Annotated in this window: 35 protein-coding genes and 1 tRNA gene; 25 read left to right on the top strand and 11 right to left on the bottom strand. The window is 66.5% G+C overall.

Features of this window, described 5'->3' with window-relative positions:
• Positions 1 to 444 (bottom strand): DUF3662 domain-containing protein (locus E1287_RS21225; protein WP_131966790.1); only part of this gene is annotated, 444 nt, incomplete at its 3' end.
• Between the two features lie 128 nt (positions 445 to 572).
• On the opposite strand from E1287_RS21225, the gene E1287_RS21220 reads away from it, so the two are divergent.
• Positions 573 to 655 (top strand) — tRNA-Leu (locus E1287_RS21220).
• 193 nt (positions 656 to 848) lie between these two features.
• On the opposite strand, the gene E1287_RS21215 is transcribed toward E1287_RS21220, so the two are convergent.
• Complete coding sequence (locus tag E1287_RS21215) at positions 849 to 2,690, bottom strand: hypothetical protein (protein ID WP_131966789.1); 1,842 nt, start codon at positions 2,688 to 2,690, stop codon at positions 849 to 851.
• Positions 2,687 to 3,697: a tyrosine-type recombinase/integrase gene (locus E1287_RS21210; RefSeq protein WP_165969120.1), complete on the bottom strand. Its 1,011-nt coding sequence runs from the start codon at positions 3,695 to 3,697 to the stop codon at positions 2,687 to 2,689. The genes E1287_RS21215 and E1287_RS21210 overlap by 4 nt, the downstream gene beginning before the upstream one ends.
• A 94-nt stretch (positions 3,698 to 3,791) precedes the next feature.
• Between E1287_RS21210 and E1287_RS21205 the strand changes: the two genes are divergently transcribed.
• Positions 3,792 to 4,130, top strand: a complete 339-nt coding sequence (locus E1287_RS21205; protein WP_207934354.1) for a helix-turn-helix transcriptional regulator — start codon at positions 3,792 to 3,794, stop codon at positions 4,128 to 4,130.
• A gap of 229 nt (positions 4,131 to 4,359) precedes the next feature.
• On the opposite strand, the gene E1287_RS21200 is transcribed toward E1287_RS21205, so the two are convergent.
• From E1287_RS21200 to E1287_RS44800, 3 genes are all read right to left on the bottom strand, one after another.
• A complete protein-coding gene (locus E1287_RS21200) occupies positions 4,360 to 4,938 on the bottom strand; it encodes a hypothetical protein (RefSeq protein WP_131966787.1) in 579 nt (192 codons plus the stop codon).
• Between the two features lie 338 nt (positions 4,939 to 5,276).
• Positions 5,277 to 5,912 (bottom strand): hypothetical protein, encoded by a 636-nt coding sequence (locus tag E1287_RS21195; protein ID WP_207934353.1) that lies wholly within the window; start codon positions 5,910 to 5,912, stop codon positions 5,277 to 5,279.
• Between the two features lie 78 nt (positions 5,913 to 5,990).
• A complete protein-coding gene (locus tag E1287_RS44800; RefSeq protein WP_207934352.1) occupies positions 5,991 to 6,224 on the bottom strand; it encodes a hypothetical protein in 234 nt (77 codons plus the stop codon).
• Positions 6,225 to 7,174: 950 nt separating this feature from the next.
• Between E1287_RS44800 and E1287_RS21190 the strand changes: the two genes are divergently transcribed.
• The 19 genes from E1287_RS21190 (at position 7,175) to E1287_RS21100 (ending at position 32,021) form a co-directional block, all read left to right on the top strand.
• Positions 7,175 to 8,455 carry an N-6 DNA methylase gene (locus E1287_RS21190; RefSeq protein WP_165969119.1) on the top strand — a complete coding sequence of 427 codons (1,281 nt, stop codon included), beginning with the start codon at positions 7,175 to 7,177 and terminating at the stop codon, positions 8,453 to 8,455.
• Entirely contained in the window at positions 8,446 to 9,795 is a 1,350-nt protein-coding gene (locus E1287_RS21185) for a hypothetical protein (protein WP_131966785.1), read from the top strand. The genes E1287_RS21190 and E1287_RS21185 overlap by 10 nt, the downstream gene beginning before the upstream one ends.
• Before the next feature lie 356 nt (positions 9,796 to 10,151).
• The gene (locus tag E1287_RS21180; RefSeq protein WP_131966784.1) at positions 10,152 to 10,346 is read left to right on the top strand and encodes a hypothetical protein; all 195 of its coding nucleotides are present in this window, start codon (positions 10,152 to 10,154) and stop codon (positions 10,344 to 10,346) included.
• The gene (locus E1287_RS21175; protein WP_131966783.1) at positions 10,343 to 10,720 is read left to right on the top strand and encodes a hypothetical protein; all 378 of its coding nucleotides are present in this window, start codon (positions 10,343 to 10,345) and stop codon (positions 10,718 to 10,720) included. Before E1287_RS21180 ends, E1287_RS21175 begins: the two co-directional genes overlap by 4 nt.
• A gap of 11 nt (positions 10,721 to 10,731) precedes the next feature.
• On the top strand, positions 10,732 to 12,729 hold the full coding sequence (locus E1287_RS21170; protein ID WP_131966782.1) for an N-6 DNA methylase: 1,998 nt from the start codon (positions 10,732 to 10,734) through the stop codon (positions 12,727 to 12,729).
• Positions 12,729 to 14,183, top strand: coding sequence for a restriction endonuclease subunit S (locus E1287_RS21165; protein ID WP_131966781.1), 1,455 nt, complete (start codon positions 12,729 to 12,731; stop codon positions 14,181 to 14,183). Before E1287_RS21170 ends, E1287_RS21165 begins: the two co-directional genes overlap by 1 nt.
• On the top strand, positions 14,180 to 14,638 hold the full coding sequence (locus E1287_RS21160; protein WP_131966780.1) for a hypothetical protein: 459 nt from the start codon (positions 14,180 to 14,182) through the stop codon (positions 14,636 to 14,638). Before E1287_RS21165 ends, E1287_RS21160 begins: the two co-directional genes overlap by 4 nt.
• Positions 14,635 to 15,771 (top strand): serine/threonine-protein kinase, encoded by a 1,137-nt coding sequence (locus tag E1287_RS21155; protein WP_131966779.1) that lies wholly within the window; start codon positions 14,635 to 14,637, stop codon positions 15,769 to 15,771. The genes E1287_RS21160 and E1287_RS21155 overlap by 4 nt, the downstream gene beginning before the upstream one ends.
• Complete coding sequence (locus E1287_RS21150) at positions 15,768 to 16,994, top strand: hypothetical protein (RefSeq protein WP_131966778.1); 1,227 nt, start codon at positions 15,768 to 15,770, stop codon at positions 16,992 to 16,994. The genes E1287_RS21155 and E1287_RS21150 overlap by 4 nt, the downstream gene beginning before the upstream one ends.
• A 198-nt stretch (positions 16,995 to 17,192) precedes the next feature.
• Positions 17,193 to 19,256 carry an EVE domain-containing protein gene (locus E1287_RS21145; protein WP_131966777.1) on the top strand — a complete coding sequence of 688 codons (2,064 nt, stop codon included), beginning with the start codon at positions 17,193 to 17,195 and terminating at the stop codon, positions 19,254 to 19,256.
• Entirely contained in the window at positions 19,253 to 20,428 is a 1,176-nt protein-coding gene (locus tag E1287_RS21140) for a hypothetical protein (protein ID WP_131966776.1), read from the top strand. The genes E1287_RS21145 and E1287_RS21140 overlap by 4 nt, the downstream gene beginning before the upstream one ends.
• Positions 20,425 to 24,504, top strand: coding sequence for a hypothetical protein (locus E1287_RS21135; protein WP_131966775.1), 4,080 nt, complete (start codon positions 20,425 to 20,427; stop codon positions 24,502 to 24,504). The genes E1287_RS21140 and E1287_RS21135 overlap by 4 nt, the downstream gene beginning before the upstream one ends.
• On the top strand, positions 24,501 to 25,409 hold the full coding sequence (locus tag E1287_RS21130) for a hypothetical protein (protein WP_131966774.1): 909 nt from the start codon (positions 24,501 to 24,503) through the stop codon (positions 25,407 to 25,409). Before E1287_RS21135 ends, E1287_RS21130 begins: the two co-directional genes overlap by 4 nt.
• Positions 25,406 to 26,545, top strand: coding sequence for a hypothetical protein (locus E1287_RS21125; protein WP_131966773.1), 1,140 nt, complete (start codon positions 25,406 to 25,408; stop codon positions 26,543 to 26,545). Before E1287_RS21130 ends, E1287_RS21125 begins: the two co-directional genes overlap by 4 nt.
• 2 nt (positions 26,546 to 26,547) lie before the next feature.
• Positions 26,548 to 28,242 carry an ATP-binding protein gene (locus E1287_RS21120; protein WP_131966772.1) on the top strand — a complete coding sequence of 565 codons (1,695 nt, stop codon included), beginning with the start codon at positions 26,548 to 26,550 and terminating at the stop codon, positions 28,240 to 28,242.
• Positions 28,239 to 28,850, top strand: a complete 612-nt coding sequence (locus E1287_RS21115) for a hypothetical protein (RefSeq protein ID WP_131966771.1) — start codon at positions 28,239 to 28,241, stop codon at positions 28,848 to 28,850. Before E1287_RS21120 ends, E1287_RS21115 begins: the two co-directional genes overlap by 4 nt.
• A 2-nt stretch (positions 28,851 to 28,852) precedes the next feature.
• Positions 28,853 to 30,433 (top strand): serine/threonine-protein kinase, encoded by a 1,581-nt coding sequence (locus tag E1287_RS21110; RefSeq protein ID WP_131966770.1) that lies wholly within the window; start codon positions 28,853 to 28,855, stop codon positions 30,431 to 30,433.
• Between the two features lie 669 nt (positions 30,434 to 31,102).
• A complete protein-coding gene (locus E1287_RS21105) occupies positions 31,103 to 31,390 on the top strand; it encodes a hypothetical protein (protein WP_131966769.1) in 288 nt (95 codons plus the stop codon).
• Positions 31,391 to 31,394: 4 nt separating this feature from the next.
• The gene (locus E1287_RS21100; protein WP_131966768.1) at positions 31,395 to 32,021 is read left to right on the top strand and encodes a hypothetical protein; all 627 of its coding nucleotides are present in this window, start codon (positions 31,395 to 31,397) and stop codon (positions 32,019 to 32,021) included.
• A gap of 2 nt (positions 32,022 to 32,023) precedes the next feature.
• On the opposite strand, the gene E1287_RS21095 is transcribed toward E1287_RS21100, so the two are convergent.
• The 3 genes from E1287_RS21095 to E1287_RS21085 all read right to left on the bottom strand — a co-directional run bounded on the left by E1287_RS21095 (position 32,024) and on the right by E1287_RS21085 (position 38,049).
• A complete protein-coding gene (locus E1287_RS21095; protein ID WP_131966767.1) occupies positions 32,024 to 33,214 on the bottom strand; it encodes a hypothetical protein in 1,191 nt (396 codons plus the stop codon).
• 16 nt (positions 33,215 to 33,230) lie between these two features.
• Positions 33,231 to 34,325 (bottom strand): XRE family transcriptional regulator, encoded by a 1,095-nt coding sequence (locus E1287_RS21090; RefSeq protein ID WP_131966766.1) that lies wholly within the window; start codon positions 34,323 to 34,325, stop codon positions 33,231 to 33,233.
• 724 nt (positions 34,326 to 35,049) lie between these two features.
• A complete protein-coding gene (locus E1287_RS21085; RefSeq protein ID WP_131966765.1) occupies positions 35,050 to 38,049 on the bottom strand; it encodes a hypothetical protein in 3,000 nt (999 codons plus the stop codon).
• Positions 38,050 to 38,232: 183 nt separating this feature from the next.
• On the opposite strand from E1287_RS21085, the gene E1287_RS43865 reads away from it, so the two are divergent.
• Positions 38,233 to 38,373 (top strand): hypothetical protein, encoded by a 141-nt coding sequence (locus tag E1287_RS43865; protein WP_165969117.1) that lies wholly within the window; start codon positions 38,233 to 38,235, stop codon positions 38,371 to 38,373.
• Positions 38,374 to 38,402: 29 nt separating this feature from the next.
• Here E1287_RS43865 and E1287_RS21075 read toward each other — a convergent pair whose 3' ends face one another.
• Positions 38,403 to 39,086 carry a hypothetical protein gene (locus E1287_RS21075; protein WP_131966763.1) on the bottom strand — a complete coding sequence of 228 codons (684 nt, stop codon included), beginning with the start codon at positions 39,084 to 39,086 and terminating at the stop codon, positions 38,403 to 38,405.
• 946 nt (positions 39,087 to 40,032) lie between these two features.
• Here E1287_RS21075 and E1287_RS21070 point away from each other — a divergent pair.
• The 3 genes from E1287_RS21070 to E1287_RS21060 all read left to right on the top strand — a co-directional run bounded on the left by E1287_RS21070 (position 40,033) and on the right by E1287_RS21060 (position 43,406).
• The gene (locus tag E1287_RS21070) at positions 40,033 to 41,316 is read left to right on the top strand and encodes a helix-turn-helix transcriptional regulator (protein ID WP_165969118.1); all 1,284 of its coding nucleotides are present in this window, start codon (positions 40,033 to 40,035) and stop codon (positions 41,314 to 41,316) included.
• Between the two features lie 537 nt (positions 41,317 to 41,853).
• A complete protein-coding gene (locus tag E1287_RS21065; protein ID WP_131966761.1) occupies positions 41,854 to 42,288 on the top strand; it encodes a hypothetical protein in 435 nt (144 codons plus the stop codon).
• Positions 42,288 to 43,406 carry a protein kinase gene (locus E1287_RS21060; RefSeq protein ID WP_131966760.1) on the top strand — a complete coding sequence of 373 codons (1,119 nt, stop codon included), beginning with the start codon at positions 42,288 to 42,290 and terminating at the stop codon, positions 43,404 to 43,406. The genes E1287_RS21065 and E1287_RS21060 overlap by 1 nt, the downstream gene beginning before the upstream one ends.
• Positions 43,407 to 44,428: 1,022 nt before the next feature.
• Here E1287_RS21060 and E1287_RS21055 read toward each other — a convergent pair.
• The gene (locus tag E1287_RS21055; protein WP_207934351.1) at positions 44,429 to 44,815 is read right to left on the bottom strand and encodes a hypothetical protein; all 387 of its coding nucleotides are present in this window, start codon (positions 44,813 to 44,815) and stop codon (positions 44,429 to 44,431) included.
• Between the last annotated feature and the right edge of the window lie 428 nt (positions 44,816 to 45,243).

Here is a 45,243-nt window from a genome sequence, read left to right as displayed (position 1 = left end):
GAACACCCCCCCGCGCGCCCCCTGCGGGACGTCGCTCACCGGCTGGCGGATCTCACCGCCCTCCACCGTCGACCCCCGGATCACCCCGGACCTGATGCGGAACATGCCCGTGGCGAGATCGCCCGCGTTCTCGAACCGCACGCGCACCGGCCCCACGAAGGAGTACCCCTGCTCCTTCGCGTACTCGCGCGCGAGGTTCGCCAGCTCCTGGCTCAGGCTGTCGGCGTACACCTGGAGCCGCTGCCCGTCCTGCTGAGAGATCTCGACGACGAAGTCGTTCGGAACGAGCGTGCGGCCCTGCGCCACGATCGCCGCCCGATCGTCCATCTCGCGCTGCACAGCACTGGCCACCTCGACCGGCTGCAGCTCAGACTTGAAGGCACGGGCGAAGGCCCCTTCGACCATGCCCTCGAGCCGTCGCTCGAAGCGCTGAATGACGCCCACGGGCACCTCCCTTCCCCACTGGTAGACGATCGTATCGGTGCGAAGGTTCGCCTGGCGTATCTGGATACCTAACCACTCCCGGCTGCGTGCTAGCCTTTTCAGGCACCCGGAACCGGGTGCGCACCCTAGGGCGGGTGGCGGAACGGCAGACGCGCACGGTTCAGGTCCGTGTGTCCGAAAGGATGTGAGGGTTCAAATCCCTCCTCGCCCACGAAGGGGTACAGACGAAAGTCGTTGCCCCACAGTGACGGAACAAACCCCGGAGCATCAAGCTCCGGGGTCTTCGTCGTTACGGAGGCCAGTCTCCTGTGACTGCAGCGACCGAAGGGGCGGGCGCGCAGGAGAGTTGCTCGGACCTTGGGTCCGGTTTGTGGTGGTGCGGCTGCGTTGTAACCGCTGCGGGCTCAGGCTGCAGGCGGATTGGTATGCCCCGTAGGTGTCCAGGTGCCGAGCGGTTTGGGTGTCTTGTATCGAGCTCGACGGTGGGGTCTGCCGTCGGGCCCGGGAAGCGCGGCGAGCCAGGCGTTGATCTTGCGCTCGTTGACGTGCGCCAGCTGAAAGGCCAGCAGGAGGGTTTGGGCAGCGATGCCACGGATGCGGCGGTTGCCACCGTGTTCGATGCCTTCATGGGCGTCGGCCTTGGCGTAGCCGTTCATGCCTTCGACGGTGTTGCGAAGCCGTCCGTAGACCTTTTGCCATTCCGGGCTGCCGTAGGCGCGCGGCTGCCAGTGCTTGGCACCATCGCCGATGGCGATGCTAATGCTGGTCTGCTCGCAGATCTTGGGCGGTCCCACTGGGCTGGGGATGGGGTCGACCAGGGGCAGGCGGGTGTCGGTGCCGAGGCTGGAGTCCTTGAGCGGGCATTGCACGCGGCCGGCTGTGGCAGGGCACATGTACCGCTGCCGGCCGTTGTCGTTGGGCTTGCCCTTGGGGGCCAAGGCGTATCGGGCTCGTGCCTCGATGCGGGTGCGCCAGGTCTCCTGGTCGATCGCTTTGGGATCGTCGAGGTTGCGGCGGAGGTCCATAGTGGCGTTGACGAGGTTGTCGGGCATCGACCCGCAGTACCAGGTTCCTTCGACCAGGTTGGCGCCGTGGATGCTGTCGATCTTTCCGAGCTGGTCGATGCGGTAGTCGTAGGTGGGCCGGTAGCCGAGCCTGCGCAGAGGGATCTGCCAGTCTTCGGCTACAGAGTTGTTGTAGGCGGCGTCGGCGGCGAGGTCTCCGGCGGGGTGGCCTCGGTGACGGATGTCGTTGAGTACAGCGATGCCATTGCCGTCAGGGCTGTGTCCGGGTTTGTCGAGGATAAAGCCCATGGTGAGGGCTGGAAGGGCTTCGGGGTCGCCGCATCCGCCCGGCATGGGCTGAGGATCGTGGTGGGGGTTGCGGGCGACGGCCAGGGTGGCGTCGTAACCCCACAGCAGTTTGTTCGTGGTCCTGCGGCGGCCGCGGGGGCGTGGCTTCGATGGCGTCAGGTCGGGATCGCGGTGGTCGCCTTCACGGACGTAGTAGGCGGCGTCCGGGTCGGTGGAGGTGAAGTCCTTCTTGGCCGATACGCCTCGAGCGAAGGTTTCGATAGGGGTCGCGTCGATGCCGACCGAGCCGTCCCAAAGGGTTGCCAGGTGCTGCTCCACGGCTGCGAGCGAGGCCTGCAGGATGCGGTTGCTGATGCGGGTGAGGGCATGGCGGTGCTCCTGCAGCAGGTGAGGGTCCGCGCCTGCGAAGTGTGCCTTGGCCTGGGTAACGGTCAGGCGCTTGTTCTTGGGCAAGGGAGAGGGATCCAGGCCCGCGACGATGGCGCGGAACAGGCGAAGGACAACCGCGTAGGCGGCCTCGAACCCGTCGAGGTTGTCGGGCCGCTCAAGCAGTTTGAATCGGCGTCGCCAGTCTTCGGGGATCGCCCAGTGCAGGATGTCGGCGACCTGATTGAAGAACACGGCCCCGTTGGCGTTCCGGCGCGAGCACAGGGTCATGCCGACCAGCAGGCCCTGGACGGTGCAGAGGCGGGGGCGCCCTGTCGTTTTGGCGATCATGGCTTGGAGCTCGTCGGCGATGCCGCTGGCGTCGACGAATTCGGCAGCGCGTCGGACTCTCAGGTCGCTGAACTCGACTCGGTCCTCCCGGATCCTGTTCCATCCGTGGTCCCTCGTGTGGAATGCGGCGTCGACAGGCTGCTGCTGGGGCCCGTTGCCAGTTGCGTCAGGTGCGGCGTCGGTCGCTGTGTCGGTCACCTTGTGGATCACCGTCACGGCTCCAAGCCCCGTAGTTGCCGCTCCGCTTCGGCTGCGTCGGTGCGGGCGATGAAGGGCATCAGCGGTGACAGCGCGTCGAGGGAGTCCAGGCCGGCGACGCTGGCGATGACATCGAGGGCGACGCGGCTGTCGATGAGGTCGGTAAGCCAGGTGGCGCGCAGCCGGGAAGCTCTGACCGGGGGTGCATCGGGGGCTTTGCGGGCACGGGACACAAGGTTGCTGACCAGGCTGGTGTTGCGGCGTTCCACGTTCGGCTGGAACAGCCAGGTTGCTTGTGCCGACAGATTGGCCACCAGTTCGGCCAAGTGTGGCTCCCATGCCCTGCGGCACTTCACGGCACGTTGGCGGGGCCCGCGTACGTGCACGACAACAGCGCCGGTGCCGACCACACGCACGTCGTGCACCCGCACCTGGGTGATTTCTGCCGACTCCAGGCCGCAGCCCAAGCCCAGGCACAGCAGGACTTTGCAGGCGGCCTCCCGGGGTCTGGTGGGCTGATTGTGCGCCCAGGACCACATCTCCTTCTGCTCAGCCCAGGAGTAGGGCCGGTGGACGGTGGTGTCGGACAGCTTGAGTCGCTTGCCGTCCTTGCCGCCGATGACGCTGGTGCGCAACCGCATCAGCCGCCGCCGGTAGGAGTCGCGTGTTCCGGTGGTTGCGCCGGGCAGGCCGTAGCGGATGAACCGGTCGATCGTGTCGATCGACAGCCACTCGGCCGGGTTGGGCTTACCGCGCTTGCTGGCCTGACCTGGTCGCGCGGCGTTGCTGAGCCTTGCGCCCTGCTTCGCTTCGTGGGCTTTGCGGGCCTGCTCTGCCTCCTCGGCTCGTCTGGTGTTCTCCGCCTCGACGAACAGCGCCAGTCGGGTCAGAGCGCTCATCAACTCGGAGATCTTCTGGCTGGTCTGTGGCTCGGAGGCCGCCACCGTGACGCGGACAGGGCTGGCCACTCGGGGCCACTCCGGATGGTTCCCCACCGGCTCGTAGGTATTGATCTTCTGCCGCATCAGCACCTCCCAGGAGTAGACCCCCGGAGGTGGCATCCCACCCTCATTCACCGGCGCACCCCGATGCGTTCAAGAAGCGGGAAGGAGTACGGGCGTGGTACGTGACGACTCGCGTGCTCGGCGTCCTCGCGACTTCGTCCAGATAGGCCAGTGGCCGCACGCCGTCCTGGTCGACCACCACGCGGCAGCGGTTGCGCAGTCGGTCGCGCGGCGGCTGGCTGAGGCCATGGCAGGTCGGCGGCTGAGCGCGAACCGCCTGGCGCGCGCGAGCGGCGTGAACCGGCAGACGATCGCCAATGTGTTGGCAGGGACGGTCTGGCCGGACCTGATGACCGTCGCCAACCTTGAGAAATATCTTGATCGGCGTCTGTGGCCCGAGCAGGGCGAACTGAAGCCAAGTACGGAAAGCCCATGTACGGAGGGCCAGAGCTAGCAAAGCGATGAGCATCGGCGCCTTTCCTGCCCCTGGGAGGAGCGGGCGTGCCAGGGCCGACGGCGAAGCGAAATGCGCGAAACCTACCGCCGCACCAAGGCGCGTGACGGTATGTTCAAAGCGTGACAGAGCCGCCGGCAAACGGGTGGGTCGAGTCACCGGCCGTCGCCGAGGTGCATCTCGGCGACGGCCATCTCTTGGGCGTCCTGGTTACAGGCCGCGCCGCGGTCTACATTGCTGCCCCCTGATTGGTAGTGCTGGGAGTCGCCGTCCTGGGCTCGGGAACCGACGAGCCGTCGTTGTACCGAAACCAGGCGTCGGATGTCTTGATCAGTTGGCCCTTCTGGGCGAGCTGACCGAGCAGGACCCGCAGGCTCTTCTGGTTGTCGATCTCCAAGGCCTCGGCGACATCCCGGACCTTCCACCACGAGGACGGGTCCTGGCCGAGCAGGCGAAGAACCTGGACGCGGCGAGGCGCAGGAGTGATGCCGACTACGTTCACCGACGGCACCTGGTCGCGGATGGTCTCTTCGCTCCCGCGGTCGTGGTCGCTCTCGGGCGCTTGGGAGCCATTGGTTCCCCGGGCAGTGCTGGGCGGCTGGGCCGTGTGCGGACGATCGTCGTCCGGGTCGGGGTCGCTGCCGAAGGTCTCCGCCCAGCCCCGCTGGGCGTCCAGGACGCGCTTGACGAGCTTGATCTGTTGGCGGATGTCGGCCAGCATCTGCGCCGTCTCGGTCTCTCTGGCCTGAAGCTCGTTCAGGGCCCGCTCTGGGTCGGCTGCCACTGTCCGAAATCGCAGCTGGCTCATGAGGCAGAAACCTACCGTTTCCGGCGATCTCTGGGTGCATTATTCGGCCGAGATGTTTCCTATCGAGACAGCCCCGGACAGTTTCCCAGCTCACGGCATGATCGGCATGTCTTATCTCACTGTCTGACTCGCCCGTCGCTGTCATCTGATACTGCTCTGAAATGGACAAATTACCCATAACTCCATCTGTGTCGCCGGAGCCATGTCTCTGCCGAGTTTGTCCTGTTCGCCCGATAGAAGTATGTGTCATCAAGGAAGTCCGGTAATGGGAACTGCATATGCATCCCATGAGTTGTGGGGACAGCCGTGCCCCATGTCGGGACCCGCGGGTGAGACTGTCAGGGGGTGTCTCGCAGCAACCGCGCCGCCTGCGAGGCCTCCACGCGGCCGATGTGCGGCATGAGGCGGGACAAACCATGCAGCGTCTCCAACCCCGCCGCGGACACGATGACCGTCAGCGGCAGTCCGGCTTCAATCAGTGCTGCCAGCCAGGTGGCACGTAGTCGGCTCGTCTTGAGCACGGGTGTTCGTGAGGTCGGATGGGCGCGAGACAGGAAGTTGGTGACCAGGTTGCCGCCGCGCCTGGTGGCCCCAGGCCGGAACAGGTAAGCGTCTCGAGCTTCCGTGCGGGCGGCCAGGTCGGCCAAGATCGACTCCCACGGGCGGCGGCACACCACCAATCGCGAGCGCCTGCCGCGCACCGCGACCACAGTCGGGTGATCATGCTCTTCAGAACCCCCGACGCTCACATCACCCGCTCGCAATGGAATGATCTCACTGGAGCCCAGACCACAGCCGAGCCCGAGGCTGATCAGGACCGCCAGGCCGTCGCGGAGCTCGTCCGTGGGCTGACCGGAGGCCCACGTCCATAGCGCCACCTGTTCCGCGCGGGTGTAAGGGCAAGAGGCCGGCGAACCGGATAGGCGAGCAGGCGTGCCGGTGGCGCAATCCCCGCCCAGTGCCGTCTCACGCAACCGCAGCAGCTTCGACCGGTAATTGGCCCGGGAAGACTCGCCTAGGTGCGCGCATCCCACCAAGATGAAGCGTTCGATCTACTCGCGGGTGAGCCACAGGTCGGCTCGTATCGGTTGTCCCTCAGCATCGGCGAAGAGCGCCAGTTGGGACAACACTCCCAACAACTCCCCCGCCGAATATCGAGTGAACGGCGACGCGGCGGCGATCACCATGCGCACTTCACCGGCTACCCGCCGCCAGCCTGGCGGGTTCTCGGCGGGAGTGTAGGAGGCGATTACGGCCTCCTGCCCGCTGACCTGCTCTGTCACCATCTACCCCTTGCTGTTGATACGCCATGGAGCGATGGTGATCAACGTTGCCTGACCCGCTGCCTGCTAATCCAATTGCAGAAGAGGTATTGCGGACTCTTTGCGGCTGCAGTCGCGGCGGTTTGTTTCTGACTTCCGATTTGCCGAGAGTGGTTGATTTCTGACGATCGTCGGCCATGATTGGAGGATGGCTTGCCCTTTTGTCCGCATAAAGCACGTTCAAGCCAGGTGGCCATGTCACCTTTTGTCTGTAGGTGTCTTTCGCGGTCATGGATTGGTGCGGCAGACCTGGCGCGCCCCATGGGATAGGGCATCCACTCATCCAGTTCTAGTGTGAACGCCTCGAAGTCGTCGATGGCAGTCATCGGGGGCCGTCCTCAAGGGCTTCGGATTCTGACGATCAGCGCTGGTCTGCAGAGTCTGCCTGGAACAAGCGGCACCTGCTTCACGCCTCCGCGACTTCGAGACCTTCTACAACGAGCATCGGCCTCATCAGGGCATCGCCAAACGCACGCCTGCTGAAGCCGCTGCCTGCACCGATCACTGAACCAGACCAGATCGCCCACCTGAACGTCCGAAGACGGCAACGTTTGGGCGGAATCCGCAACGAGTAGGAACGTGCCGCTTAGCCTGCACGGACGAACTTTTCGGCACAGACAGCCACGTACATGCTGATCACTGGGCCGGGGTCGGGTAAGCCGCTGGCGTACATCATCCCGATCGTTGACGCCCTCCTCACGTGAGCGCGCAGCGAACGCCGGTCGCCGACCCCGGTCGGTACCTGTCCCGGGACAGGAGCGGCCTGGGCGGCGGCTTGAAGTCCGAAGACGCCCAGACGCTATGGCGAGGCGAGTTATTGGGAACGTGAGCGCGTGATATATCTTGACGGCACTTCCTGTCCTGCTACTCTTCGAGTGTTAATGGGCGCGTGAGTGCGTGACAGAGAGATGGTCTTGGACGCGAACACCTATCTCAGCAGCCTCGGGATCGACGTCACCGACGCCGTGCAGCCAGTGATCGGACGACTGGCGCTCGCTGGGGAGTTCGTGCTCGGCGGCGAGCGTGGTGTGCTGCTTCGCCCCAAGCGCGGTGATGTGTCCAACCGCTACCTCGAGCTCCTCGCGGGCGAGGGCTACGCATTCGTAATTGTTGACGGCGGTAGCTATCCGTCGTTCTACGCTCGCGAGCAGGAGGGGCTTGTCCCCGTGCGGGCACTGCCCGTCGCCGACCGCAGCCATTTCCCGTCGCCAGGAGTCCTCGGCGCCTGGGGGCAGTTGATTCGCGCGGCCGCCCATCACCGTGATGTGGCGAAGCTGGGTGTCGCGCAGATGGTCGCTCGCCTGGATGGCGATGAGGTGTTCGGGCCGGACCTCGTCCGCCCCACGGGCAGCGTGCCCGTCTCGCGTCTCGGCGGTGACGAGTCGGTCGCCGTCGAACCGCTCCGTACCGCGGCTGCGCTCCTGGCCGGCTTTCGACTCCGCCCGAACGCACCCGATGAGTTGGTCTGTCTCGTCGTCGCGCTGTCCTCACTGCTTTCCGACAAGGGCCAGTTCACCGGGCTGACCGAGAGCGTGGCGCCCTTGGTGCGCGCACATCAGCTCGGCGCTCGTCGTCTCCTGGTCTCGGGCGGAGCGGGGGCGGAGATCGCCGCGCTCTTCGGCGCGGAGGGCACGATCTTTCTTCCGGCCGAGCTTCGCCTGCTCGAGCCGTTGCTGGAGCGCCTGCTTCCGAGCGTCGAGCGCGTGTTCGCTGATTTCCTGGAGTCGGACCTCAACGGGTCCTACGACGGCGTGATCGTCGTACCGCCGTTTGGCCTCCAGCTAAGCGGAGCCCAGCTGGGCCGATTCGAGCTGTCGAAGCGCGGAGGCAAGACACGCAGCCGCGTGCCTGCAGAGCTGGTGTTCATCGAGCACGTGCTTGCGGCGATGGCCGATGGCGCTCTCCTCGTCACCGTCTTGCCCGAAGGCCTGCTCTCGAGCGCCGGGCATGCGGACTTCCGCGAGTGGCTGCTCGAACACGCACGTCTGCTAGCGGTCGTCAGCCTGCCTGCCGGAACCTGCTTTCGCGGCACGGGGGTGAAGTGCTCCGTCGTGATGCTCCGTAAGCCAGCGCCCGCCGACGACTACCCGATCCTCATGGTCGACGTGGAGGCACACGATCTCAGCGGCGACATCGGCGCGGCGCGGTCGAAGCTCGACGACTTCCTCGAACGGGAGGTGGCCGCATGCGCGTAGCCACGCTCTCCCGCGCCGAGCTCGGCAAGCGGTACGTTCGCCTCGACCCGGCCTTCTACCTCGGGCGCGAGTTGGTGCGGTCGACGATGAGCTCGGAGGGCAGTCGACACGTTCGCCTCGAGGACATCGTCGAGTCCATCCACGACGGGGCTCGACTGCCTTCGGCTGCATCGGGGATGCGGATGCTCCGCTTGAACAACGTGCGGCCCTGCGAGCTGGACTTGAGCGGCATGACCCACGTCGACGGCACCGCCGCCAAGTGGATCAATGTCCAGGAGAACGACGTCCTGTTCACGCGTGCAGCCCAGCCGTTTCGCGCGGCCGCGGTCCAGTCGGGGATGCCCGCAGAGCTCGCCGTGTCGTCGGAGCTAACCATCATCCGGCCCCGGCCGGCGGTCTTGCCCGAGTACCTGGCCGCCGTGTTATGCACGCCCACGCTGAACCGGATCCTGCGTGACCTCGCGTACCGCGGTGACTCGTCGGCGCTGCCGCGCCTTCGCCTCGCGGACATCGCGCGCCTCCCGATCCCGCTGCCCCCGCGCAGCCTGCAGGAGTCGCTCGGACTGCAGTACCAGCAGGCCGTCGACCTGACCGCGAGCGCCCGCGCCGAGTTCAACGCGGTGGTGACGGCGATCCACACCGAGATCGACCACCGCGTCTGCAGGGTCAAGCCCCCCAGCAGCACCATCGAGGTTCTCCGATCGCAGCTGGCAGACCGGTGGGATGTCCCGTTCAACCGCGGGCGCGTGTTCCGCCATTCTTCGGCAGCAGCGTCGGCTTTGCGGTCGCTGCTCCAACTGGCGAAGCCCGCTAGCACCAGCCTTCGGGGTCTCGCCGATGACGAGGAGGTCCTCGCCGTTCAGGCCGACGACGTGAACGAGAGCACCTTCCTCATCGAGGGCGGTGAGGTTCGGCCCCTCTCCGACCTGTCCTCTCGCATGCGGCAGCGGCTCGAGGTGGGCGATGTCCTGATGTGCACGACGGGCTCGGGCGACCAGGTCGCTTACCTCGACGAGGAGCTCGGACGCGAGGAGCAGCCGCTCCTCGGGAGCGCCACCTTCACCGCCCTCCGCTTCCACGAGACCCCCCGCGTCTTCGCCGTCGCGCTCGCCCATCCCCTCATTCGCACGCAGCTCCGGCTGCTCTCGTCCGGGTCCGTGCAGCGCTTCGTCAACAAGCGCGACCTCGACGAGTTGCTCGTCCCAGTGCTGGGTCAAGTCTGGCGAGAGGACTTCGAGACCCGGCTCACCCGAGCGATGCAACGTCGCCGCGAGGCGTTGCTGGCGCGGGCCTCGCTCGTCGAAGCTGCCGACGACTATCTCCGGGAGGCGATGTCGTGAACGCGGTGGCGACCACCTTGAGCTCTCCCATGGGCTGGAGTCGCCTCGTGCGGGCGCGAGGTGCTCAGGCAGACACCCGGGTCGGCGCCGCGCTTTGTCGTCGCACCGGGAGGCAAGATTTCGTCACTCGGGGACGCACTGCATGCCACGCAACTGCCCCTGCTGAACCGCATGGTCGAGATGGTCTTGCTCGGCGAAGACAACCTACGTGGCTTCAGCGCAAGGTCGGATTCAAGAACCTTCGCGACGTCCACTGCTACCTCGAGGCCGCGCATTGGGCGCAGCTGTTTGAGGAGGGTGCGATCCGCCAGACCAGCCTCCGGCACCGCTATGTCAGCTCTCGCTTCGAGCCTCGGGTGATCCTCAAGGGGACCTGCGGACGCGCGCTGTTCGAGGAGGTCATGCGCGTGACTGGCGGCGACGTGCTGCCCTCGGACGTCGCCGCGAGCGTCCTGCGGCGTTGGAGCTTCCGCTACAGCCAGGGCACGGTCACTTCGCGGGACCAGGCGACCGACTCCCAACTGCGCCTTCCGCTCAAGGAGGAAGCATGACCGGCCCAATCACCTCGAAGATCCGCGACTTCCTGATCGACCGCGGTCCCGCGACGCCCGAGCGCGTTGCGGAGGCCTTCCCCGAGCTCACGGACGTGGGAGGCGCCGAGCGGGCCCTTTTGCTGATGAGACTCGACCCGACGATCGAGCGGACAGGTGACGAGATGTGGGCGGCGCGGGGAACGGCGATCACCGACGACAGCCGCGTACGAAAGGCCGTCGAGAAGTTCTTCGACGGCCGCCGCGGTGTTCCGCTGGCAAGCGCGGTGCGGGCGGTAGCGAACGAAACCGGCTTGCCAGAGCACAAGGTGCGCGAGCTCCTCACCGAGCAGTTCGTCGTGGCGGGCACCAACATTTTCAACCGGCGACGGTAGCGAGAGGACCCATGGCCAAGAGGAAGAACACCACAGACGCGCTCCGCGATGGCGCGCGAGAGAAGCTCTCGCAGCTCGGCTACCAGCAGATCAAGGACGACTTCGCGCTCTTCGATCCGCTCGGTGACGGAACCATGTCGGCGACTGCCGAGGTCGTCGCGCTCGACGAGGACGAGCCCGTCATCCTCTTCGCCAGCGGCGAGCCCGGCGATGCCTCGCGGCCTGCCGTGCAGGACGACGCGAAGTTCAAGGCCGGCCTCGGCGCCGTGGCCGGTAAGCCGTTTCGCTTCGTCTGGGTGTGGGACGGCGAGAACGACTTCATCTTCGATGTCGAGAAGGACGCGCAAGTCTCGGCGCTGCCGGCCCGGGACGAGTGGAAGGCCGTCGCCCGGCCGATCTCCGAGTCCCGCACCCGGCTCGTGCAGGAGCTCTCGGCCGAATACCACCGTGGCGACTTTCGGGCGATTCAGCGCAAGTTCGATCAGCTGCACGAGGCCATCTACTCGCGCGGCGGCGTCAAGCCCACCAATGCCGCCATCGACGAACTCGGCAAGTTGCTCTTCCTCAAGGTCCACCTCGAGCAGGCGCTCGGCTACGTGCTCACGAGCGGCGCCGCAAAGGGCAAACGGTTCGCTGACATCTTCTCGGCCGACCACGTGCGGGAGCACAAGAAGGACGCCGTCATCCAGCTCAAGGACGCCTTCCGCGAGGTCAACAACCTCCCGCAGTACAAGGCGACCGACATCACCGGCGAGGTGCACACGATCTTCTCGTACGACGAGCCGCTGCGTCTCGAGAACCCGGAGGTCCTCGCCCTCGCTATCGAGGCCCTCGAGCTTCGCGATCGTGAGGGCAAGCCCATCCGGCTCTCCGTGCCCGACCGTGAGCTCCTCGGCAACGGCGAGAAGGTCCGCGAGATGCGGGCGCACCTCATCCACGAAGACTTGCTGGGCTGGGCCTTCGACGTGTTCCTACGTGGCAAGTACGCGAGTGACGAAGGGCTCGCCACCTACCTGACGCCCAGCCAGGTCGTGGAGTGCATGGCCCGCATGGTCTTCCACGACATCCCCGACGAGGACCTCTGGGCACGTCGAGGCGACGACGGGCAACGCGAGCGCTGGGATCCCCAAACCGGCGAGGAAGCCGCGCTCCCCGCCTTCCTCGTCGGCGACATCTGTTGCGGTACCGGGCGCTTCCCCATCGGCGCGCTGCGCGAGGTGAAGCGGCGCGTGCTCGACGACCGGCACGTCGGTCATTCCGACGACGACAAGCTGCAGTGGCTCGGCCACATGAAGCGTCACAGCTTCTTCGGCGCCGACCAGTCCGGGGGTTCGATCCAGAAGGCTCGCATCAACATGCTGCTGTACGGCGAGGACCACAGCCAACTGCTGAAGGTCGACGACTCGCTGGTCGACCCGCATCTCGATCGGCTCATCGGCAAGTTCGACGTCATCCTGACTAATCCACCGTTCGGCTCCGGCAAGTACGACGATCCCCGCGGGCTGGCGCGCATGCGCGACGAGGAGCGTGGCCTCGAGCTCGGCTGGTCTTGGACCCACGGGAACCGGGCGAAGCGGAAGGAGCTAGCCAAGGCCGACCCGGCCTCGCTGTTCATCGACCGCAACCTCCAGCTGCTGAAGCCAGGGGGCCGACTGATCATCGTCGTTCCCGATGGGCTGCTCTCAAACTCCAGGGACGCGTACATCCGAGAGTACTTGATGGGCGCGAAGGACCCCGAGACGAACGAGTTCATCGGTGGTAAAGCAATCGTTCGTGCTGTCGTTGGTCTGCCCGAGCGTACGTTTTCCCTTGCAGGCACCGACGTCAAGACGAGCTTCCTCTACATTCAAAAGAAGCGTCACTCCGCCGAAAAGCAGGGACCGATCTTCTTTGCAGCTGCAGAGCACGTCGGGTACCTGCAGCGTGGACGGAGCGAACTGCCTGACCCGATGGGGAACCAACTCGTTGACATCGCAGCGCAGTATGCGCTCGGCCCGAGGGAGGGGTGATGGGGTCGCCGAATTCGCCGCAGTATGTTTGGGTACCACCCGACCAGGTTGATGAGCGACTCGACACTCGCCCATTCAAACCTTGGGTTATCGAGCGGGTACAGCGATGTCATTCTTTCAAAAGTGGCACTGTCAGGCTTGGCGATCCTGGGGTTTGTTCGCTGCTATCCCGTGGCGCTGGCGGCGGTCAGGAGTCTGAGAACAACGTTGCAGTTCTCAAGGCCAAAGAGATCACGGGATACGGCTTCGCAAAGCCTGAGCTGTTCCTGTCCGACTGTCCTGCCGCGAAGCTGCTTCGTCCGGACGATGTGGTGCTTACGTCGTCTGGGATCGGTACGATCGGACGCGCCGATCTAATTGATGACATTAGTCTGCCACCGGAGTCGCCACACACCGTCGACAATCATGTGACGATTATCCGACTGAAGCGCGGTCAGCTTCGCCCAGGGTACCTGGCAGCGTTCCTCAACAGCGCGTACGGGAAAGCATGGTCCGAATGGGGTACGACGGGAAGCACGCGTCTCCTCGAGCTTCCTCCGTCGATGGTTCGCGCTTTCGCGATTCCCCGCCCTGACATCAAAGTGCAGGAACACATCGCTGGCCAGCTTCGGTTGGCGGAGCGCTGTCGCGCTGCCGCCTCTCGAGAGCATGAGAAACTCGGCACGGAACTAGCAACCCTCTATGAGGGCTGTCCGTATGACGCGCTCTCGTCGCTCACTACGATCGTCGCGCCCGCGGAGATCGATGACTCGCGGCTGGATACTTGGTACCACCAGCGCCACTTCATCACGCTCACCGAATGGCTGCGCCGGAATCCTGCTTTCGTTGAACTCGGCAAGGTCGCGAGTCTCTCCTCGGACCGGTGGTCACCGGGAGCCCACGGCCAGAGCACGTTCCGCTACATCGAGATCTCCAACGTCGACTCCATGACGGGCCACGTGTCCCACTCCGAAGTACCGGTCGAGAACGCACCGAGCCGCGCGCGCAAGCTCCTTCGTGGCTTCGACGTGCTCGCCTCGACCGTCAGGCCGAACCGGGGTGCGGTAGGACTCGTACCGGACTCGCTCGATGGTGCGGTCGCTACGACCGGCTTCGCAGTTGTGCGGGCCGTCAGCAAGACGGACGCGTTCTTCCTGTTGGCGGTACTGCGCCACCCGGCTTCCACGGCTCAGCTGATGCGGTGCAACACGGGCTCGGCCTATCCGGCCATCGAGGAGTCTGTGTTGCCGCAGATCTGGATCCCTGGGGCGAAGCCGGGGACCCGCAAAAGCCTGGGAGCGCGGGAACTCAGGCGCACGACCTTGTTGCAGACCGCGGTCGACCTGGTCGACCAGGCCAAGGCCGACGTCGAAGCGCTGATCGAGGGCACCCTCGACGTGCAGGCGATCCTCGCCGGAACGCTCAAGCCACCTACCGCGGACGACATCCCGGAGCTGGCGGAGGACGACGCATGAGGGTCCTCGGCATCGCTCCCAGCTCAACCGACTTCAAGTGGGCGCTCCTGGATGGCACGCGGGCCCTACCCCGAATTCTGCCGCTTCTGTCTACGTCACAGAAGCTGCCCGCTGACGCATGCGAGGGGCACGCGCTGCTGAGCCTTCGTCGGCTGCTCTCGACCTTCCTGGCCGAGCAGGGAGTCGAGCGCATCTGCGTTCTGCAGGCTGGCTCCTCACAGTTCCGAGGGCCGTTGGCCTCGCGCGTCAAGGCGGAAGGGATCGTCCAGCTGGTGGGCGCTGAGCTCGAGTTGGCCGTCGACCTTGTCGCGCCGCAGTCTCTCCGCGCACAGGAGAAGCGACTCGCCTCCATCGCGTCTGCTTCGCCCGAGGCAGTGTTGAACGGCGGCGCGGACTTCAAGCCGAAGACCTGGCGAGACGCGGTGCTCGTCGCGTGGTGGGGGCTCGACGAATGAGCACTACTCTTCAGGACGTTCAGCAGCTCATCGCTGCGACCGGGAAGTACACGTTCGAGGCGGAGAACACCGAGGGCGCGAACGCGTACGCCTTCCGTGCGCGTCATGTACCCCTCGACCTGCCGGTGTTCCTGAAGGTCCTCTACCCCGATCCGAGCGGCGACCTCTTCGCGGAGCCGCGCCCGCTCGTGGAGGCGACCAGCTCAGAGGGTAACGGAAGCAACCTCGTGAGTGTCCACGACGCGCAGCGCCTCGGCAACGACTTCGTCCTCGTTGCCATGGAGTATGTCGACGGCGGCAGCATCCTCTCGCGGCTGAGCGGCGGGCCGCTCCCGCTGATGGAGGCCGTCTGCGCGGCGATCGGCATACTCCGCGGGCTCGCGCAGCTTCACCAGGCGCTCCTCGTTCATCGGGACATCAAGCCGGCGAACGTGCTGATCTCGCAGCGACACGGGCGCACCTGGCCGAAGATCACGGACTTCGGCTCGGTCGCCCGACTCGCTCATGCGAGTGCGAGCGTGAGCGCCTCGCGCCACAGCGCGCTCTACGTGCCGACCGAGGGGTGGGGGACGCCGAGTCGCTATGACGTGCGGTCGGACCTCTACCAGGTAGGCCTGGTGCTCTTCGAGATGGTGCATGGCGCCCTGCCGTACAACGACGACGCCTACGTGGACCGCGAGGCGAGGATGGAGCTTCGCGACCTGGCAATGGCGTCGGGCGGTGGCGTCGATGATTTCGACAGGCAGCAGGTGGTCGACCGTGCACTGGCTCGGGCCGCGTCCGGCCAGGGCGTGATCTCCTTCGGACGGATGCAGCCGTACGTGCCCAAGAGCCTGGCGCGCATCGTTAACAAGGCGGTGTCGCCTGACCGTGTCGCCCGCTACCAGACGCCGTCCGAGATGATCTGCGATCTTGAGGTGCTCCGGCTTTCCGACTGGCGACTGGCTCCCTGCGGTGAGCAGTACGCCGCTAACGGATGGTCGGGCTGGGACTGGAGCATCAGGAAGGATCCGAAGAAGGCGGAGCAGCGGGTCATCCTGCGCTCCCGTAAGGCGGCGACGAACTTCCGCCGCTGGGCTACGGCCGAGAGCGCGCGAGCGGCCTGTCAACTCGTCATGGAGGCTGCGGCATGAGTCTCCCCCCCGGCCCGAACGACGCGGTCGCGCTCTTCGAGCATCTTGCCCAGTGGGGCGAGCTGTCCGCCTACGAGGCCGAGGACCTCGGCGCTGGGCCGTGGGTCTCGGTGTTCGAAAACGCAGGCGCCCTCGAGGTGGTTCAGGACAAGCACGGTCGTCCGGTGGCCTGGCATCTGACGCCGCCCTTCGTGCATCTCGTCGAGTGCGACGCGCAGCAGGCCGGCCGCCGTCTGTGCTTCGCGGTTCCCGAGTACCGCGCCTACCTGCTCAGCATCCTCGTCGAAGGGCTGGTCGATGCCGGCCGCACGGGGATGACCGTGGAGCTAGAGGAGTGGACGAAAGACGAGCTCGCACCGCTACTGGCCGAGCTCAACGCCTTCCTTGGGCCTTTGGAGGGCGGCAAGCGTCTGGTCGATTTCGCGCCGGCGGAGTTCGAGGCTCGTATGGCCGACCTCCCCGAGCGCTCGCGGCCGTTCGCCGCCTGGGACAGCTACACACTCGGACACTCCGCGCGTCCGAAAGGACTCTTCGAGTTCGCGCTGCGGCGCTTCGGCCCCGCCTGTGTGGCGATGCCCGTCGCTGTCGGGACCGCTGCGGTGCTGCGTCCGCTGCCGCTCAATCGAGAGGACGGCTTCGGCCTTGGCAGCGCCTCTATGCCGCAGCCGTGGAACACGCAGCGCTTCGGCGTGCTGAGCGGCGCCCCGATCACCGATGCCCGTGGCCAGCGCATGTTCGATGAGGACGCGCCGCTCAACGAAGTGCTCCTCGAGCATCTCCGTGATGCCGTGGTGAAGCACCCGTTCTACGCCGCGGTGATCCACCTGGGCATCTGCGCCTGGCGCTCACCAGCGTCGACGATGCCCACCGTGGAACTCTACGTGCCCGCGTCTGGTGGCCTGCACGACGTCTCTGCGCTAGTGGGCTCCCGCGGGGTCGGCCGCATGGCCGAGCTGCTCGGCGACCTCGTTCGCGTGCAGGGCTACGTCCCCTTCGGCCTCGTCGACGGCCGAGTCTCCGACGATCTCGTGGGCAACCTGCTCCGGAACCTCCTCGAGCTTCGAATCCTGCGCCACCAGGACGAGCTCCTGGTGCTCGACGACGACTACCAGTCGTCACTGATGGCGGCACGCCTGCGCACCGTGTTCCGGCCCGGCAAGGAGCTGCAGAAGCGCATGGTCGAGGAGCTCGCGCTGCGGGCGTCGGAGGGAGGTGTCGCATGAGGCCTCGCAAGGTCGACCTGGCATTCGATTGGATGCGCAGCCAGCCGCGGCGAGCTTCCACTACCGGGACGAGGTGTGGGCGGCGCTGGCGGAGTTCCATTCGGACGAGTTCGCCGTGAGTGACGATCGCAAGACGCCGTGGTTTTCGCTGCATCGAAACATGACGCCGGACGCACGTTTCTTCGAGGTGACACGGAGATGTTCGAGCTCGTCGAAGGCGCCATCACTGAGGTCACCTCGGCCGAGGTCGCTGCCGTGCCCGACGTGAAGGAATCAAGGGTCTGGATCTTCCAGGCCAATCCCACGTTCTACCGGATCCTCGAGGCCCTCCAGCAACTTGACCGGATGCAGTTCCTGACCAACCGATACAAGGACCGCATCCACGTCGGCGACATCGTCCTGCTCTGGATGTCGGGCAAGCACGCGGGCATCTACGCCCAGGCTCGTGTCGTGGAGGGCGTCGCGGATCGGAAGTCCGATGGCGACGATGCAGGATTCTGGGCGGATCCGAGCAGCGGAGCCACGACCAAGCCCCGCGTCGTGCTCGCGATCGAGAAGCGGTTCCTCGGCAACCCGCTTCTCAAGACCACCATCGCGGCCAGGAAGGGGCTGGCCAACCTGATGATCCTCCGGCAGCCGAACGGCACCAACTTTCCCGTCCACGCTGACGCGTGGGAGCTGTTGCGACCGCTCCTGCCTACCGAGGAAACCCACGAGCCGGCGCGTGAGGTTCTCACGTGGGCGATGAAGCGGGCCAGGGCCGGCAAGATCTACGACGAGAGCTGCAACGAGCTGCTCGAGCGCTTCGTCGCCGAGACGTTCGCCGACGGCGAGGAGCACTCCCGGGACGAGATCACAAGCTGGTTCGCAGCGAACTATCCGCTCTTCAAACCGATCACCGTTCAGTGCCAAATCGAGAAGTACACGACTAACTTCCGCAGTCGCGTCCACTACAGCGCGACGCCAGAGCACGACCTCCTCTTCCGCGTCGACGACGACTGGGCGCGCCTTCGCCTCTACCGACCGGGCGACGATCCCCCGCCGGTTCACGACAAGCCTGACGCGCCGAAGGGCTCGAAGGCCAAGACATCGACGAAGGCGAAGCAGGTCTCACCCCTCGACCGCAATCGCCGACTGCTCGCGCATCTCGCCGCCCTCGGCGAGCTCACGCCGGGTGATCTGGAAGACCTCGGCCTGCATGAGGCGCACCTGAGCGACTGGCTCGACTCCCTGCTGGCGCGGCGCCCCGAGGCACACGTGGCCACCCCGCTCTTCCTTCACCTCATCGACGGAGAAGCGGACCCGTCCGCGTTCACCACCCGGCTCGCGGCCCGCTTCATGGGCGAGCACCTCCGGCGACACGCCCCGGAGCCGATTCCGGAGCTCGAGGAGTACGTCTGGGCACGGTTCGGACGTTGGCACCTGACGCAGCCCCACGGCGGTGATCAGAAGACGCACGCCTACCTGAGCGTGCCCTTCCGCGAACCGCGCGACGTGGCGGCCTCGGAGCGACTGGACCTGTTCGCTCAGCTTCCGCCGAAGGTGATCGGGGACCTGATTCGAGAGCCCGAGTTCCTCTCGGAGCAGCAGTCCTGGAGCGCCGACGCGGCGTCGAAGTCGTCGGAGGGGCCGCTCAGCACGCAGCTCCGTCGAAGCTGGAAGCGCCCGTTGCTCCTCAGCACCGTGGAGCTGCTCGTGGCCGACGACGGCCAGGTGCTGATCGGCGAAATGGAGCGCACCGACGTGATGGCCCGGAGCTACGTCGTCGCCGGCCTACCGCTCTGTCGCCACGGCGAGTGGGAGCCTGCCGCCACACTCGGTCGCGAGGCCGCCGCAGAGCGCCTCCTCCATCACCCCGTCGCGGCGGCGCTCCTTCAGTTCGAGGTTCACCGCCTGTTCGCCGGCCTGGCGGGCGATGTGGCGGCGCTGATCCACGTCGGTGGGGGTGTGGCGCATCTCGAGCTCGACGGCGCCGGGCGGGGCCCTCTGTGGCGCCACGTTCGCTCGATGCTCGAGCAGGTCGGCTACTGGCCGGTGGGGGCCAGCATCCAGGATTCACTCTGGGCGAGCGCCGTCCACGTGTTGCTGAAGAACCTCGAGCTGCTCGGGGTGTTCGAGCGCGACGGCGACGTGCTGCGTATGACCGACGACTACCAATCCAAGATCAAGGCTCATCCGGGACACCTGCAGAACCGGGGCGAAAAGCCCTACCGCGTTCGCCTGTCGCAGTTCCTGGCGGCTCTCCACGGAGGACAGGCATGAACACGCTGTTGGTGCGCATCGCGCTCCCCAAGCTGTTTCTATGGAGCGAGGCGGCTCGCTTCCAGGAGTACCCGGAGGCGGCGGCTCGTGCCGAGCCAGGCCACGTCTATTCACGGGCCGATCTCGAGCGCGTGGTCTTCGACATCGCTCCCACGATGGAGTTCAAGGGCGGGGCGCCGCGCGGCAAGGGGACCGACGGCGTCATCAACACGTATGGGATGGAGCGCAGCGGCGCCCGTTACCGCATCAACGGGATCAGCCTCTTCGAACGGGTCGACAAGGGCCTCCGGGCCACCGCGGAGGGCGTCGCGCTTGGGAAGGCGTATCGCGAGGCGGACACTGACGTCGACTGGGCTCGCGCCCTCGCGAAGCAGCTGCTTCGACGTGACCCTCGCACGCGCTTGGTGATCGGGCTTTGCCTTGCGGACTGGCAGCTGGGAGTCGAGGCACCAGGCGGTATCCCTACGGGCGCGTTGTCGCTCACGTCGCCCGAGGGCGATGTCCTTGAGATCGCACAGCGCAACTGCGACGGCTTCAACATGCTGCTGCGCGACAACGCCGAGCTGGCCCTCGGGCCGTGTTGGCGCGCTGACCTTTCGGTTCTGGGCGAAACCACGGCGGTCGTGTGGGAGGGCGTCCAGGGTGGAACACCCTCGACGAACGACCTCCCGACCGCGCTCAAGAAGGCCCTGGCCGTGTTCTTCCACATCCGAGCCTTCGATGGTGGTCCCTCGACCTGGAGACTGGGCGCCGGTGGACTCGCCGATGCGCTGGCGGTGGAGAACCTCGTCGAGCTCGGATTCGAGGGAGCCGTGCCTGTACGGCTCACCGATGACGAGGCGTTCGCGCGGGCGCTTCGCGATTGCTCGGACGCCGAGGGCTTTCTCATCGTGAGTCAGCTCGGCGAGCGCTTCGGCGAGCTCCTTCAGGTGCCGAACGAGGATCGAGCCGCCATCCTCGACAGCTACATCCGGACAGCGATGTACCACGACCAGCTGCGGGTGCTCGACCGCCACTCAGGACAGCCCCGCATGGGACGAGGGCTGTTCGGCGAGTCCGGTTCACGCCGCGTTCGGATCGAGTTCACGCCCATCCCCAAGACCACGAACGCCGTCGCCGAGGCGCAGACCCCCGCGGGTTCGTCCAGCGAGATGCAGGGAGCAGATCGATGACCATTACCAAGCCGTGGGCCGCCAAGGGGGTGGCGCTCTATCCGCCTTCTTTCTCCATGGTGGGCCAGAACCAGGTGTTCAACGCACTCCACCAGTTCCGCCGGTCCTTCTGGGACGGTGCCGCGAACGACATCGCCGGCTTCTTCATCGCTTTCGGCGACTGGGGTCTGGGCAAGACGCGGCTGGGCTACGAGCTCATCGCGGAAGCGACGGGCCGCGTCGACAGTTGGCTGCTCAACAAGAACGAGCACATCATCCTGCCCTTCCATCAGCCAGATCAGAAGCCGCGTGTGCTCGAGCCGGCGCTGCAGGATGGGATCCTGCCGCTCTACATCCGCTACAGCACCGTGTGCGACGACGCGCTCGACGCCGCGACGTGGGTGGCTCGTCTGGCGGTCGAAGCCCTGCGGCACACGTTGCGCGCCGACCCCGCGGCTGGCGGGCCGCGGGACCTCTACGAGGACCTCAAGGCGGCGATGCAGGCCAAGGGTGTGAACCTGAAGGCGCTCTCGCTCGTCGACGACGACATCCGAGCGTTCGAGGACCGGCTCCGCGATGCGAAGAAGGTCTTGCGTGATGCCGGCCTGAACCACCTCTGGATCATCGTCGACGAGGTCGAGACGCCCGGTGACCTGAAGCGGGGCCTGCGTGAGGACACGCAGACCAGGGTCGACGACGAGTACCTCCTGATGGTCTCGGAGGTCATCAAGCATGAGAACTGGCGAAACCAGCATCCGGACGTGAACTTCCTGCTGCTGTGCAGCGTGGGCATGCGCGACCAGATCCACATCGGTCCGAACCTGCGCCGAGCGAACTCGGTCACGATCGAGCCGAACCAACTGACCGACGTGCAGAGCTACGTCCACCACATCAAGGAAAACCAGGTCGCCCAGCACGTCGTCGAGTACCCGGTGGGTACGCTCGAGGGCGCGTTCCTTTCGGCCAACCGGAACTTCGGCTGGCTGAACGTGATCATGGCGTCCATTCACGAGACGCACGCCCGGCACATGGAGCGCGGCGACGGCTCGACGAGTGCGTGGGAGCTCCTGAAAGACTTCGCCAAGACCGATGCCCGGGCCAAGCACATATTCAACGACGACGCCGTTCTGCCCCTGCTCGGCAAAGTGAACGGGGTACCCAAGCAGGAGGTGGAGCGGCTCGTGTACGGCCAGCTGCCGGCTCCGGTGGGCGGAGCGGCCGAGGCGGCGTTGACCGAGGAGATGGCTGATGCGCTGCTCGCTCACGAGGTCGCCGGCCGGGGCCACGCCTTCGCGGAGCTCTTCCAGGTTCACATCGACGAGCGCGCGCTCGCGAACGAGCTGACCCGCCCCGAGTTCGGCTTCAAGGCGAAGGAAGGGAAGACAGACACGTACTTCACCCCGACCTGTGAGGTGTCCGTCGTCGGACTGCTCGAGGCCTTGCGTGCCTTCTCCGTTGCGGTCGGGCGAGCCCCGGGCGCGGCTGGTGACTTCGTCGTCTACACCGAGCTCGAGCAGTGGGGCGAGCAGCTCGCGGCGCTCTACCCGCGCGAGGGTATCGAGTTCGCGGCCGAGTCGCTCCACCGCATCTTTACGAAACCCGAGTACCGGGTCGACGGTACTCGGTTTGTTGGGATGTCATTCCGGTTGTGGCGCGAGTTCAACAAGCTCCTGGTTTCGGCGGCCGAAAGCGTTCGCTTCTTCAAGAACGGCAAGCACGAGGCTCCCCTCGACCAGTACGTCCGCGACGTCAGCCAGACGAAGGCTAAGCGCGGGACGGCGATCTGTCTCGGCCTCGCGAAGCTCCTCGACGACCATCTCAAGGACGACGAGACCAGACAGGTCTCGGGGCTCAAGGACGTCCCGCACAAGGCGTTCACCTCCGCGTTCGGCTCGCCGTCGCTCGATGGGCTTCGGGTCACGCCGGATGGTCGGTGCACGATCGTGTACTGCCTGGACGCGCAGGAGACCCTCGACAAGCTACGCGCCTACATCGGCATCGAGCGGGTCCACCCGATCCTCGTCCTGTTCCCGGCAAGCGCGGACGTGGCCTCGTTCGAGCAGCAGCTCGATGCGTCGCCGGCCCTTCGCCGCTGCGTCCTGACGCGGCGCCTCGTGTCGCAGGAGGAGGAGTTCCTGATCAAGTACTCGGGCCGGGGTTCCGCCTACAAGGCCCACGAGGCACGCCTGAGCAAAGTCGCGAAAGGGCTCGAGGGGTCCTACCGCGACGAGTGGCAAGCGAAGAGCCGGGAGTGGGCCAACGGCCTCCGCAAGACCGGCTACCTCCTCGCGCCCATCTGGAGCCGCAAGACCGGCAACACGGCCGATTTTGCGAAGGGCTACCGCTCCATGTTGGCGAAGGACTGCTCGCTCGATGCAGTCGTCGACACGGCTGGCGGACCCCTGAACAACGTGGAGTTCGAAAACTGCCGGCAGGCGGCGAAGAAGAACATCAATGCACCGGCCGCGTGGAAGTACGGCGACCTCCTCGGCGTGCTGACGACCGACGGCAGCCTGCTTCCTAAGGTGCCGCGGTGCTTCTTCGCGCTCCTCCAAGAGCTCAAGGCACAGTCGGCGGTGAGCAAGCTGGCCAACAGCTTCTTCTTCGCGGTGCCCGACAGTGAGATGAAGGCACCGCAGCAGCTCGAGCAGATCCTCGAGGTGCTCATCGGCATTGGGCTCGTCCGCAAGAAGAACGACCTCTACAAGGCCGTCGACCGGACGATGCTCGAGAGCCGCCGCCAGTCGGTGTCGACCTGGCTCGAGGGGGAGTGCAAGGACTCGATCAAGAAGCTCACCGACCTGTTCTCCACCCAGGCCGGCATTCTGCTGCACAACATCTACCCCACAGCCAAGCAGCAGCTGGTGACGGCGGAAGAAAGGATCCAGCAGGTGAGCTCGGATCACCTGACCGCCGACATCGACAGCCTGACCGAGGAATCGCTGAAGACGGTCGTCGCTCAGGTCCTCGACATCGAGGAGCGCATCCTCGGGGTGTGCCCGCTTGAGATCGGAGAGACGAGGCTCGACTTTGACTGCTCGCCGGCGCGAATCCTGTCGTACGAGACCCGCTATTCGACGCTCTCGCTGTGGGAGCGCGTCGCCTTCCTGGCGTGGCTGAAGAAGACGTTCCTGGAGACTCGGGACGAGATGATCGAGGAGATCGACGATCTGCTGGGCGAGGCGGCCACGCTCGATGAGGCCGAGGGTCACCCGTTCCCTGTCGCCCCGGTCACGCTGCCGCTCAAAGCCATCAAGTCCGAGCTCGAGAACGCGGTGAAAGGGCCCGCTGCGGCAGGCACGCGGACGCGGCTGGCGACGATCCCGGTCGCGTCGTACATGCTGATGATCGACCAGTACCTGGTCAACTCGCAGTACGAGCACGCGTGGAAGCGCATGGACGCGCTGAAGGACCTGATCAACAAGGAGCGGGCCGGTAGCTTCTTCGCACAGTTCAAGAAGCTTCATGAGCAGTGGGCGATGGCGGTCAGGGACTACAAGGCCGCCGCCTCCGCGTGGCAGTCGCTGGGCGGCTTCACGGCTGATGCTCCGCAGTCGGTGCAGGACTCGCTCAACCCGCTCAAGCTCGAGGTCCAGAAGTTCCGCGGCCTCGTGGAGGGGGGCCTGACGCAGCAGGTGCAATCGCTGATCGACCAAGTGGCGGTGACCGAGCTCCTGAAGAGCCTGGAGACCGAGGTGGTCGCGACCGCGCAAGCAGTCCAGGGGCTGCCGCAGCAGGTCACAGAGAAACTCGACGAGCTCAAGACGGGACTTCGGGAGGTGATCCGGCAGAGGGAACTGCGCGCGCTCAACCGGGTCCTGAAGTCGAACGGGAAGCCGGCCAAAGCGGAGCCGACGCCGGCTGCGACCTTCGGGGCCACGAAGGCGCGCTACGAGGCGTTCAACGGCGAGGTCTCCCAGGAGGGCGCGGGCTTCTTCGAGGGCGCTGGCAGGGAGGTCCACTTCGGTCTGTGGGTCGACATTTCCGGCGGCCTGGAGGCCGGTTCCTACGACGAAGACCAGCACCCGGACCACGCCGACGCGATTCGGGAACTCAAGGAGATGAAGCTCATCCGCTCGAAGCTGGAACTCCGATGAAAGCGCGCATCGTCGAAGCACAGGCTGACCTGTTCGAGGTCGGCGTCATCTCGCAGACGGCAGAGGTCGAGAGCGTTCCCATGGATCGGCTCCTGGCTGATCCGTCGGGGCCTCCGCTTGTCGTCGTCGGTGGGCTGCTGGATGCCGAGCGCCTCGTCGACATGCGCAAGCTATCGTCCGCGCTCGCGCGGGCGCGGGTCGCCGTCATCGTTGTGCCGCCGTACGCGGATCTGGACCTCGGCCGCTACTTCGAGACGCCGGTCCAGCTGGGAGCCGGCCGCCGCACCGCGGAGTCGGCTGCTCGCATCACCGACGGTGCGCTCGAGGAGGTCCTTGGCGGAGTGGTGAAGGTCCGGTCGGACCACTTCTTCGACACGGCGCTCGGCGCAGGCGTGCTCGCCGTGGACGCCCGAAGCAAGCCCGTGCTCCTCCGGTACCAGGCGACCAACACCGCGGGTCCGGTGTTCTTCTCTGCGCTCCAGCTGCTTACCTACACGGCGCTGACCGACGAGGAGCATCGCCAGAGCCTGCTTGGGCACCTCTTGTCGTGGTCTCCGTCAGTCACGGCGGATGCCAGGGAGAACGCGCGGCAGCCGTCGAGCCCGCCGAAGGCCGAGGCAGTCGGCGAAGGGGTGCTCGTCTCCGTTGCGCTGCTCCTTGCGGCCAGCGGACCGCAAACAGCGGAGCTCCTGCGATCGCGAGCCGGGGCGCTCCTTGGCGTGGACCTGAGCGCGAACGACGTCGGTCGAGCCCTCGAGGAGCTCACGCATCAGGGGCTCGCGGCCTCCGACGCGTCGGCATCGAGCGATCGTGGGGCTCTCGTCCGGTTTCTCGAGCAGCGCGGGATGCACCCGTACCTCCGTGAGCTTGGGGACCTGCTCGCCTCAGAGGAGACGACCACATGAAGAGCATCGAGCTGGCTCGCGCACTCGCCGCGGCAATGAGTCTGCGGCTTCCCGGCACCGTCGGGAAGATCGCCAACAAGATGCGGTACATCGACTCGAAGGCCCCGCTCTTCGTGCGTGGCGGCATCATCCGCAGCATCGAGACGCGCCGGTTCGATCGTGTTCACGCCGTCGGAGTTTCCTCCAAGAGCCGGAGCATGCCCGCTCTGGGCGGCGTCCTCTATGGAGCCGCGGCGCTCCGCCACGACATCGTCGTGTCCGGCAACCGGGTGACGGAGGGCTTCCAGGACAGCCGCGTCGACATCAACGACATGAACTTCCTGGACGCGTCCGAGCGACTCGCATGGAAGGAGTACATCCTCGTCTACCAGCTCCTGACGGACCTGCTGGATTCGGACACGAAACCGGATGTCATCTTCGTCGACATCCCACTCCTTGTCCCGCGTGCCGAGCAGAGTCTCAGCCTCGCCGAGCCCGACGTCGAGGCGGAGTGGCGCGAGCTGATCGAGGTGATGGAGGGGTTTTGGCAGCGGTTCCTGCCGTCCATCTACCCGAACGACCCGAACGGTCCGTTCCTCGTCTCGCTACAGTCACGCCGCGACCTCAACGCCGCCGTCTTGAACGCGCTCCGTGAGAAGGGACCGGCGGGTTCCCCCGAGGCGATCAGCAGCGAAGCGCTGGACCTCGTGCAAAGCGAGTGGGTGCATCTCCGGCGGGCCGGTGTTCTCCGCTTCCTCCGTGCTGCCCTGCGCGCAGGGCATCGGACGGCCGCGTACTACTACGAAGCGCTGGGGCGCCAGATGAAGCGCTTCGAGCCTCGGACGGTCGCGGACCACGGGCTCATCGGCTTCCACATCCAGGTGGGCCTCCGAACTCCGATCTGGAAGATCGAGACCGTCGGTGCTCCGGGGCAGTGGGACTCCGAGGCCCTCGACAGGCTGGCCAGCATCACCGCTCACCTGACACTGAACGACAACCCGCAGATGAAGCCGCTGCCGCTCTGGTACGCCGAGCAGCTCGTGATAATGCCGCGCGAGGTCCTGTCCAACTACCTACGTTCGACCCTGAGCATGCTCAAGGACCGATCCGTTGATCGAGCCTGGCTCGAGGGCGTCGACACCATGGATGAGGAGTGAGCATGTTCCGAGACGATGACAACTACATTGGCAAGCTGGTCGGCAACACCGGGGAGCCCAACAAGCTGACGATCGCGCTGCGTACGAGCTTCTCGGCGCGGCGTGGGGAGTTCGTGCGGGTCGCGCACCAGGAGCGCGAGTCGGACTCGCAGCTCGATGTGCTGGGCCGCATCGTGGGGCTCTCACGGTCGAACATCCTGTTCAGCCCAGCGCTCGGCGAAGGGATCAGTGAAGTCGAGTTGCTGCCGCAGTCGCGGCTCTCGGGCGAGACGGTGTACGCGACGCTCGAGCTGGTCGGCTACAAGGATCCGTTCACCGGCGAGATCCGGATACCCCGACGTCCCCTTACCCCGGGGACGAAGGTCTACGGAGTCGACTACGCGTTCCTCACGAGCTTCTACGAGTTCTCCGAGGACACCAGCATCCATCTTGGCAACCTCGTCGGCTACGAGAAGGGCGAGAACATCGTCCCGGTCTTCCTCGACGCGAACAACTTGGTGACCGAGCACCTCGCCGTGCTTGCGATGACCGGCTCGGGGAAGAGCTACACCGTCGGGCGCGTCATCGAGCGGCTGGTCTCGCAGCTCAACGCGTCGGTCGTGGTCTTCGACCCGCACGGCGAGTACGGCAAGGCCTTCCGCGCCGGCAAGCTCAACTTCAACGACCGGCTCGACCAGGTCGAGGATCCTCGGGACCGGCAGAAGCTCATGGAGATCCAAGATGCCCTCCAGCAGCTGCAGGACGGCGGGGGCGGCATCAGGGTGTACACGCCGCAGCTGCGGAGCTTCGACGAGAAGTACGCGGGGAAGAACATGCGCCTCGCTCTTCAGCTCGACCACTTCGACGTGGACGAGTTCTCCGGTGTGCTCCCTGGACTGACGGAGCCGCAGCAGCGCGTGCTCGACGTCGCGCTCCGCTACTGGAAGGAGAACATCGACGAGCCACGCGACATCCAGGAGCTCTTCGCGGTCCTCGATGATCTCGACCGCCTGAAGGATTGGGTGACGGAGTCCGGCAGCCCGGGCGAGGCCAACGCGCTCCGCGGAGGAAGCGCCAACATCGCCGCCATCCGCCTTCGGCGCATGATCAACGAGGCCCAGAGCTTCTACTCGCGCGCGGCCGGTGAGCCGTTCGACGTCTACGAAATGGTCGGCGACGACAATGCCGAGGCCGGACGGCTCTGCATCATTGACCTCCAAGGGCTCTCGAACACGGCGCGGCAGGTCATCGTCGCGCTCATCTCGAGCGAGCTGATGAAGGCGGCGGCCGACAAGCAACGCCCGACCCGACCGGTGTTCATTGTCTACGAGGAGGGGCACAACTTCGCGCCCGCAGGCGAGGCTGCGATCTCGAAGAACATCATCAAGCGCATCGCGGCCGAGGGCCGGAAGTTCGGCGTGGGCTTCGCCATCGTCAGCCAGCGCCCGAGCAAGCTCGACTCCGACGTGACGAGTCAGTGCAACACTATCGTCGCGATGCGCATCAAGAACCCGGACGACCAGCGGTTCATCCAGAAGACCTCCGACTACTTCTCTGCAGCGGACCTGGCGGAGCTCCCAACGCTGTCGACCGGTGAGGCGCTGATCTGCGGACGGGCGATCATCGCGCCGCTCGTCGTGAAGGTCGGCACCAAGGCGCTCATCCACGGTGGTGAGTCACCGCGCGTGTGCGAGCGCTGGGCGAGGTCGGGAGGATGATGGGTGACCGCTCGCCATCACCGGCGGACCTGGTGTTTGACGGGCTCACCAACCGCGAATTGATGGTCGAGCACTTCCCGATGCTGTTGTCGGGGATCCCGGACATCGGGCTCACGGTGCACTCGCACTTCCTCACGGTCCTGGCCACCGCGGGGCAGTCGCAGGGCTATGCCGCCGTGGCAGAGTGCCCGATCTGGTGGGCTCGCGACAACGGCCTTGGGGACGTGCGCGCGGACTCCGTGTGGTTCGAGAAGCACTCGGGCGAAGCCTTGCTCGCGTTCGAATTCGAGAGGTTCGAGCGCGGTGACGAGGGGAAGCTGCGGGGCAAGGTCGAGAACCTCGCGATCGCCTCGACTGCGACCCCGGGCTTGAAGCTGTGTGTCCTGATCTACTGGGTGCGCAGCGGCTCGGCTCCACGCAGCATGGACGCCATCATCGCAACTTACCGCGAAGGGTTTAGGCGTCGTGGCAGTGATGTAGCCCCAGCGCGGGCACCGTTGATGATCATTAAGTGCGTCATGCGCCCAGCTCCCGACTCCGAACGTCTCGTGTTCGGCGAGTTCCTGCGCGACGAGCGCAATGAGCGGCTCGCCCTGGGGAGGGCGTAGTAATGGCGCTGATCGTGTTCCACGGCACACCTGGGGAGGAGCTGGGCGATCGGTTTCGCTTGCTAGCCGAGCTTGGCAAAGGGAGCTTCGGCGAGGTGTGGCAGGCGCGGAGACTGAAGGATGGTGCCACGGTCGCGCTCAAGATTCCGAAAGACCAGGAGAAGGGCGAGGAGGTGCTTCGCAAGGAGTCAGACATCATCAGGGACATCCATCACCCGAACATCGTTCGCGTCCACGGCTTCCACAACATCAGCGAGCTCTTCATGATCGAGATGGAGTTCGTTGATGGCTACGACCTGGCAAAGGTCCTCGACAGCGTCAATACGCGGGCGCCGCTCACCTTCGAACAGATGCTGGAGTGGACACTGCAGATCCTCGACGGCCTTGCTGCCGTCCACGCCGCGAACATCTCGCACAGCGACTTGAAGCCGCAGAACATTCTCGTCGACAAGGCATCCGGGGCAGCGAAGATCACCGACTTCGGGTCGAGCCGCCGGCTCGAGGATGTGTGGGTCTGGACCAAGCGCCACGGCACGGAGGCGTACATGGCCCCTGAGGTGGCGCTCGAGGGGAAACGCGCCCGGGACGTCAGCGACATTTACTCGATCGGCGTTCTCCTCTACGAGATGGCCACGGGACGGTTGCCCTACTCGACCCCTCATCAGCTGCTGACCGGCGTGCAGATCGCCAAGCCTCGTGAGGTCAACCGCGTTGTGCCTGCCGATCTCGAGGACGTGATCCTTCGCGCGATGTCGCGGCGGCCCGAGAACCGCTTTCTGAACTGTGGATCGATGCGCGCCGCCGTACAGGCATGCCTTGATGGGTTGCGCGCCGAGGCGGCGATGGCAGCCATGCCGGCTCGCTCGGAGCCCAGCCAGCTCGGCTTCCGGCCGCCCTCGTCGAGTCCGCTCCACTACCTCGAACTGGCCAAGCAGCGGCTCGCCGAGGACGACGCTCAAGGTGCTCTGGGGGCGGCGGAGGCCGCTGTCGATCGGAGCGAGGGCCATCCTCAGTACCTGCGGATGCTCGGTGGCATCTGTATGCGCCTGGGGTACCACCGCAAAGCGGCCGAAGCTTACGAGCAGCTGCTTGCCGCCTTCGATCGTGGCTACCCGGTCGAGGGCCATCAGCGACGCGAGGTGCTCGAGCGACTAGGTCAGCTGTACACCAACCTCCAGCGGTACGGCAACGCGGTGGCGATCTACGAGCGCCTCGTGGACGCCGTTGACCGGCCGTACTCGCGGTTCCGGCTCGCCGTCGCGGCGGGACTTGATGGCGATTACGGGCGCGCGATCCAGTTGCTCGAGACCGTTCGAGCGGAGCGGCCGGATGCCGTCGTCGTCTATTCCAAGCTCGGGTGGGCTCATGCCCTCAACGGGAACGATCGCCTCGCCCTCGGCTTCTACAACCAGGCCTTGGCGCTCGACGCCTTCGACCTGTTCAGCCTCTTCGAGCTTGGCAAGTACTACTTCATGGTCGGTGATCGGCGACGCGCCCGAGAGTACTTTGAGCGAGTCATCGACGCGGACAAGCAGGGCTCCTACGGCGACCGCGTCCGCGAGCTCACGAGCCCGACAACCTGAGCTCCGCCCACAGCCCCCGCTGGTCCTATCAGACCACGGGTCCGGGACTGGGACTGGCCGATCAGGGGCTCTGGCGCAGAAACGGTGGTGTCCTTCCGCCCTGTGTGGTCATTTGGTTGCGCGATCATGATGCCCGTGCGAAGTGATCAAGTCGGTCTTTCCTGGCCTGTCCGTCCTGGTCATCGACCAGGTACTCGATCAAGGATGATGTACCCCGGGCACCTCACGCCACCAGCGCATCCGGTGACCAGGCTGCGGACGTAGTCGAGCGTGAGGTCAGACGTCGTGTCAGGTGGCGCGTAGAACATGGTCCTTCGCCGCGCACGTCCTGGGAGCAGTCCGCCTGCCGACCTCCGGCCCCTGGCGTGCTCGTGCGGGAAGTAGGGGGCGTCCATCGACGCAGGGCACGGTCGCGACTACTGTGCCTGTATCGCAAGTATGTTCGACTCGCTTGGCGTTCTGAGACGTCCCCGGCGTAGGAGATCTGCGGCCGCGCCTGCCGCGCTTGGAGCCTCGGACGCGCTTGGTGAGGGACGATCGGTGGGACAGGGCAGGTCACAGCTTGATTATGGATTCGATAATCCGTAACTTTACTCTATGCGAGGGGCTGGACTGAACGATGAGCGTTCCTTCTCTGAGCGTCTTTTCGGTAGCCGGTACCGGCTGGAGTTGCTGGCCGCGTTCGCGTCGGCTCCGGACGGCAGGGTGAACCTTGGGGTGCTGGCGGACAGCAAGGGGGTATCGGCTGCGGTGTACTACCCGGCGATACGCGACTTGCTCGCGATGCGGCTGGCGGTCCGCATCGAGCAGCTCACCCGGGACCGGCGGCGCTGGTACGCGCGGTCCGGTGACGACTTGGTCTGGGAGGGGCTCTCCGCCATGATCAGTGGCCTTCAGCGGCATTTCGATCAGATGGTAGGGCCGGTGCCGGCCGCCGCTTCGGGCACGAGAAGGTGAGGACATGACAAGCGCAGCGGAGGTCTGCCTGGAGACCGTCAGCGAGGCTGCGTCCGCGTTCTCGGCGGGCGGGTCCACCGCGAGGTCACGGGTCGTGCTGCAGGGCGTGCCCGCCGTGCTCAGCTACCGGCTGGAGGCCGAGGCGGGGCGTCGGCGAGCGGCCAGGATCGGCGCGATAACCTCACCGGACGTCCTTCGGCTCCTGCTGGGGCTGCCTACCGGTGTGCCGGTCCCGCTGGCCGCGCTGACTGGGCCTGAGCGCTGCGTGCTGCAGTCGGCTCCTGGTGGAGCGGTGCAGGTGAAAGACAGGTTCGTGATCAGGCTCGCGGAGCCTCCCGTGGAGGTGGGCCTGGCGGTGGTGACCGCTGCTACCTGGCGCCAGGGGCTGGAGCGCGCGGGTCGTTTCGCGCCGTTCTGCTCGCGGGCGATGGTGCTGCCCAGGATGCCCCGCGACATCGACGTGCTGCGCATGGAGGCCGACTTCTACGGCATCGGCGTCATCATCGCCGGAGCGAGCGCCCAGACGCCGGAGCTGATCGTTCCTGCGACCGGCTTCCGCCGCAACCGGTTTACCGCCGCCGGATGGCTGTTTTTGGAGGAGGCCTACCGGCAAGTCGTACGGGCCTCCTAGCTCTACACTGGCCTTCCGTGGTGATCAGCGGGTTCTCCGTCGATCGACAGAGCGGCCCACTTCTTTAGATGCTTGGCTGGCTTGAACCGCCCTGGCATTCCGATTCTGATGTTCTCCGCCGCCTGGGCGTCGAGAGCGAGCTTGCACCGGTCGCGCCACCACCGCTGTCGTTCGGTGCCCTGCTCAGCCAGCAACTCTGGGAGCCAGACGTTCCAGGCCGCGACGTTGTGGGCGTTGGCTGCGGCCTTCACGGCATTGGTGAGGCCGAAGAAGAGGTCCAGCATGGTTCCGCCGCACTGCGGGCAGCCGCACCGTGGCGCGGGGGCGTTGGCGTAGGTGTCGGCGAGGAACTTGGCGTCGCTGAACCGCAGCATCTGCGGGAGAAGGACGGTCGGGTAGACCGGCCCCCCGGACTTGTCCTTGGCGGTCTCGGCACGTTCCCCAGCGGGGACCAGGTGCCGCACGGCGCCTCCGGCGCCGATCGCGGCGAAGGCACCGCCGTGCGCGAGCGCGTCGAAGCCCGCCATGTCGGTGCGCCACAGGCCGGTGCCGGGTGCGTCCTTCAGGAGGGTCCGCAGGTTGATGACCGCGGCGGCGAAGGCGTCCATTGGGTTGAACTGGCAGCCGAAGGCGAGGGCGACTGGGTGCGGGATGAGATTGATCACCGCGGTGAGCTGTCTGCGCGCGGTCTCGTCCTGGAGCCAGCCGATCGCCACCGGAAGGACGACCAGAACGTCGTCGCGCTCGAGCTTGCTGACCTCCTTCAGGATCGCCTTGAGGGAAGCGGAGTCTCGGGCGTTCACATAGCGGGTCGGGGTGATCGCGAAGCTCGCGCCTCGGTCGATCTGCTGCTGCACGACGTCGGGCAGGTCACAGCCGAACATGCCTCCGGTGGGGAGGGCGAACGGCTCGGTGGGCGTGGCGGTCTGCTTCTCGTAAGCGGCGATGTCCTCGCTAAGCACGCCGTTGAAGGCGGACCTGAGTGCTTGGAGCCGGGCGGAGGCGTTGCTGCCGCAGACCACCAATCCGCCGTGATCGACGTTCAGATGAGCGGGCGGCAGGGAATTGAGCAGCTGCGGCCGCTCCACGGTGAGGATCCGCTGGGCGATGGCCCGGGCGGCGCTCCCCTGGTGCTTGCGGGAGGTGAGCAGGGGGCGCCCGCCGTGGCTGTCTGCCGTACTGCTGTCGTTCATGCTCACCTCGTGAGACTCAGTCGACATCGTGTGATCCAGCGTCGCCGCCGGCGCTGTCCGGGTCCGGCGGGAACAGCAGCGCGTACTCCTGCGGGAGCAGGCCTGCCTGGTCTGCGGCGCGATTGAGACCGTGCTGGTCCACGAGCCGCTGTGCGGTGTCGGTGATGACGTGGGGAACTTCGCGGTGAAGCTCGCCCGGTTCCTGCTTGCGGTAGCCGAGAGTGGACATCTCGATCACCAGGTTGCGGTACTGCCATTCGCTGATCTGCGAGAGGGTCAGTGCGGTGCGGGCCAGGGCCGCCATGGACACGCCCCAGCGCTGCTTGAGCGCCAACAGCCCAGCCAGGGTGAGCGGGCCGTGCAGCTCTTCGGCGATGTCGGCGGCGGGCATCAAGAACTCGCTGGCGAACTCGTCGGCCTGCCGTTCCTGGAGCGCGGTGACGCCTGGCTCGGCGTGCATGACGACGTGGCCGATCTCGTGAGCGAAGCTGAAGCGGAACCGGTCGGCCGGAGCGTGGGCGCCCAGCAGGAACAGCGGCGCCTCCTGGCCGTCCCACTGGCTGACCGCGTCGAGATCGGGCGCGTCCAGGTCCCGGACCAGCACCATCCCCCCGGCGTCTTCGACGACGCCGACCAGGTCGGTCACCGGTCCCGCCGGAAGGCCCCACAGTTTGCGGAGGATCTGGGCGGCCTCGGCGGGGGTGTTCAGGTCGTTGACCTCGATGTGCTCGAACCGGTGCTCGCCCCGCACCTGCGGTTCGACTAGGCCGCGGACCTGCAGCCGGGCCAGCGCGAGTTGGGCGTGGATCCGGCGCAGTTCCTTAGCCCCCAGGGACGCCTTCTTACGGTGGTGCACCAGCCCAATGCCGACCCCATTCATCTCGGCGTCCACGCACAGCACCCCGGTCGGGTAGCCCAAGGCCCGCGCGTACAGAGCCAGTCGCTCACCGTCGACGGCTAGCTTGCCCGCCTCCGCCTTGCTGACATATCCCTGGCTGATCGTCTCCCCAGCAAGCTCGGTCATGACGTGGGCCAGCGAGGTCTGGCTCAGGCCGCGCGACTCTCGCGCCAGCGCCAGCATCGTCGCGTGCGCTCTCGACGGCTCGTCCATCTCCCACCTCCTGAACCTCGTCAGTGGCCTCCATGTCAGCTCACAGTCTAGCCCATCGGATTATTCCTTGTGCCATCGATCGCGGGTGATCGTCTGGGGCCTGCGGAGGGAGTAATGGTGTGCTCGGTGGCACCGCCTCGATGGGGAGGCGGCTGGGCGTCCTGATGTCCTCCGCCCTGGGCGGGACCTCGGGGGCGGGAGCCGTAACTCCCACCGAGTGCCGGGGCCGAGCGACGCCGGGACGCCCAGCCCCGAGCATCCTGCTCCGCCGCCGCAGCAGTGGCTGGGCTCTCTAGAAGGGCCGCCGCCATCCCGCAGCCCCGCTGTTACCGGGCCGACCAGGCCTGTGGGGTCGTTGTGGCACGTCTTTGTCCAAGTGGGTGCTGGCACCCCTGGCAGATCTTGCTGCCGACGACCGGCCAGGGTTGAAGTAGGTCGCCGGGAGGGCCCACTCGACCTGGCCGTCCCGACTGAGTACTGCATCACTCGGCCCGAGCAGAGGAAGGAGGCACGGCGCTGAGGACTCTGACCAGGAACGTTTGCGCTCACGGTTTCGTGCGCCGCTGGGTGGATGCCCGCCCAGCACCCACGCGGGAACTCCGACGCTGCTCGACGAAAGCAAACCGGGCACCAGCCCACCGTGACTCCGCGCGCTGGCCGCCGTAGCCGTACTTTACGCACTCGGCTCGCCGTCACGGCAAGGCAGTGGCGCTCGGCCGAGCCGTCACCGGGCGCCCGCGATGTGCCCACCCGGCTCGACGCCGTACCGGACGAGCCGTTCGGCCTCGCCGTCGCGTCCGGCGCCGCGTAGCATCCGCGCGGCCCGCGCTAGCGCGCCTGCGTCCGGGGCGTCGGTTTCGGGCGCGGCCTGCCCCGATTCGGCGAGCTGAAGGTAGTAGGCGAGGGCGTCCTGAGTGTGGCCCTCGTCGCGGAGGAGGTTCGCTAGCCAGCCGAGCGCGCCGACGTCGCCTTCGAGGACGCGGTCCCTGAGCCAGTCGATCGCCTCGTCCGTCCGGTCCTCGCCCAGGAGGAGATCGATCGTCCAGCGCAGGGCGACTTCCCCAGCGCCCGCCGCGACACGTTCCCGCGTCCAGAGGATCGCCTCCTCGGTGCGGCCCTCGTCCCGTTCCAGGGTGACAACCAGGCCGATCGCCTGCGCGTCGCCCAGTTCCGCCGCCTCCCGGTAGCGGGCAAGCCCCGCGGTCTTCTCGCCCCGGTGGACGAGAAGGTCGCCGTGGTACCGGAGGACGGCCGCCGAATCGTGCCCGGTGCATACCTCGATCGCCTCGTCCGTGCGCCCGATGCCGCGCAGGACGCCCGCGAGGCTCAGGACGGCGGCGGAGTCGCCGGCCTCGGCGCGTGGGCGCAGCCACGCGATCAGCACGTCCTCCGACTGTGTGCGCATGGCGAGCTGTTCTGCCTGGTCGAGGGCCACGGAATCTCCGTGTTCGGCCAGCGAGAAGAGCCAGTCGAACGCCTCGCGCGTGCGGGCCGTGCCGTGCAGCAGCTCTGCCGCGTTCCGCACCGCCGACTCGCGGACGGTCGCCTCGCGCGGAGTCTCCGCACCGCCGGGCGTGACGACCCGCTGGTACAGGGCGATCGCCTCGTCCGTCCTGCCCGCCGCGACGAGCCACGGGCCTGCGAGCCGCACCAGCGTCGGATCGTCCTCACACAGCGGGAGCACGGCGCTGATCGCTCCGGTGTGATCTCCCTCGGCGTGGCGCAGTTCTGCGATGACGGCCGTGCCGTTCGGCGTCTTGCGGAGCCACGCGACGGCGGCGTCCATGCCCTCGTCATGGAGCAGCCGTTCGGCCACGACCCGCAGCGCGAACTCGTAGCCCCCTTCGGCGGCGATCCGCAGAAAGCCGATCGCGTCCGATTCGGGCTCGCTGTCGTTGAATTTCTCCCCGATCCGTGCGGCTGCCTCGGCCGACCCCGCGTCCGCCGCGCGGCGCAGGATCAGCATGGCTGTGAGTTCGTGACCGGCGTCGGTGAGAAGGTCAGCGACCTGTGACGCCGCGTCCAACGCTTCCGCCCGGACCGCCTCGTCGGACCACCGCACCGCCTCGTCGCTCCGGCCCGCGTCTAGCAGCAACCGGACGCCCTTGACCCATCCGTACTCGTCGCCGTTCTCGGCCGCGCGCCGGTAGCAGTGCAGCGCGTCATCCAGGCGGTCGGCGATCGCGTGCAGGTCGCCTGACCACAGCATCGCGTCGGTCGCCCCCTGATCAGCGTCGAACGCGTCGGCGTAGAACCGCAGCGCGTACCGGTACACGCCACGCTCCTGCGCCTGCCTGCCCAGCTTGACCAGATCCGAGCCCCGTGCATGACGCATCAGACTGTCCCACAGCGCCTTCGGCACGGGCTCCGTGCGGCGCTGGTCCCGGCCGAACTGCTCCAGGTAGTCGGCGAGCCGGACGCAGGAGTCCCACTCGCCGTCCTCGTCGGGCAGAACCCGTACCAGGGTCAGCGGTGCCCGCGCGCCCCGGCACGGCCCGTCGTCAGTGACGTAGCGGAATGCCCGCTCCTGCCAGTCCTCGGTCAGCCTGTCCCACTGGGGGCGCGTCAGATAACCGTGCACCGCCTCGCTGAGCAGCGCCTTCGGCAGCATCGGGCCGTGGCCGAGGCGCCGCGCGTCAATCGCCGCATCCATGAGCGCGCGGGCGGCGGGGTCGGGTGAGTGCAGGTACACGGCCCTCAGGGCGGGACCGCCTGCGAGGTACTGCGTGAGGTGACCGTCCTCGGCGTGCTTGACGGCCTCCGCCAGTCTGGGATCGTCCGCGGCCGCCGCCCGCACCCGGTCGAGGTCGGGACGCGGGAACGTGGACGGCACCGGGACGTCCCGTTGCGACAGTAACGCCCGCGCCTCCGCGTACGGATCCTCGTAGGGCGAGGCGTAACCGAACAGTGTGGCCCAGTCGCCGGGCCAGATCGTCCCCAGGATGAGGACCGGCCCGCGCCGCCGGTCGCCGAGCAGTGTGCTCAGTCCGGCGGCCACACGCTCGCCGTCCTTCTTCCCCGGGGTCAGCAGATGTCGCTGGAGATCGTCCAGCCACACCACCGTGCGCGGCCCGACGTCGGGCAGACCCTTCAGCACACTCTCCGGACGGTCCGGGCCGAACGGGAACCAGAGGCGCCAGTCGTCCGGCAGCGCCCGCAGCACCTCCCACAGCGCCCGGGTCTTGCCGGTCGAGGCGTCCCCCACCAGCACTGCCATTACTGCGGCGTCCTCGACGGTGGCGACGAGACGCTCAAGGACAGCGTCGTGCGCTCGGCGCACGTAGGCGGGCAGGAACGGCAGCGGCGAACCGGTCCCCTCGATGGCGGGGTGGACGTTCAGTTCTCGCGGCGTCCACTCGCGGATCGGACGTCCGGGGCCGGCGCGCCGGGACGGGCGAGCGGCGGGACGGCGGGGCCGCGCGGCCTGTACCAGTGCATTCCAATCCTCGCGCTCCCTGGGCTCCGGCTTCTTCCCCTCCCACGCCCGCCAGACTTGGACGAGGGCCCAGACTTGGTCCGGGTCGTGGGGCGCCCGGCCATCCTTGGGATTCAGCCAGTCGCCGATGCGGCGCGCGTCGAGCCTCGCCCCCAACTCGCTTGCCTGGCGTGCGGCCTCCCGTCGCGACGCGTGCAGCCCACGAGACCTTCGAGCGGTGACCGCGCTCCTCTCCAGAGAGCCCAGGGCCCGCTGGAACGCGGACAGCCCCTTCCGCTCGCCGGCCACGCGCCCTCCCATCCCTGCCCGCTAGCCGCAGTGCCCGCAGCGGGCATTGCGGGCACTCGCGCTACCTGCGCCTTTCTCACCGCCGGATGCCCGGAGCCGTCTTCCCTGGTCCCGCCGGATTGCCACCACGGAGGCTGCGCGTGCACCTCCGAAAACGGAGGCCGCGACCTGGAGGAGGACATCGTGCCCACTAACGGCAACTCCCGCCGCCGTCTCGCCCGGAGGCTGGCCCGCATGGCCGCCTTCGCCTTCGTGCGGGGAGCCGCCGCGGCCTGCGGTGGCGGCCTCGTCGCGCTGATCATCTGGTGGATCCAGAACCACTGAGCGGCGCACCGCCGCGTGCGCGTCCACCATCAGTCCCGCCGCCGCGCGGGAGCTGTCCACCCGGCATCGTCTGGGTCCGGCTCTCGTGAGGCGGGGCGAGTCAGGTCCGCGGGGCGGTGCGGCCCGCCCGGGTCCCGAAGGACGTAGCCGCCCAGAGAGTGCCCCTTCACTTGAAGCCTCACCGGCTCGAACGCCGACGGGGATAGGCCGGATAGACCCGTCGCCACCGCGTCCCGATAGAGGGACTCGGACACGACACACGCCAGATTCAGATCCGGGTGCTCGCTTAGCACACGCCGCAGGGGCTCCGAGTCCAAGAGCCGTGACGCGACGATCATGGCCTGCCCGGCGAGACCGAGGGCACCGACCGCCACGGCTCCGTAATGCACCGCCAGCCGCAGTCGGATCTTGTCCTCGCGGAGGTGATCCTCGTTCACCTCTCCCAGCACGGTCGTGAGAGCGCGAACGAAGTCGCCGACGACCCGCGTGACATCGACTCCCGGGGGGAGGACGTCAATCTCCCCGTCACCGAATACCTGCTTGTGCCACTGGTCCCGTTCCAGCCCCACGACGCCGGCGGCGGAGTCGAGAACCCGGGTCACTATCCGCTGCGTCCGCAACTGGCCCCGCGTGCTGCGGCTGCTGTACCTCTCGATGTCCACGGCGAGGACGAGGCGGTAGCTCAGCTGCCCGTGAATCTCCTCGTCCAGCACCTTCCCCTTCCACGCGGCGGGACGTCCGGCTCTCCAGGGTGCAGCATCGCGGGGCGGTTGTCTGCCCCTCGCGGGACGCCGCTGGGTGCGACCGGGCCACGGGAGCTCCCTAATTGGATGGGAGACGCGATGGTGGCCGAACTGGATTCGGTCGATTCTCGGGGTCGGACGGGACCCTGCAAACCGAGGAGTCACATGACTTGGGGCCGCGGAACTGCAGGTGTCGGCATAGACACTGGAGGTCGAGGGCGTGGTGGCGGTGAGGTCGGAGCGGCCGTACTGGGGGTCCCAGACTGGGTGCCGGGGGCGCACGTCGATCTCGGGTGTCGCACAGGTCAGGTCGTCCCAACCTCACGGCGGTGCAGTCACAGTCGGGTTCGCGCAAACCGGAACCGGCTCGGATCAGCGTCTAGGCAGCGATCCGGGCCAAACCACCGTGCGCGGCCCTAGGTACTCAAGGTCGTCTCCGCGACTTGGCCCTCAGCGTGATCGGCCACGGACCCCTCACTCAGCCCAAGCGGAACACAAAGCCACGCCGGCGAAGACTCTGACAGGCACGTATGACGCTCGCGAATTCCATTCCTCCCCGCTGGGGTGCCCGCCGGGCTGTGAAAGATGATCTTCCTAAGCGTGGAATCCGCGTGCTCGGCTACCCAGAACGGTGCAGCTCAGAGGGGATGGGAGAGTGACGCAATACGGTCCAGGCAACCAGCCTGCCAGTGTTTCTGTGTTCAGAGTGGTCCTGGGTGGGTCACGACTGCGGAGACCGGCCAGATCCCGCCGTCCAGCGTCGTTCTGCCACTCAGCCGCCCTCGGCACCGACAGCAGCCTGGCCAGGCTTAAGACTTGCTCTCGTCGTCGAAAACGACAACTCAGAAGATTGAGATAGTATGAGTACTCAGTGAGCGCTCAGCGCTCACTGAGTACTCAAGAGGGAGTTGATGGGGTGCGGGACGAGGTGGATGTGAGGGCGAGCCGCGAAGGCGCTGGTTTGACGCAGGCTGAGGCGGCTCAAGCAGCGCGGATCTCTGTGGCGACATGGCGAAGGGCTGAGGATGATCTTTCGATGGTCTCGGCCAAGACCCGCGCGGCCGTCGAAAGGGTGCTAAAGACGGTCAAGCGTAAGCCGCAGGAGAAGTCGCCGGAGGCCGTCAAACCGGCCGAGCACGTGAGGAGACTCAACATGTGCTTCGGGACGGCAGGGAGCTCCTTGACGCCGGCCACGGCCGCGCAACTCCTGGTCTCCAGTGATCAGCTCGTGGACCTGGATGCCCCGGATTGGGCAGAGCAGCCCGCCATACTGGATGAGCTCCCCGACGCGGTGCGGTTCCGCGTTCATGACAACCATGCGTGGTACGAGATGCTCGCCGACACCTTCAAGGACGTGGCGAAACGGATCAGCGCGGGAGTGAGACCCTACCCCCGGACCCTGGCAGAGGAGTATGTGCTGCACACTGCCCTTGGCGAGGGCAAGGAGACGTGGGACGACATGCCGCCATGGGAATACCTCGAGGGGCTCGAACGCCGCGACAACGACGGTGACTGGGGCGGTGTGGCGGCCGAACTGTCCCGTTTCCCGTTCGGGTTTCCCGAGCTGACCGAGGACGAGATCGCCGACCACACCGGCGAAGACGGTCGAGTTCGGTTGTCACGGCTCCATCCTTACCGGTGGTGGGAACCACTGGATCTGGCTCTGGAGGAATGGCGGACGGCCGGTCGACCTGGCACCGTCTCCCAGGAGTTCGTCGCCCGCACACTCTTCGACTTCATTCGCAACAACCTGGACATCGTCGACGAGATCTTCGAGGCGGACCTGTACGGGGTGGACCTAGACGCGGCGCGCAAGACGGTTTTGCTACGGGACGCGACCGGGTTCACAGCGGTGTTCACCGTGGCGCATCCGGACGCAGTAATCCCGCCGAGGGACAACCCCTTCCAGGCGTTCGTATATGCCTCTGCCCTTATCGAGTACCTGTTCCGTACCCGTGAAGAACAGCGTATGGCCGAGTGCGGGGCCTGTGGAGAGTGTGAGGAGTGCGATCTCGGCTTGTCTACAACTGACGATGTCGCAGGTAGGGACTCCTGGCGGAGGCTCACCGGCCTGAACTTGTCCCCGACGCTCATCGATGTCGGAGATTCTGAGAACGACTTCCAAGGCGGCAACCAGGCAGTTGGGATCAGGTTCAATGACAGTGTGGTGATCCGGGTGACGATCGCCCACGTCGACTGAGGAGCGGGCCCGCCAAGGGCACGGCGGTTTGAAGGACCTCATCGAACCCGGGGCACCTCAGTCGCCGGGCAGGTGCTCGACCTGAAGGCGGATCAGTGTCCAAGCATATTGGGCTGGGGCGAGCCCGCCTTACGTCAAGCGTAGGCAGCGGCTCGGGGCGTACGGACGTGGGGTTTGCCGATCGACACCCTGGACGCCCCCGGTTTACGTCGACTGATCCCGCGGATGGCCCTCGGTGCATCAGCACGGCGCCCAGAATGGTCCGACGGAGTCCGCACTGGTACGTTCCAGTCCCACACCCGGCACTCCACATGCGCCGAAGTGCGAACGGGCTTTGGCGGAGGCGGCGGAGGGCAGCCGTCCGGAGGATTCGGGTTCGATTCCCGGCACCGATGCGACCGATTCTGTGAACGACGTATCCACAATCGGCCCCGCGTCGTCGAGGATCGCCCGTTCTTGGCGGCAACCGGTCATCATGGGAGGCAACCCCTGTTAGCAGGGGCACTTCGGGGTGGAGATGTCATGAGAGTTCTTGGCGTGAACTACGCGAGTTCAGTGCTGTGGCTTGCCGTGGCTGAGGATGGAAGCTTGGTCAACGCCGAGCCCCACCGGCTTGGCTTGCCAGCCGGGCTGGCACCTGGTCCGCAGATCGCTGCAGTCATCGAGGACTGCGAGCGCGTACTACGCGATGTCGGCCGAGTCGCCATCCTTGACCCGGAGCCGACCGTAAAATGGCCTACGAAAGCAGCGCGCGCTCGTTTTGGGCTGGAGATGCTCGTGGCCGTCGCGGCCTCCCAGCATAACGTGCCGTGCGAAGAGTTGAGCAGAAGTACGGTGCGGTCGCGGCTTGGCCTGCCCAAGGCGGGACGACTCGACTCTCATGTCGGACAAGTGGTGAAGGCCCCGTTGAGCCCGAACTGGAAGGGCAAGCGTGACTTGGCTGCTCTCGCGGCACTGTCAGTGGAGGGCTGATGCTCAAAGGTGAACGGCTTGACCGGCCCACTTACTCCTTCCTTCACACCCTCGACGAGGGCAACACAGCGACGTGCTACCTCACCTATCACGAGGTCTACGAGTGCCCGATAGTGCAAAAAACGATCTCCACGCTGGGCATGCCGGACGTGTTGGCGCGTGAACCGAATCTGCTGAAGAGCATCGAGCACACACGGATCTTGAAGGTCTGGGAAGCCCAGTGGGACCCCGACCCGGCGCGTAAGCATCTAGACGCAATCACGTTCACAACCGAGTACCACCCAGGTGGAAGCGTTCTGACTGCGCTGAATGAACTCGACCAATTCGGGCCCTGGCGAGCGATGCAGATTGCCGACGACGTGCTGGTGGCCCTAGAGGTGCTCCACGAGCAGCACCACTATCTTCACCGGGATGTCAAACCGGGGAACATTCTGCTCGATGGCGAGCGTCGCCGTGCCGTGCTCGGCGACCTCGGCAGCGCCGCCAGACTCAACCCCGCGACAGGCGGCGCCGACGGCCACGTTGGCTCGCCCCTGTACAGAGCGCCGGAAGCGTCCACCGGGTTGGTCACCGCGAGGTCTGACCTGTACGCGCTCGGCGTCACCATGGTCGAGATGCTGAACGGGCCATTCCCGTACGAAGACCTGGACCGCAACGACATCGATCGCCGCCTGGCCGAAGGGCGCCGCTCCCTTGCGGACCGCTACTTCGAGCTAGCGCCGTGGGTGCCCAAGCCACTGGCTACATTCGTTCGCTCGCTCTCTAACCGCGACGCCGAGAGGCGTCCCGCCGATGCTGCATCCGCCTTGCGGAAGTTGAGGGACCTTCGTGTGGTCGACTGGCGGCGTGGGTCGGGCAGCGGCCTCCTCGGCACGTGGAATGGATCATGGCCGGGTGACGTTCCTCGCCCACGACAATTGCACCTCGAAGTCAGCGCCAAGGACATCGATCGCGGCAGGAACAAAGGCATGGTCGAGCTAACGGCTCGATGGCGCCGAAGCAACGGCAAGTGGCGGCACTACGCCAAGCTGAAGCGTCGCAGCGACGGATCTCCGGGCGAGCTCGCAAAGTTCTTCAACGACGTTGATCGGGAAGCCCAGAAGGCCCCTACGGTGTGAAGACATGCCCGCTCTGTTGATGGCAGTCGCCTGAGCACGGCGGTAAACCGGAGTTTCGCGGACGGGGTCAGGCCGAACCATGCCTGCCGGCCGTCGGCGATCGGATCGAGATGTCCGGCAGCAGCCGCGTCCCACGTCGCGCGGGTCAGCCCCGCCACTCGAAGGCCCACGTCAGGGTCCGGGCGGGTATCGATCGTTACGGCGTACCGCAGCAGTACCGACTCGGCCGCGTTCGTCCGCTGACGGGCGAGGCTGACCAGTGCCTCGTGAGCTAGCACTGGATCATGAGCGTCTAGCGCGGCCACATCCCCAGCCGTCATGATGGTGACGACCAGGTCTGATAGACCACGAACAAGCATATATCTAACCTACATCCTCGGACCGACAAAGCCAGATGCCAGACACACGGTGGATGCTGATGAACGGGCTTGACTCAAGCCGAGATCGGCAGATGCCCTTTCGGCTACCGCTTGCCTTAGACCAGCGGCTCGACGCGCTCGTTCAACGAGCCACCGACGCCGGTGGACGCACGAACCGGCCTGAGGTGTTTCTCCTCGCTCCTGTTCGCCGCACGGTATGACGGCGACCAACTCGGCGACCTGCTTCGCAACTACCGGCGAGCGAAGGTCCGCAACGCCGTCCTTGATACCGGGGCCAGCACTACGGAGGGCAATGTCATCGAGTTCTCAAGCCAGTCATTGCCCAGTGCCTCAGCCGCGCCGTTGCGGCGAAGTCGCCGGATCACCAGCCGCCACAACGGTCCTCAGCCGAGGTCGAAGTAGAGCATGTCATCCGGCAAGACCCGAGGGATCTTGCGCGCGATCGCCTCGATCTGACGCTTCGTCAGCGGTTGGGCTCTTTCTGCTTCGTGGACGCGCTCCTCTTTCGGGCGGGCTTCTCTGGAGCGGGGCCTCGCACCATCCGGAGTGGAGTGAGACGGACTACTCGCTCCTGTTCCCAATGCCCAGCATCCGCTGCGTCCTCGGCCATAGCTACGACTTTCGCCTCGGGTGACAGCGCCGCTAATTCTTCTGCTGAGCAAGGAGTCGGGCACTCGGGTGGGAGGGCACGCGCAGGTAGGCGCAGATGACGTTGACAATGGTCTGCCGTTGAGCGGGGGTGTCCTGGGCAAGACGTTCCAGGGCGTACAGGCCCGCCAGCCGCACGGGCGCCTTGTCGCTGCCGAATCGGTCGGCGGCTGCGGTGTAGAGCTCGGTGACGCGTCTTTCAGCAACGTCGTGCTCGCTCGCCGAAGCCACTCGTTCAGCGTGGGTCTGCGTCGTGACTGCCACCTCTTCACGGTGGGCTTGTTCTCGTTCGCTGAGCCCTTGGCGACGCATGGCCAGCAGGAGCGCGACGGTGCCGCCGGTACCCACGCCAATGCTGAGTCCGGTCTTGATCGCATCCATTCGGGCGGTCGCCTTGGCAAGCCCGTTCAGTCCCTGGGTTTGGCGAGCAGTCACCAGGTAGAGGCCCAGACCACTCCGCCGACGGCGGCGACGCTGAGCACCACCCACCACCACGAGACCGGGCGCAACTGTCTGCGCGGCACAGTCATCGCAACACCAGGTCCTCCTCGACGACGGCACTCGAAACGGGTCGTGGAAAATGATCTTTCTTAGCGTGGAATCTGGGGCCTGGCGGGGGCCGTGTTCCTGCTGGTCAAGGAGTTTCGTCGGTGGCCCGCGAACGAGTTGGGAGTGGTGTGGTCGGAGCCGTTGGCTCCTTCCCCGCCACTCCTTCGTTGTGTTTGCCCGGGGGGCGACCCCCGGACCCTCGATGTGGGGGGGCTTCGCCCCCCACGCCCCCCTCCCGGCTGAGGCTGTTGGGGTCTGTC

The organism is Actinomadura sp. KC06, from assembly GCF_004348735.1.
In the GTDB taxonomy this organism is placed as follows: domain Bacteria; phylum Actinomycetota; class Actinomycetes; order Streptosporangiales; family Streptosporangiaceae; genus Spirillospora.
This window is presented reverse-complemented; position numbering and strand designations above follow the sequence as displayed.

What these genes read in the sequence shown, in the direction of transcription:
- E1287_RS21150 (WP_131966778.1), top strand. Translation starts at nt 15,768, where the DNA reads ATGAGTCTCCCCCCCGGCCCGAACGACGCGGTCGCGCTCTTCGAGCAT.
- E1287_RS21135 (WP_131966775.1), top strand. Translation starts at nt 20,425, where the DNA reads ATGACCATTACCAAGCCGTGGGCCGCCAAGGGGGTGGCGCTCTATCCG.
- E1287_RS21200 (WP_131966787.1), bottom strand. Translation starts at nt 4,938, where the DNA reads ATGAGCCAGCTGCGATTTCGGACAGTGGCAGCCGACCCAGAGCGGGCC.
- E1287_RS21210 (WP_165969120.1), bottom strand. Translation starts at nt 3,697, where the DNA reads ATGCGGCAGAAGATCAATACCTACGAGCCGGTGGGGAACCATCCGGAG.
- E1287_RS21175 (WP_131966783.1), top strand. Translation starts at nt 10,343, where the DNA reads ATGACCGGCCCAATCACCTCGAAGATCCGCGACTTCCTGATCGACCGC.
- E1287_RS21130 (WP_131966774.1), top strand. Translation starts at nt 24,501, where the DNA reads ATGAAAGCGCGCATCGTCGAAGCACAGGCTGACCTGTTCGAGGTCGGC.
- E1287_RS21100 (WP_131966768.1), top strand. Translation starts at nt 31,395, where the DNA reads ATGACAAGCGCAGCGGAGGTCTGCCTGGAGACCGTCAGCGAGGCTGCG.
- E1287_RS21145 (WP_131966777.1), top strand. Translation starts at nt 17,193, where the DNA reads ATGTTCGAGCTCGTCGAAGGCGCCATCACTGAGGTCACCTCGGCCGAG.
- E1287_RS44800 (WP_207934352.1), bottom strand. Translation starts at nt 6,224, where the DNA reads ATGGTGACAGAGCAGGTCAGCGGGCAGGAGGCCGTAATCGCCTCCTAC.
- E1287_RS21125 (WP_131966773.1), top strand. Translation starts at nt 25,406, where the DNA reads ATGAAGAGCATCGAGCTGGCTCGCGCACTCGCCGCGGCAATGAGTCTG.
- E1287_RS21110 (WP_131966770.1), top strand. Translation starts at nt 28,853, where the DNA reads ATGGCGCTGATCGTGTTCCACGGCACACCTGGGGAGGAGCTGGGCGAT.
- E1287_RS21055 (WP_207934351.1), bottom strand. Translation starts at nt 44,815, where the DNA reads ATGGATGCGATCAAGACCGGACTCAGCATTGGCGTGGGTACCGGCGGC.
- E1287_RS21115 (WP_131966771.1), top strand. Translation starts at nt 28,239, where the DNA reads ATGATGGGTGACCGCTCGCCATCACCGGCGGACCTGGTGTTTGACGGG.
- E1287_RS21155 (WP_131966779.1), top strand. Translation starts at nt 14,635, where the DNA reads ATGAGCACTACTCTTCAGGACGTTCAGCAGCTCATCGCTGCGACCGGG.
- E1287_RS21090 (WP_131966766.1), bottom strand. Translation starts at nt 34,325, where the DNA reads ATGGACGAGCCGTCGAGAGCGCACGCGACGATGCTGGCGCTGGCGCGA.
- E1287_RS21140 (WP_131966776.1), top strand. Translation starts at nt 19,253, where the DNA reads ATGAACACGCTGTTGGTGCGCATCGCGCTCCCCAAGCTGTTTCTATGG.
- E1287_RS21160 (WP_131966780.1), top strand. Translation starts at nt 14,180, where the DNA reads ATGAGGGTCCTCGGCATCGCTCCCAGCTCAACCGACTTCAAGTGGGCG.
- E1287_RS21060 (WP_131966760.1), top strand. Translation starts at nt 42,288, where the DNA reads ATGCTCAAAGGTGAACGGCTTGACCGGCCCACTTACTCCTTCCTTCAC.
- E1287_RS21185 (WP_131966785.1), top strand. Translation starts at nt 8,446, where the DNA reads ATGCGCGTAGCCACGCTCTCCCGCGCCGAGCTCGGCAAGCGGTACGTT.
- E1287_RS21170 (WP_131966782.1), top strand. Translation starts at nt 10,732, where the DNA reads ATGGCCAAGAGGAAGAACACCACAGACGCGCTCCGCGATGGCGCGCGA.
- E1287_RS21165 (WP_131966781.1), top strand. Translation starts at nt 12,729, where the DNA reads ATGGGGTCGCCGAATTCGCCGCAGTATGTTTGGGTACCACCCGACCAG.
- E1287_RS21120 (WP_131966772.1), top strand. Translation starts at nt 26,548, where the DNA reads ATGTTCCGAGACGATGACAACTACATTGGCAAGCTGGTCGGCAACACC.
- E1287_RS21095 (WP_131966767.1), bottom strand. Translation starts at nt 33,214, where the DNA reads ATGAACGACAGCAGTACGGCAGACAGCCACGGCGGGCGCCCCCTGCTC.